We start from the raw sequence: 54,583 nt of genomic DNA, 5'->3' as shown, positions 1-54,583 counted from the left end.
GACACCCGTAACCTGATGTCGATCTGGGAGAAGGTGCCCGCCGCGGAGCGCCAGCATTTTCCGTTCGACGCTGCGCTCTACGACTGGGAGCACTACTTCCAGGACGTCCATTTCCCCACCGTCGTGCGCATGTCGCGCGCCGAGACCACGGCGCGGAAGGGCAAGCAGCCGACCGGCAGCACCGCGCCCAGGGCCGAGTCGAGCTCGGTGCGCGCCGCGATCGATCGGCGCACGGGTCGCTCAGACGTGCTCGCCGTCTTCGATGTCGACGGCACGCTGGTCGAGACCAACGTCGTCGAATACTTCCTCTGGATGCGCCTGCGGGCACAGCCGCTGGACGACTGGCCGGCCTTCATGGCGCAGATGCTCCGCGAAGCCCCGCGCTGGCTTTATCTCGAGCGGCGGTCGCGAGCCGAGTTCCAGCGCAGCTTCTACCGCGAGTACGACGGCCTCGACCTCGAGGTGATGAAGGGATTGGGCCGCGAAGCGCTTGACGCCGTCACCCTGCGGCGCATCTATCCGGAGGGCATGCGGCGCATCCGCGAGCACAAGCGCGCCGGGCATCGGGTGCTGCTCCTCACCGGTGCGCTGGACGTGGTCGTCGAGCCGCTGGCCGAGCTGCTTGAAGTCGAGGTCGACTGCGCTCACCTGCTGACGAAGGACGGCCGTTTGACCGGCGACCTCCAATCGCCGCCACCCGCGGGCGAGGCGCGCGGGACGCTGCTGGAGGAGTACGCCGGTCGCAACGGCATCGTGCTGTCCGAGAGCTTCGCCTACGCGGACTCGCTGTCCGACCTGCCCATGCTGGAGCTGGTCGGGACTCCGGTCGCGGTCAACCCCGACGCGCGGCTGTCGCAGGTCGCGGGCCAGCGCGGCTGGCGGATCGAGCGCTGGCGCATGGCGCCCGGCAACTGGCGCCTGCCCATGCCCGACCCGCGCTCCCCCGAGTACCGGGAGGCGGTAAGACGATGAGTGAGGTTGAGTTCCCTCTTCCCGTCGGGAAGAGGGCTGGAGTGAGGGCTTGAGCCGGTGCTAGCGGTCCAGTACGTCCGGTCGATTGCGTCCTACGCCATCGTCAAAGCCTCGGGCGGCCGGCCCGACGTCGCCACCAGCGCCCTGTCGATGCTGCACCTGGGCGACGTCGCCGAACCGCAGCTCCCAACACGCGACTGGGTGCGCGTGCAACCCACGCTGAGCGGGATCTGCGGCTCTGACCTCGCGGCCGTCGGCGGCCATGCTTCGCTGTACCTCGACCCGCTGACCAGCTATCCGTTCGTGCCCGGGCACGAGGTCGTGGGCACGCTTGACGATGGCACGCGCGTGGTCGTCGAGCCCGCGCTTGGCTGCAAGGTGCGGGGCATCGACCCTCCCTGCCCACGCTGCGCCGAGGGCCGTCCGGGGCTCTGCTACAACGTGACCGAGGGGCCGATCGAGGTCGGCCTGCAGACCGGATACTGCGCCGGCACCGGTGGGGGATGGGGCGAAGTGCTCGTCGCCCACCCGAGCCAGCTGCACCAGGTCCCGGCCGCGCTTGCCGATGAGGCCGCCGTGCTCATCGAGCCGTTTGCGTGCTGCGTGCACGCGGCGCTGCGCGGTGGGGCGACCAAAGACGACGTGGTGGTCGTGCAGGGCGCCGGGACGATCGGCCTCTTAACCGTGGCCGCGGTCAGGATCTTCACCCCGCCCAAGCGCCTCATCGCGGTTGCCAAGCATCCGACCCAGCGCGACCTGGCCCGCAGGCTCGGCGCCGACCAGGTCATCGCTCCCGCCGATGTCTTCCAGCGCATCCGCTTCGCCACCGGGGCGCGCCGGCTGGAAGGCATGAACCGCCCGCTCCTGCTCGGCGGCGCAGACCTGACCTTCGAGTGCGTCGGTCGCGCCGACAGCCTGAACGACGCCGTTCGCTTCACGCGCGAGGGAGGCACCGTGGTGGCGGTCGGTATGCCGAGCGAGGAGAAGGTCGACTGGGCGCCGATCTGGCAGCGCGAGCTGACGGTGACCGGCGCCTACGCGTACGGATCCGAAGCGAAGAGGAAGGGCAAGCGGACCTTCGAGCTGGCGCTGGAGGCGGCGCCGGAACTGCACCTCGACAAGCTCACCGGTCCGCTGTTCGGCCTCGGCGAGTATCGGGATGCAATCGCGTACGCGATGAGCGCGGGACGCCTTGGCGCCGTGAAGGTCGCATTCGATCTGCGAGGATTGAGGGCCTGATGCCTCGACCTGGAGCTGTCATCGAAGTCGACCGCAACACCCCGCCGGTGCTGTTCCACTTCGGCGAGGGCGTGCGGCTGGAGAAGCTCCCGCTAGGTGCGCGCATCGTCTATCCGCCCGATCCGTTCGAGCCGATCGCGCATCCCGAAAGGGCGATCAAGCGCGCACTGGCCAAGCCGCTCGAAGACGACCCGCTGAAGTCGCTGCTGCGGCGCGGGATGAAGCTCACGATCGCCTTTGACGACCTGTCTCTGCCGCTGCCGCCGATGGCGGCGCCTGACGTGCGGCAGCTTGTCATGGAGGAGGTCATCGACATGGCGGCGGAGGCCGGCGTCGAGGACATCCACCTGATCGCCGCCCTCGGGCTGCATCGCCGGATGACGGAGGACGAGATCCGGCACATCGTCGGCGAACGCATCTTCAGCACGTTCTGGCCCGACCGCCTCTACCAGCACGACGGCGAGGATCCGGACGCCAACGTCTACATCGGCAAGACCGCGGAAGGCGAAGAGGTCACTCTGCACAAGCGCGCCGCCGAGTCAGACCTGGTCGTCTACGTCAACTTGACCCTGGTCCCGATGGACGGGGGGCACAAGTCGATGTCCACCGGGCTGGCGACGTATCGCGGCATTCGCGCCCACCACAACGTGAAGACGCTGCTCGGCTCGCGCTCCTACATGAACCCACCCGATTCCGCGCTGCATCACTCCTGCATCCGGCAGGGCCAGCTGATCGAGGACACGGTGCGCGTGTTTCACATCGAGACGACGGTCAACAATCACGCGTTTCCGTCCATCGCCAGCTTCATGCAGAAGCGCGAGACCGACTGGACCGCTCGCGACCAGGCCATGTTCCTCGGCATGAAGCAGCTGACCGACCTTGCGCCACCGGCGTTCAAGCGCAGCGTCTTCCACGCCATGCGAGCGCCTTATGGGTTGACCGGGGTGAATGCGGGTCAGGTCGACGCCGTGCATGACAAGACCCTGGAGGCGGTCAGGGCTCAGATCAGCGTGAGGGTCGAAGGCCAGACGGACATCGTCACCATCGGAGTGCCGTACCTCGGCCCATACAACGTCAACGCCCCGATGAACCCCGTGCTGGTGGTCTGCATGGGCATCGGTTATCTCTTCAACTTCTACCGGTCGAAGCCGGTGCTGAGGAAGGGCGGCGTCCTCATCCTCACGCATCCGTGCAGGTACGAGTTCGACGCGGTGCAGCATCCCAGCTATATCGACTTCTACGACGAGGTGCTGGCCGACACCACCGACCCGCGCGAGATCGAGAGCAAGTACGAGCTGCGTTTCGCCGAGGACCCGTGGTTCCGCCAGCTGTACCGCAAATCCCACGCCTACCACGGCGTACATCCTTTTTATGCGTGGTACTGGGCCGCCCATGCGATGGAACATGCGGGCGATGTCATCATCGTCGGGGGGGAGCGGGATGTCGTGCACCGGCTCGGCTTCAAGTGCGCGACCACCCTGGAGGACGCTTTCGAGATGGCCGAGCAGACCGTGGGGCGTCATCCGAGCGTGACGCATCTGAGAATGCCCCCGATCATGCTCTGCGACGTGGAAGGGTGACCTGGTATTCGGGGGAGGGCGGGTTGACGCGGCTTGCCGGCACCGCCGGCGCTCTGGTTCGCGATGTGAGCCGGGTCCGCCGCGGCTGGCACTGGGATACGCCGCGACCGCACACCTGGCCGGAGCAAGGAGCTGTCGTCCCGGCGCCGGCGAGCGACCTCGGTTGGGCGCGGCAGGAACCGGTTCGCTCCTTCCGCTACCTCATCCAGCACGGGCTGCTGCTGCCCTTCACCGAGGCGATGGCGCATCCGAAGGTCGAAGGCCGCGAATGGGTGCGCGAGCTCCAGCGTCCGGTGATCTTCGCCGCCAACCACTCGAGCCACGCCGACACGTCGCTCATCCTTCACGCGCTGACCGACCGCGCACGCGACCGCACGGTGGTCGCCGCCGCGGCCGATTACTGGTTCAAGCGGCCGCTGCTCGGCAACATCGTGAGCCTGTTTCTGAACACCTTCCCCTTCTCGCGCACCGGCGGCGCTCAGGCGCAGCTCCACAGCTCGAGCCAGCTCCTGAAGTCCGGCTGGAACCTCGTGCTCTTTCCGGAAGGGAGCCGCTCTCCTGACGGGCGGATCCAGGAATTCAAACCCGGGGTTGGACATCTCGCCAACGAGACGGGCACTCCCGTCGTGCCCATGCACATCCGCGGCGCTTACCAGGTGATGCCGAGAGGGCAAAAGCTGCCGCTGCCGGCGCCCGTGAGGGTGCGGATCGGCAAGCCCATGACGCCGCGGCCAAAGGAAGGCTCGCGCGAGTTCACCGCCAGGGTGGAGACCGCCGTTCGGGCGCTGGCCGCCAAATCCTCCCAGCCCGAGATCCAGGGCACCTGGATCGAACGGTGGCGAGCCTCGAAACCGCGAGAGCTGCGCTACGGAGACTAGTTGACCTACTCGATCGTGGCGCGCGACAAGGTGACGGGTGAGCTCGGAGTCGCCGTGCAGTCGCACTACTTCGGGGTCGGCCCGGTCGTGCCCTGGGCCCTCGCCGGGGTGGGCGCAGTGGCGACCCAGTCGCAGGTCAACGTCAGCTACGGGCCGCTGGGATTGGATCTCATGCGGGCTGGATTCACCGCCGAGCAGGCGCTCACGGCGCTCACGTCCGGCGACCCGCAGGCCGAGGTGCGGCAGTGCGCCATCGTCGATGCCGCCGGCAACGTCGCCGCGCACACCGGGAGCAAGTGCATTCCCGCCGCCGGCCACGAGCTCGGTGACGGTTTCAGCTGCCAGGCCAACCTGATGGAGAAGGACACCGTCTGGGCGGCGATGGCGGACGCCTACACCTCGACCGGCGCGCCGCTGGCGGAGCGCATGATGGCGGCGCTGGATGCCGCCGAGGCCGAGGGCGGGGACATTCGAGGTCAGCAGTCGGCGGCGATGCTAGTTGTGCGGGGCACGCCCACCGGCCGCTCGTGGGAGGAACGGATCATCGACCTGCGGGTCGAGGATGCCGCCGAGCCTCTGGTCGAGCTGCGCCGCCTGCTGCGCATCAGACGTGCGTACCAGACCGACGACGAGGCGGATCGCCTCGCCGCGGCGGGCGATGTCGAGGGCGCGGCGAACCGGCGCCGCGAGGGATTGGCGATCGCGCCCGAGATGATCGAGCTCCGATTCTGGGCGGGTCTGGCGATGGCTGAGGCCGGAGACCTCGACGCCGGATGCAAGCTGATCGCGGAGGCCGTGGGCCAGGACAGCCGCTGGCTGGAGACCCTGCACCGCCTCGCTGCAGTCGATCGATTGACACCGGAATTGGCGTCCACAATCGAGGCCCGCCTCGCGGCGGGTGCTCGACGCCTTTAGACTTCACGAGTCTTGGGAAAGTTCAGAGGTCGACGAGGGCCGCGGCGTCCGGAGAAAGCGCGCAAGCCGGAACGCGAGAACGGCGACCAGAAAGAGCAGGCGGTGGTCATGGACGCGGTCGTGGCGCAGGCGCTGCCCAACGCCATGTTCGAAGTCGAGCTGGAGAACGGGCACAAGCTCATCGCTTACGCCGCGGGGCGCATGCGACGCTACTTCATCCGGATCACGCCCGGAGACCGCATCCGCGTCGAGCTGTCGCCTTACGACCTGACGCGCGGCCGGATCGTCTACCGCTACCGCGAATAGGCGCCTGAACCTCGAGCCGTGCCGCCATGCGCGGCCCGGTGCGTGAGTTTGGCTCCGAGCCGCTCCGAGGGGGGAGAGCACAACGCAGCCGAGTTGCGCCCGGTCAAACCCAGTTGCCCCCGGCTGCGCTGCGTAAGGCTCTAGCGGCGGCCTACGGTCTGGAAGCAGTCCAGGCAGTAGACGGGACGGGCCCCGGTCGGGACGAACGGGACCTGTGTCTGCTTGCCGCAGTTCGAGCAGATCACGTCGTGCATGGCCCGAGTCCGGCCGTTGCCCTCCGACGAGCGCCTGGCCGCCCGGCATTCGGGACAGCGCCGCGGTTCGTTCTGGAGCCCGCGGGTCTGATAAAACTCCTGCTCGCCTGCCGTAAAGAGAAAATCACGCCCACAGTCGCGACACTGCAAGGTCCTGTCCGAGAAACTCACCGTCTGGCCTCCTAGAAATCTCGCTCAGAGGCCCGGACGTAGGTGGCCGGTCTACCCCTCCAGCGTTGCGGGGGCGATTTTAGCGCGCTTGACGCGAATTTGGCGGCACAGGTTTGTACGCCCTCTCAGGCCGTGACCGGCGCCGCCTCCCGCTCCTGCTCGTCTTCGATGACCGGCGCCTCGGCGAATCCCGTGCCGCCGCGAGCGCCGGTCAGGGGGACTTCCTTGAGAAAAACGGTCGAGATCAGGGCGATGATGAGGATCACGCCGGCGAAAACGTAGATGTCGCGCAGCGTGTCCGAGAGCGCCAGGCGGATGGCGTGGACGAAGGCGGGGGGCAGCTTGGCGAGCAGCGTCGGGTCGAGGATCGAGTTCGCGCTCCCGCTCTTGGGCAGGTGGGCGACCACCTGCGCCGGCAGGTTCAGGTCGGCGACGCGCGTCTTCAGGTAGTCGGGCAGCCGGTTGGCCAGCACGGCGCCCAGGATGGCGCTGCCGACCGTGCCGCCCAGGTTGCGCCAGAACTGGATCTGGCTCGAGGCCACGCCCAGGTACTGGCGGGGCAGGGCGGTCTGCACGGCGGTCAGGTACAGGGGGAAGGTGACGCCGATGCCGAGCCCGACCACGATCAGGGCGGCCACGACGTGCCACTCGGGGGTGCCGGGCAGGATCTGTGAGAGCAGCCACATGCCGAAGATCATCACGACCACCCCGAGTGTGCCGAGGAGGCGGTAGTACCTGATCCGGCGCATCACGAACCCGGTCAGCGTGCTGGCGGCGAGCAGGCCGAACATCATCGGGGTGATGAGCGCGCCGGAGTTGGTCGCGCTGATGCCGAGCACACCCTGGAAGACGAGCGGCGTGAACAGGATCGAGCCGAACATGCCGAAGGCGGTCAGGAAGCCCACCAGCATGCTGACGCTGAACGTCGGGTTCTTGAACAGCTCGAGCGGGACGATCGGGTGTTCGACCCGCGACTCGATGAACCCGAACACGGCGAGCATCACGGTCGCGAGCGCGAGCAGGCCCATCACCTCGGGCGACGTCCACGCGTGGTCGCGGGTGATGGTGAGAGCGACCAGCAGAGGCACCACGCCGGCCGCGAGTGTCGCCGCACCCCAGAAGTCGATGTCGCGCCAGGAGGCCTTGGAGCGCACGTAGGGGAGGCCGGCCAGCACGACCGCCACGGCGACGATGCCGACGGGGATGTTCACCTCGAACACCCAGCGCCAACTCCAGTGGTCGGTGATGAATCCGCCGGCGGTGGGCCCGACGATCGAGCTCAGGCCGAAGACGGCGCCGAACAGGCCCTGCGCGCGGGCTCGCTGGTCGGGCGGGAAGAGGTCGCCGATGACGGTGAAGACGGTGGCGAAGAGCACGCCGCCGAAGATGCCCTGGATGCCGCGGAACACGATCAGCTGGGTCATGTCCTGCGCGAGCCCGCAGAAGGCGGACGCGACCACGAACCCGATCATGCCCACGAGCAAGAAGGGCTTGCGGCCGAACAGGTCGCCAAGCTTGCCGGCGATCGGGGTCATGGTGGTCGAGGTGACCAGGTAGGCGGTCGTGACCCAGGCCAGGCGGTCGAGGCCGTTGAGGTCGGCCACGATGCGGGGAATGGCGGTGCCGACGATCGTCTGGTCGAGCGCGGCCAGCAGCAGCGCCAGCATCGTCCCGGCGGTGGCGAGGATGATGCGCCGGCTAGAGAGTCCTTGGGTCACTTTCCCAGTTCCTTTCTGGCGTTCTCCACCAGCTGCAGGCACAGGTGTCGAAGCTGCGCCAGGTCGTCCTGGCTCAATCCCTCCGCGAGCTCCTGCTGGTGCTCGAGCCCTTCTTTCCAGATCGCCTCGATGCGGGCCCGGCCGGGCTCGGTCAGGCGGGCGTGAACCGAACGCCGGTCGTCGGGGTCGGGGACGCGCTCGACCAGGCCGTCGCGCTCCAGATGGTCGACCAGGCCGGTGATGTTGCGAGGCGTGGAGTCGAGGTTGTGGGCCAGGTCGCCGAGCGGCGTCGCCCCGCAGCGGTACAGGCGGAACAGCACGCCCAGCCGGCCCTCGCTGAGCCCGTGCTGGTCCGCCCACCGCTCCTGGAGGTGGTGCAGGGCGCGGGCGGCGATCCGCAGCGCCGACATGGCCTCGATCACGCTGACGTCGACCTGGAGCGGCTGGAAGAGTTGGCGCATGGCGACGCTGTACAGGCGTCCGGCGTCGTCGCGGGCGAGCTCGTAAACGGGTGCGGTGGCGTGGTCGAGGTGTTCGGGGTGCTTCATAGTGGAATCATTCATAGTGTAGGAATTCATTATTACCAAATACAGCTTTCGGCGTCAAGCTATTCTCGTCGGCGATGTTCGTGGGGGCGCCTGCCGCGTGATCGTCGACGCCCACCTCGACATCGGTTGGAACGCGATCGCGGGCGGCCGTGGCTTTCTTGGGCCGCCGGCGCCGGGCTATGTCGTCAGCCGCTCGTCGCTGGCCGGCGCCGGGGTGGGCCTGGTCTTCGCGACCCTGTACACGGCGCCCGCTCGTGCCCGGCGAGCGATGCGCACGCGCTTTGTCTACGAGACCGCGCACGAGGCGCACCTCATGGCCGTGGCGCAGGTCAACTACTACCGGAGCAGCGGGCTCGCGTTCATCCACGACCGGGCCGAGCTCGACGCCTACGTCAAGGGTTGGAAGAAGGGCCGGCTCGCCGCGGTGCTGCTCATGGAGGGCGCGGACCCGGTGGAGACTCCCTCTCAGCTGGGAGCGTGGACCGACATGGGCGTGCGCATCATCGGACCGGCGTGGGGCGCCACGCGCTACAGCGGCGGCACCGGCGCGCCGGGAGGCCTGACCGAATTGGGCGTGCAGCTGCTGAAGGCCATGCGCCGCAAGCGCGTGATCCTGGACCTCAGCCACATGGCCGAGCAGTCGGTGGCGGAGGCGCTGGCGCTGTGGCGCGGACCGATCATGGCCTCTCACAGCAACGCGCGGGCGATCGTGCCCGGCGATCGTCAGATCACCGATGCGACGGCGGCCGAGGTCGCGCGCCGCGGCGGCATCATCGGCATCAGCTTCTACCAGCGACACCTGCGGTCGTCGGGCCGCGCCACCTTCGACGACGTCGTCCGCCATGCGGTGCACCTGGCTCGCGCCGCCGGCGGCCCCGAACACGTCGGACTCGGCACCGACCTGGATGGTGGCTTCGGCTCCAAGGAAGCGCCGCTGAGCGATCTCGCCGAGCTCAAGGACCTGGCGCCGCGGTTGCGACGTCAATTCAATCGAGCCCAGGTCGACGGGATCCTGGGCGGCAACTGGATCAGCTTCCTCGGCAACCACCTCCCCGCGTGACCGGGAGGGGGCGGAGGTGGAACCGGCTAGAGCGAGTCCACCACCCGCTTGGCGGTCACGAATGCGAACCCCATGCCGTGGCCGTTGAAGCCGGCGCAGATGTGGACGTTCGGCATCCCGTCGAGCGGCCCGGCCAGCGGCAGGCCCGAGGCGGTGAATCCCATCGTGCCCGCCCAGCGATGGGTGACCTCCCCCGCGGCGCCGAGGCGCTCGAGCTGGGCGTCGAGAAGCGCCTGGATCCGGGGCGTGGGCTGCTCGTCGTAGCCGACCTCGGTGTCCATCGAAGCGTCGCGCCAGCCGCCGATGAGCACCTCGCGGCTTGCGAGCTGCCGCCAGTAGCGGTAGCCGAAGTGGGAATAGGTGGGTCGGTCGCACACCGGCTTCGGTATCGGTCCGCACGCCAGCATCTGCGCTCGCAAGGGGCGGATCTGCACCTGCGGCAGCAGCAGCGGCGTGTAGGCGTTGGTCGCGAGAATGACCAGCCCCGCCCGGCACTCGTCTTCACCGGCACGCACGACCAGGCCGCCGCGGCTCGCTTCGATCGCGGTCACCTCGACCCCCTCGCGGATCGCGCCGGGCTGAGCGCGCCGCGCCAGGGCGCCGACCAGCGCCGCCGGGTCGACCTCGCCGTCGCGCGGGTTGCTGAGGCACCTGCCGTCCCAGCGGGCTTCGAAGCCATCCTCGCGCAGCAGCTCGTGCGACTCCTCGAGCTGGAGCCTTTCCTCGTCGCCTGAGGCCAGGGTCGCGCTGCCCAGGCGCCGGTGTCCGACGTCCTCGCCGGCGACCGCTTCGAGCATGCGGTCGTGGTTCTCGTTGGTGAGCTGCCAAACCTCGCGGGCCTGATCACGCCCGAACAGGCGGACGGCCTCGGCGTAGCTCGCCGCCACCCCCGCCAGCAGGAAACCCGCGTTGCGCCCGCTGGCGCCGGCGGCGAGTCGCCTTCGTTCCACCAGCACCGCATCCATGCGGCGGCGCGCCAGGTGGTGCAGGAGGCTGACGCCGGTGATCCCACCGCCGACGACGAGCACATCGGCCCGGCCGGGCAGGCGCCCCGGGTAGCGCTCGGTGGGTGGCGCCCAGAACGGAATCCCCGTTTTCACGCGACGGTCAGGGTAATCGGCGCGAGGCATGGAGTGATAGGCGGGCCCAATTAACATGTACGCGCCAAGATGGACTTCGAGAGCTACGACGTCCTGGTCGTCGGCGGAGGGCTCGCCGGTCTCAGGGCGGCGATAGCCGCGGTGGAGACCAATCCCAGGGTCAAGGTCGGGCTGGTCTCCAAGGTCTATCCGATGCGCAGCCACACCGTCTCCGCCGAGGGCGGAGCCGCGGCGGTCTTGCGGCCTGAGGACAGCTACGAGACCCACGCCTTCGACACCATCAAAGGCTCGGACTACCTCGCTGATCAGGACGTGGTCGAGGCTTTCGTGCGCGAGGCGCCGCTCGAGGTCATCCAGATGGAGCACTGGGGGTGTCCCTGGAACCGCGACCCGGACGGCAAGATCTCGGCCCGGCCGTTCGGCGGCATGACCACCTGGCGCACCTGCTTCGCCGCTGACAAGACCGGCTTCCACATGCTCCACACCGTGTTCCAGACCTCGCTCAAGTACCCGCAGATCCACCGCCACGACGAGGCCTTCGTGACCAAGCTGCTGGTCGAAGACGGGCGCTGCGTCGGGGTGGTCGCGCTCGACCAGCGCAGCGGGCGCTTCGACGCCATCACCGCGAAAGCGGTGATCCTGGCCACCGGTGGCGCGGGCCGCGTCTACGCGTTCAGCACCAACGGCAACATCTGCACCGGCGACGGCATGGCGCTGGCCTACCGCGCCGGCGTCGGGCTCAAGGACATGGAGATGGTCCAGTTCCACCCGACCGGACTGCCTTACACCGGCATCCTGATCACCGAGGCGGTCCGCGGCGAGGGCGGCTACCTCACCAACAAGGATGGCGAGCGCTTCCTCAAGCGCTACGTGCCCAACAAGATGGAGCTGGGACCCCGCGACATCCTCTCTCGCGCTATGACCACCGAGTTCGAGGCGGGCCGCGGTTTCGAAGGCCCCCATGGCCAGTACATGCACCTCGACGTGCGCCACCTCGGCGAAGCGGTGATCGATCGCAAGCTGCCCTTCATGCGGGAGCTCGGACGGGAGTTCGTCGGCATCGACATCGTCACCGACCCCATCCCGGTGCGGCCGGTGCAGCACTACATGATGGGCGGGGTGGATGTCGACATCTACGGCGCGACCTCGCTGAGCGGACTGTTCGCCGCCGGCGAGTGCGCCAACGTCGGCTTGAACGGCGGCAACCGGCTGGGCTCCAACTCGCTGTCCGAGTGCCTGGTGTTCGGCGCCGCGGCGGGCCGGGCGGCGGCCCATCACGCGAGCTCCGCCGGCGCGGCCGGCGCCAACCCTGTCGCCGCGCTGCTGAAGGACGAGGCGCGCCGCGTCGAGGACGCCTATCTCGACAAGCGGGGCGGCGAGGAGCGAATCGGCGTCATCCGCGAGCAGCTGCAGAAGGAGATGGATGCGGGCGCCGGCGTGTTCCGCACGCGCGACGGCCTGGGCAAGCTGACCCGGCAGATCGGCGAGCTGCGCGAGCGATTCGAGCGGATCAAGATCGAGGATTCGAGCCGGACGTTCAACACCGAGCTGACCGCCGCCCTGGAATTGGATTTCATGCTCGAGGTGGCGGACGCCATCACCTACTCGGCCTTGGCGCGCGAGGAGTCCCGCGGCGCCCACGCTCGGCGCGATTTCCCGGAGCGGCTGGACGGCGAATACCTGAAGCACACCATCGCCCACCACACCGACGAGCTGGCGCCGCGCCTCGAGTACCGCGACGTCCACATCACCAACTTCAAGCCGCAGGCGCGCTCGTACTGAGAGGGATGCAAGAGTGATGGAGAAGAAGATCACCATCCAGGCGACGCGGTTCGACCCCGAGAAGGACCGGGCGCCGCGCCTGCAGACCTACGAAATTCCCTTCAGCGACCAGAGCATGGTCGTCCTGGACGCGCTCAACTACATCAAGGCGCACGTCGACGGGAGCCTGAGCTACCGGTGGTCGTGCCGGATGGGGATCTGCGGCAGCTGCGGGATGATGGTCAACGGCACGCCGAAGCTGACCTGCAACGCGTTCGTGCGCGACTACTGGCCCCGACCGATCGTGGTCAACCCGCTGAGCAACTTCCCGGTCGTTCGCGACCTGGTGATCGACATCGAGGACTTCATGCGCAAGCTGAAGTCCATTAAGCCGTGGATCATCCGCAAGCAGGACCTGCCGCTCGGGGCGGGCGAGCACCGGCAGACGACGGCGCAGATCGACGACTTCCGGCAGTTCAGCCAGTGCATCAACTGCATGCTGTGTTACGCGGCGTGCCCGGTGTACGGCCTGAACGACGAGTTCCTCGGTCCCGCGGCCATCGCGCTGGCGCGGCGCTACAACCTCGACTCGCGCGACCAGGGCACCCGGGAGCGGCTGCCGGTGATCGCCCACTCGGAAGGCATCTGGGAATGCAGCTTCGTCGGCGAGTGCTCGGTGGTGTGCCCCAAGGGGGTCGACCCGGCCAAGGCCATCCAGCAGACCAAGCTCGACACCACGATGCGATTCGTGCTGCCGTACGGAAACCGCGAATGAGCGCATCGGAGGCGCCGGCCGCGGCCCGCGGCGGCAGGCGGGCCTACGGGTGGGTGATGCCCACCGGGTGGTGGACGCAAAAGCGCCACTACCTCTTCTACATGGTCCGCGAGTTCACGGCCCTGCCGCTCGCTCTGTGGCTGCTGTGGTTTCTGGTCGAGATCAAGCGCGCGGGGAGCGGGGCCGCGAGCTACTCACCGCACGGCTCGCTCCCCTTCGTCATCTTCAGCGTCATCTGCCTTTTGTTCGCGCTGTATCACAGCGTCACGTTCCTGAGCCTGGCGGGGGTGATCCTCCATTTCAAGTTCCTAGGCCGGCCCATCCCGTCGCGGCTGGTCGTGGCCTCGCAGTTCGGCGCGTGGGCCGTGGCCTCGATCGTCATCGGGGCCGTGCTGATCGGGTTCGGCAGATGAGCGCGGCGATGGCGCATCAGGGGCGCTCGCGCGGCCGGCAACCGTCGCTGGCGCACCTCTTCTGGTGGTTCATGTTCGCGCAGGGTGGGGTGCTGGCCGCCATCCTGCTCCCGGTGCACATCCTCGTCCAGGGCATACTCGGCCCCCTCGGAATCGTCCGCGTCGTCGACCGGCACTACGACACCTGGATCGGCATCCTCGGCAACCCGATCGTGAAGCTGTACGTGCTGCTGCTGGTGGCGGTGCCCTTCTTCCATTTCGCCCACCGCCTGCGCTACCTCGTGGTCGACCTGGGCGTGCCGGCGGCGAAAACGCTTCCGGCGCAGGTCATCTTCTATGGCGGCGCGGTCGCCGTCACGCTGCTCACCATCTGGGTGCTGCTGACCACGGCGCCGATATCGCTCGGCTGATGCAGGCATGTTCACGGTTGAATCGATCCCCGCTCGTGAGCTGGGCAACTCGAGCTTTCTCGTCTGCGACCCTGACCGCCACGTCGCGCTGGTCATCGATCCCCTGCGCGATATCGACGGATATCTGAGCCGGGCCGAATCCCTCGGCGTCAGGCTGACGCACGCGCTCGATACGCATCTGCACAACGATTTCGTCTCCGGCCGGCGCGAGCTCGCGGCCGAGGCCGCGACCAACATCGACGAGCTCCGTCCGGGAGAGGACCTGTCGCTTGGCGGCCTGACGCTGCGCGCCTTGCACACCCCAGGCCACACGCCGGACCACCTGAGCTACCTCCTGCTCGAGGCGGACCGTCCGCGCGCGCTCTTCTCCGGCGGCGCGGTCATGGTGGGCGCGATCGCGCGGACCGACCTGCTCGGCCCGCACATGGCGGTCCACCTCGCCCTCGAGGCCCTGCGCACGCTGCAGGTGCGGCTGCGCGGCCTGCCCGACGACATCGCCGTGTTCCCGACTCACGGCAGCGGTTCGTTCTGCGGCACCGGGGGCCGCCGGGGGCACGAGACCACGTTGGGCCAGGAGCGGGCGACCAACCCGTTCTTCCAGACGACCGAGTTGATGCCCTTCCTGGCTCGCGTGCTCAACCAGCATCGCTACCCCGCCTACTACCGCGACATGGCGCGGATCAACCGCGAGGGCGCCCAGCTGCTGGGCCGCCACCCGGCGCCGCCCCCCAGCCTGAGCCCCGAGGCGGTCGCGCGGCTCATGACCGAGGGCGCGGCGCTGGTGGACGTGCGTCCCGGGCGCGATTACGACCGCGGGCACATCCCGGGCAGCTACGGCGTCGGGCTGGACGGCCCCCTGAGCGCCTGGGTGGGATGGCTCGTCGCCCGCGGCCGCCAGATCGTCCTGGCCGGCGGGTCCCCAGCTCAGCATCGGGAGGCGCAGCGTCAGCTGCTGCGCATCGGGTTCGACACCATCGCCGGGGCGCTCGAAGGCGGCATGGACGCGTGGCGCGAGAGCGGGCGGGACCTGTCCTCGTTCGAAACCCATGACGTCGAGGACATGGCCTCGTGGATCCTGAGCGCCGAGCCCATGACCGTGGTCGATACGCGTGACGAGCACGAATGGGCGGCGGGGCACGTGCCCGGCGCCGTCCACATCTATCTGCCCGACATCCCGTACCGGGTGGGGGAGATTCCGCCCGATGCGCCCGTCGCCGTCCACTGCGCGTCGGGCTACCGCGCCGGCATCGCGGCGAGCCTTTTGGAGCAGGCGGGGCGGCAACGCATCATCCACGTCAACGGCCCCTACTCGGACTGGGACCGCCTCCACCTGGCGCAGACCATCCCGGGCTAGCGTTGGCGGATCGAGGGGAGGAGGAAATCCAGCCTCCCCCGCGCCTTCAGTCGTCGGTGACGGTCGCCTCCAGCAGCGCGGCGAACTTGCGGCGCGACGCCTCCCGCCGCGTCGGTACGTGCTCGCGGGGCCACACTCCGGTGGGCGGCTGGTAGCCGGCCAGGATCTGGCGCGCCGCCGCGACGCGGTGGACCTCGTCCGGACCGTCGTAGATGCGCGCGGCGCGCGCGTGGCGATACATCTCCTCGAGCGGCAGGTCCGACGAGTAGCCGAGCGAGCCGTGGGCCTGGATCGCGCGGTCGATCACGTCGTGCAGCACCCTGGCGCCGAAGAACTTGATCAGCGAGATCTCCTTGCGCGCGGCGGCGGCCCCGTGCGTGTCGATCACCCACGCCGCGTGCAGCGTCATCAGCCGGGCCGCCTGCAACTCGGCGGCCGAGTCGGCGATCCAGTTCTGGACGGTCTGATGGCTCGCGAGCTTGCGGCCGAAGGCCTCGCGCTGCAGGGCGCGCTCGCACATCATGTCGAAGGCCCGGCGCGCCTGTCCCAACCAGCGCATGCAGTGATGGATGCGGCCGGGTCCGAGCCTGGCCTGGGCGATCAGGAAGCCCTGACCGCGCGCTCCGAGCAGGTTGTCTTTGGACACGCGGACGTTTTCGTAGACGATCTCGGCATGGCCGTAGCCGTAGCGCTCGTGCTCGCCGGCCAGGGTCGGGATGTTGCGCAGGCGCCGGAGCCCGGGTGCGCCGGCCGGCACGATGATCATGGAAGCGCGGTCGTAGGGTCCGGCGTCGGGTTCGGTCACGACCATGACGATCAGGAAGTCGGCGATCATGCCGTTGGACGTGAACCACTTGTGGCCGTTGATCACCCATTCGTCGCCCTCGAGCACGGCGGTGCTGGTGAGTAGCGTCGGGTCTGAGCCGGCGCTCTCCGGCTCGGTCATCGAGAACGCGGAGCGGATCCTGCCGTCGAGCAGCGGATGGAGCCAGCGCGTCTTCTGCGCCTGGCTGCCAAAGTGGGCCAGGATCTCGGAGTTGCCGGAGTCCGGAGCCTGGTTGCCGAACACGATCGGGCCCCACGTCGATGCCCCCTCGATCTCGTGCATCAGCCCCAGCTTCACCTGGCCGTAGCCCTGCCCGCCGAGCTCCGGAGGGAGATGCGTCGCCCAGAGCTTCTGTTTCTTGACCTGCCCCTGCAGGGAGCGGATCGCGCGCATGAAGGCCTTTTCGCCGGCCTGCAGGACCTCGAGGGGGTAGACCTCGTCGCGCATGAAGCCGCGCATCCACTCGAGCTTGGCTTCGAACTCGGGTTCGGTCGAGAAGTCCCAGGTCATGGGCGCCCCTTACACGCCGCGATCGAGCAGCGCGATGCCCTCGTCGATCATGCCGGTGATGGTATCCGTCAATCCCTCGTACATGGGGTCGGGCCGCTTGCCGCGGCGGTGGAGCATGAGGTTGTAGCCGAAGATCGAGGCGTATTTGTAGAGGCTCATTGCCGAGTACCAGCGCATCTCCTGGGGATCCGCGCCGTACAGCCGGTACAGCTCGTCCGCGCTCGCGTCGATGGCGCCGCCGGGGTTGGGCGCGCCCCGGAAGCGCCGGCGGAGGGAGACGGTGCACAGGCACCCCAGATCCAGGAGCGGCTGGCCGATCTCGGCGATCTCCCAGTCGAGGACCGCCACCACCTCAGAGCCTCGAAACAGCATGTTGCCGTAGTGGTAGTCGCCGTGGACCAGAGTCGGTTCGCGCTCCGCCGGGAGCTGTATCGCGAGCCGGCCCCCGAGCTCGCCGGCACGGATCGTGAGCTCCTCCGGCGCCCGCTGCATCAGCCACGCCCAGCGCATCATCTCCGCCCGCAGCCCGACCGGTGCCTCCTCGCCGATCCCGGTCCTATCCAGGGGCAGGGCGTGAAGGCGCTTGAGGACCTCCACCGCCGAGGCGGCGATCTCCAGCGGTGGCTGCTCGGCCCCGGCTTTTTCGATGCGCGCGCCATCGACCGCTTTCATCAGGACGAAAGGACGGCCGTCGACCACCGGGTCGGCGCTCGACACCGCGATGGCGGGGGTGGGGAGGCGGGCGGCGTGCAGGGCGGCCATGATGCGGCCCTGACGGACGACATCGGCGGGACCGGCGATGCGCGCCCCGGGAGGGGGGAGGCGGAGGACGTAGCGGGTGGTGGTGCCGCCGTCCTCGACGGATAGGAAGTAGGTGAAGCCGGAGTGGCCTTCGGGGATGGGCTCGACGGCGACGACGCGGAGGTTGGGCCGGCCGAGGCGGGAGCGGCACTGCAGCTCCAGGTCGTGCCGGATCTGCTCGCTCACTCCAGGTGCGCCGTGTCCCCGATCGCGCCTACCACCCGCCGATCGCCCAGCGCCCGCACGATGCTAACGCTCGTGTAGTAGGGCAGCACGCGGAGCTGCGCTGCCTCGAGCCCGAGCACATCGGTGAGGTAGGCGATGATCGCCGCGCCGTGCCCGACCGCGACGACGCGGCCGCCGGCGTGCCGCTGTGTGATGTCATCGACCACCGCTCGCATCCGTTCGATGACGCCGGCCGGCGGCTCCTTGGGGTCGAGCTGCCCGTCGTCGCTGATGTCGAGGGCCATCTCGACCAGCCGCCGGTCGACGCGCACGTCGTCGGTGATGGCGCGGGCGGTCTCGAGCGCACGGCGATAGGGACTTGTGTAGACGGCTGCCGGATGGGCTCGGCGGACGCGCGCGGCGAGGCGGGCCGCCTGGTCCCGGCCGAGCCGGCTGAGCGGCGGATCCTCGGTTTCGGCAAGGCCTTGGTAGCAATCCGCGTGGCGGACCAGCCAGATCTCGGTCACGCCTTCGAGGCCGATCAGGAAGGCGGCTTCGAGGGCTCGCATGGCCCGGGTGAGCTGCTCCGAGCCTGCTGCCACGGCTAACATTCGACCACATGCTCCGGGCTGTGGGCATAGTCGCCCTCATCGTCCCTCTCCTCGTCTTGGCCGCCTGCGCCCAGACCGCCGTCAAGACGGTGGCCTCGCCGTCCCCCGTGATCCCGGAGGGAAACTGGACCGAGAGCCTCACGTTCAGCGGTGAGGTTGCGGGGCAGATGACCGGGATCGTCCCCAACACGGACGTCCAGCAGAGCGAGTGCACCGGTTCCAGGACGCATAACGGGGAAACGTGGTCGGACAGCTTCTACGGCACGGTCGATGCCAGCGGACAGAATTGGGGACTGGTCTTCCTGATCGGCAACTTCCGCGGTCAAGGCACCTACGTCGATGGCGACGTCGCGGTCCAGGTGCACAGCGCGGACAACACCAAGGTGTGGCAGAACCTGGGCGGCGACAAGGTCACGTTCACGGTCGATCGTGGGCAGCAGTCGGGGACGATCGAAGCCTCGCTGACCGACGCCGGCACCGGCAAGGCGGGTGTCGAGAAGGTCACCGGGCGTTGGAACTGCCGAGGCTAGGGGGGTGGAGGTCAGGTTCGACGGTCACTGTTTCGGCTGCGGCCCGCTCAACCTCGAGGGTCTGCGCCTGAGCTTCGTACCGGGACCGGATGGCTCAGTCGCGGAGTTCGAGGTGCCGGACCGATTCCAGAGCTGGGCGGGGATGGCGCATGGGGGCATGGTGGCGTTGATGCTCGACGAGGCGGTGGGATGGGCGGCCTGGCATGCGGGGCATCCGGGGGTGACGGGTCGCCTGCAGGTGAGCTACCGCCGGCCGCTGAGGCTCGGCGAGCCGATCCGGGTGGTGGCGAGCGTGGAGAGGATCCGGCGCACGCTGGTGTACGCCACGGCCTTCATCGAGAACCGCGACGACCACTCGCGAGTGGCCGACGCGACCGCGACCCTGATGGAGGTCAAGACCGTGGTGGATCCGATCGGCAGGTAGAATCAACACCTCGCCGGGCGTGCAGGTTCGTCGCGCTCGGGCGCTCGTGTCGGGGGCTGGCGCAGTTTGGCAGCGCGCACGGTTCGGGACCGTGAGGCCCCGGGTTCAAATCCCGGGCCCCCGACCAATTTCGAGTTCAAAATCGCCGATTTTGGACGTCATCCGCAGTCGCCGGGGCACAGCCGGGGCACACATTCTTGGAGAACCTCGCATCGAGGTTGCGAAGTTTGTCGCGATGGTGGGCACGATCTGAACTTGGACGACACGGACTTGGGGCGTGCGCAGAGCTATATATCAGTTGATGCAACTGTCAGGACCGTGAGGCAGACGGTTCGAAAATCACAGGCCGACTGGCTCGTTGGACTGCGCCACACCAGCATGGTCCGCCACCGGGGATGGTTTCGCGTTCTCCATCCCGTTCGAAAACACGCTCGCGTGGGTCGATCGGAGTGGCACGGAGGTCCGACGTGTGCGAGCTCCGAAGCGAGGGCGTCACGTGCTCACCCCGTTGTGCGACGCGACAGTGTTGATCGGGAGCGGCATCGATTGACCCGATGTGACCCAGACGACGTTTCCCGAACCCGGGGGGTCCGGCCGTGTCAAGGATGCCTGCAGTGCAACAACCAGATTCAGTTCGCTGGTCGACAGAGATCTACGTGCGTGCGGCGGGTGCCTGGCTTAGGTAAGCGCCAACTGTTGCCTCTACGGTACCAATCAGCGCTTCCCCGAGTTCTATCAACCAACCAGCCATCACGAGAGGGTCTCTTTGCGCATCGCGCCATCGAGGGTAGGAGGCGTATGTCACCGTGCCCTCCGTGTCTGGTTTGTGGGTCCAGGATGCCCACATTGCCACTGAACCGAAGTGAGTTCCTTCCGACAGTTCGTCATAGACGTGTTTAATTCCGGGGGCATACTTGGTGACCGCCGTTATCAGTGAGCCGATGCTGCGGCGCTTGCTTTTCGTGTCCCGCCGCCGGTCGGTTAGGGCATCGACATACTCTGGATGGTCGCGGACGTAGAGAGCGGTAACCACGAGATCACCGTAGGACCGAATTAGCGGAATCGCCGCATGCGGGTTGCTCGTCTCAATGGCATGCACTGTCGCAAGGTGGAGTCCGTTTGCTCGTGCAATCGCGCTGAGTAGGAACATTGACAAGTAAGTGATGTTCCGGTCGTTTGATTCGAAGACCAGCTTTGCGAGCTGATGTAAACGGTCCCTGACTGCCTCGACCTGCCGGAGGGCGTCTTCTTCTGACTTGAAGCGCGAAATGTCAACTTGCTCTGGCTCGCCCTTCTTTGGCATGACAGGACCATACCGCCGCCGTGATAATCAGAGCCGCTTCCAGACGTTCCTCTTCCACTCCCAGCCTTACAGCACTCGACTCCGAGCGGTGCTTCCGCGGTCACAACGCAGTCAGGTTGTCGGGACCAGCTGCCTTTACTGGGTCGAGGTTATAGAGGATGCGGGCGGACTGCTTAGAGCGGGCGGGAGTCGTAGAACGGATCGGGCGACCGCCAGACGTCGCGGTAGCCATTGAGCACACCGAGTTTGTCATCCCTCCACTCCTCCCACAGCTGGCCCATTGCCGCCTGATCCCGGTTGGCGACGGGTCGCCCGTGCCAGTCAACCTCCGCCGTTTCCAAATCGCGTCGCAGTTGCTCGAGGCGAGGAATCAGTGAGCGTGCCTCTGTGAGAGTTGGAGGTGCGAGCGGTGCAGTCGTGGAAACCTTGTCGTTTGGACTGCGCCGCGCGGCGTTCTCCCACTGCTGGAAGATCCTGATGATTTCTTCTGGGGTCGGTTGGTAAGTCATGGGTCGAATCTCCTTGCCTTCCGCTCGGTCTCCGAGGAACTGGCGACCCTCATCGGTGATGCGCCACTCGTTGCGAAGGTGGATCGAAACGTAGTGCTCCTCGAAGAGGTCGGTTAAAACGCTGGCGATTTTTGCGGGGCTCGTTCCTGGCCCAACCCACCCGCGGCCGACCAGCTCGATGGTCAGCGGTGTCGCAAATGCTCCAGTCGTCTTGGAGAGGATGGACAGAACGCGAATGCGGAGATCAGGCATCCTGCCTGTCTCCCAAGCCCACGATTGGATCGTGTCCCAGTGCCAAGCGGGGTTCCCGCTAACTGACCCGTCAGGTTCAGGCAACATCCGCCGAACGAACCACTGGTGAACGGTGTTTTCCTTCACCTCTAGCAGGGACGCGATTTCCTTCTCTCCGACGATCACGAGGCATACAGTACGCCTGTAGCCTAGGCTCGTCTACAGTGAGTCTTGGGCCGATGCTGGTACAGCTAAAGGCCAGCCGAGTCGCGGAACCCCTCTTGCTGTGGCGAATATAGCGACTATGACGTTTGTGGTGATTATGTGGTAGTATGCCGCCATGGCTCTCTCAACCCCAGTGGCTCCCTCCGAGCAGGATCGCAAAGTCATCGAGACGTTTTCGCGGGCTCTCGAGCATGTGCCGGCCGACCACGCACAGATCTTGGTGGACGGCAAGGCGCCCGAAATGCTTGCCGTGCCTCGGCCCATCTTTGAGATCCTAAAGATCGTTGCCGACCAGATGGGCAAGGGCAGGGCCATAAGTGTCGTCCCCACGAAGATGCTCGTCACCACGCAGCAGGCGGCGGACCTCCTCGGGGTGTCCCGGCAGCATGTGGTGAAGCTCATCACAGAGAAGGACCTGCCGCACGAGATGGTGGGGACCCATCGCAGGATCCGCATGGAGGACCTGATCCAATACAAGCGACGCCGCGAGTCCACGAGGGACGACGCCTTGCGGCGCCTGAGCGAGCAGGCGGAGCGTCTGGAGCTTAAGTACTAAGCTCCGGCCGTGGCGTTCTCGGCCTTCTTGGATGCCGACGTCCTTTTTCCCGTCGGCCTTCGTGACAGCCTCCTCTGGATCGCTCACTTCGAGGTGTATTCGCCCCGGTGGAGTGCCGACGTCCTGAAGGAGATGCGCAAAAACATCTTGAAGGAGCACAAACACGTAAGTGAGAAGGACCTCGACGAGATGATCCGAGATATGCAGACGGCGTTTCCTGAGGCTGAGGTGACCGGGTATCAGAAGCTCATCGACGTTATGCCAATCAACGAGAAGGATCGGCACGTGCTGGCCGCGGCGGTCGTGGCTAAGGTCGGCGTTCTGGTTACCAACAACCTCAAGCACTTTCCCGCCGAGGCGTGCGGTGAGTTCGGCGTGGAGGTGCAGTCAGCCGATGAATTTCTTGTTCACGCGCTTAGCCTCGAGCCCTTCGTGGTGCACGAGGCACTGAGCCGCCAGGCCTCGATCAAGCGGAGGCCGCCCATGAGCGTTGCAGATGTCCTGGATCACTTGGAGAAGACGGCTCCCACATTCGCGAATGAAGCGCGGGCCGCGTGGGAAATCAAACCCGGGGGCCCATAACCGGCGCCTGTCCCGCCGGGCCACGGGGCACAGCCGGGGCACAGAATCGCGGAACCAGGGGGACCTTAAAGGACACCAGAGGAGACGACAACCCGGCGATTGAATTCCGGGGGGACTCTAAGGATCCTCGGGGACACCGGGGGACACGCCATCGCTACGGTTCGGCTCTGACTCAGCAGACTTCGCGAAGTCTTCCCACGGGTTCAACTCCATCGCATATCGGGCAGGGCGGCTCCTACCCAGCATTACCTCGACCGTCGCTTCTTCCACGCCCATATCTCGCAGCAAGCAACCGGTGAGGAGGCAGCGCAACACGAAACAAGCGTGTGCCATTTGAGCGCCGTCTAGTCGGGCGGCATCCTTAGTCGGGTCGTAATGGATCAACCGGTTTCGCCAGTTTGCGAGCTTCGACGGAAAGTCGGGAATACGTTTGGCAATTCTTCGTCCAGACGGACCGGGATGGTGCGCAAGGTCGCGGAGTCTTTCCCAGAGCCGCCGCTGCAAAGACTCTCCTATTCGACCTCCGAGCCAATCCTTCAGTTCCGTCGGCGCAGATGCAAGGACTGCGTTCCAGCGGTCTACATCCTTTCCCTGAGTCGTTTGTTGAAAGTGTGGTGACAATCGGTGATACGACTCAGCTGCTATCACCAATAGCAGGAGCTCATCGTCTCGGTATCTGGGGCGACCGTACAGGGCACCGAAGTAGACCACGAGGGCCGGTTCCAAGCGGCGCGAGAGTTCGTACCAGCGCGGCAGGGCGCCCTCGAAGCTCCCCGGAAGATCGTCCAACGTGAACATCGGCCAAATATCGGGGTCGATCTGATCGTCGGGATGAACGTATGCACGAATTAGCTCAAGTGGTTCCTCAACGCTCTTCGCTCCGATGTCCGAGGTCACGTAGGGTGTAAACACGTCCACCGCGCACGGCGCGACGGAGTCTCCGAACCCCAGCGAGACTAGCTGGCGAATGGGTCCGATGTGCTGATGCAGTGATTCGATCTCAGTCGGATCGTCGACTTGGACGTCGAAATACGCAGTTTCCGCGATCGTCAGTTTGTCGCGCTCCGATGGGCTCTCCCAGCTAAAGCTGAGGTCCACGTAGGCTCCTTCGGAGATTCGAGTACGTCTCGAAGGCGGGCGCTTCCAGGTGTGCGTCGGGCTGTCGCCAGTACGCGTGCGACTGAGGCCAGTTGACCCTGTGAACCGTGTCAGATTCGGAAACGCAATGCAAATGCGGTTGAACTTCAGGTGCTCGGGCGCGAGGGTTGCTCCGATGAGACAAGTGCTTGGGCGGTACGGAGTCGTCGGCAGAACGTCGAGAAGAGTAAATTCCTTCTTCCCTGCACGGCCATGTACCACTGGATACGTGTCCTCAATGGTTAGGTCGAACGGCTCGCGCTCTTCGAAAAGTCTTGTTGTTTCCAGCTGAAGATCGCCGCGATCAGTTATGTGCAGAAGGCCGGCAACACGGCGCTCTGGCTTATCGGGTAGCCACCATTCGCCCAAAAACGAGCCAACTTCGCGAGGCATCGAAACCGAGAGTAGGGCGTGCCGTCGCAACGGTCAATTGAGACTCTTGTGTCAACGGCTTGGTGTCGAGCCGGAGGTTGTAGCCGCACGACTCAAACGTGCACGAGACGTCCGAAGCTGAATCAACGACATCTCGATCAATCCGGCGTGGTGTCAGAAGCTCATCTTTCTCGCTCAACTCGCGGCCTTCGGCGAACCGTGTCGATTCTTTCGGCCGCATCGCGTCGCAATTCCGGAACGACATGGCGGTAGGTGTCCATAGTCACGGCGATCTCGTAGTGACCGAGGACTCCATCACGACGCGTGGCGACACGCCTTGGACTAACAACAGCGTCGCGCATGAGAGCCGAAGATCATGGAACCGGATTCGCGGTGGGCCCCGCCGGGGCACAGCCGGGGCACACATTCCCGGAAACAGGCGGTCACGGCAGGTCACCTGAGGACATGAAGGCTGCGAGATTTGAGTTCAGGAGGGCCCTGGCGGACCCCAGAGGACACGCGAGGAAACACCATTAGGACGGTTCGGGACCGTGAGGCCCCGGGTTCAAATCCCGGGCCCCCGACCAAAAGTTGGTCGAAGCGACCCCAATATCTAGACGGTCAAGCAGCGTGTGGGCCCCCAGATATTGGGCCGCAAACACTCTGGCCTCGGACAGGTAGCGGGATTTGAACTCATGGACGGATCACCACTGTCGCCAAGCCCAGATAAACCGCACCCGTCCCTGGTATGAGCGTGTGCGCCGTTCACGAAGTTTCCGGACCGAAACAAGGTGCGTTTGTATACCAAACGGCACTCGCGGGTCAGGCTCGCGGACGTAGCTCCGGAACTCGGCCGTCGGAGTCCGCCAATCCGTACTCGATGGCCACTTCCGCGAGGTCTAGAGCCCTGCCCGACTTCTCGACGATCCGAGGATCGTTCGCCAGTGCGGCCACGCATCGTCCATTGAACTCGGCCGACCAGGCTCTGGTCGGGTCAGCGAACTGGTCGGGGTGGGCAATGAGCGCTTCGGTCCGTGTCAACCTCGGCCAGAACGAGACGACCGCCACCTTGTATGGGCGCAGCTCCTCTGCCGTGCTCAACGTGAGCATGTCCACCGCGGCTTTGACGACGTTGTAGGACACGTTGCCCGTGTACTTAATCGCGCCTATCGAAGAGATGTTGACGATAAGACCACTGCGCCGCGCGACCATCATCCGGGCAGCGCACGCGCTGGCGATGTAATGCGACCTCAGGCCGACCGCGTGCATCTGGTCCCACTCCTTGACAGGCAGGTCCCAGAACATGGCGTCCTCGCGCGGGCCTAGGTCTGTGCTGTAGGACGTCGCATTGTTGACCAGAAGATCGAGCCCACCCTGCTCATCCTCGACGCGACGAAATACGGCTTCTGTCTCCGAATCCACGCTGTGGTCGGAGCGCATCGCGATGCCACGCCCACCGGCTCGCGTTACCTGTTCAGCTGTCTTTGTAATCGAACCAGGGCGATCGCTCTCGCCGTCGCGAAAGGTGCGTGCAGTGACGTAGACCGTCCATCCCGCCTCACCCAGCCCAACTGCCACACCGCGTCCGATTCCGCGGCTGGCCCCGGTGACGATGGCGACCCGGCCCGACATCGCGGGACAACATACTGGAAGAAGTGCTCCGCCGTGGCCTGGGCTAGAAACCGAATGGCAGTCGGTTCTATTAACCTCGAAATGTGTCGACCCTAGGACTGCACGTGTCGGAGTGGGTACCGGTGAGTCAATCCTCTTTGTCCACGGCAGCTTCGGCTTCGGCGAAGAGCAGTGGGAACACCAGAGACCACTCAGCTTACGGTGGAGGATGCTGCTGGTTGATCGCTGCGGCCACGGTCGCAGCCCTGACACCGGTCGTTCCGGCTGGAACGAGCAGTCAGAGGACATTGCCAATCTTCTAGGCGGCGGCGCGCACCTGGTCGGCCAATCTCATGGCGGCACTCTGGCGCTTCTGGCAGCCTTTCGAAGACCGGAGGCTGTGCGATCGCTGACCCTGGTCGAGCCCAACACCCTGGGACTGGCCCGCGACGATGTCGATGCTGAGGCACTGATCGACCGCGTGTCGCGCGTGCTTGCGAATGCGAACGACTCCGATCCTGCCGGTGCTTACGCGGCTTTCATAGGCGCCTTCGGCTTTGCATCCCCACCGGCGACGCCGACGGCCATGGATCTGAAGTGCATACGGGCCAGCCTCCGAGAGCCTCCTCCCTGGGACGCCACCATCCCGGCGCTGCATCGCCAAGCTTTTCCGGTGCTGATCGTGCTTGGCGGCTGGCCCAGCGAAGATCCGCCCGTACGAAGCACTGGTCGCGCCTTTCGCGCTGTTGGGGAGCGTCTCGCAAAGAGACTTGGCGGTGAACTGGCAACGCTTCCAGAGTCCTTCCACAATCCGCAGTTGCTGGGGGCGCCCTTCAACGAGCGCTTGGCAACGTTCCTCTACTCGGTAGATACCCTCTCGTAAGCCGCCAGGCCTACATAACGCCTTGTATTGGCGATCTTGTCTGTGGTCGGGAGCCGGTGGATCACCGCCGGGTCACAATTTCCGGGGGGACTATCGCGACCTAGGGGGCCGCACCAGCGGGGCGCCCAAGAATGCTGGCGCGCCGCCAACGCCCGCCACCTTGTCGCGCTCCTCCGAGCCGACTGCCACCTCCCCTTGCCCCGCCCGGCGGGCGGGGACTAAACGCCAGCAGCGGCCTGTTCAAGCCGGCCGCAATGGGTCCTAATTAGGTCGAGGAGGCCGCTGCCGAGCTCAATTCGAGAGTTCAAATAGTGTCCCGTTCCCCCGACCAGTTTCTGAATTCAGAAATATTCTCGTCAACGGATGGAACGTGATAGTTCTGCTGTAGCTGCACAAATTGTGTAAAAATCTCTCGGACTGCTGGCCGACCCGCACGTTCTCAAGCTGGTTGCTTTCGTCGACACCTACTCCGCTGGCTGAGGTCGTCCTGACAGGCCGACATGTCGTGGCGCTAACGCCCGAGCAAGCGCCAATCAGCCCACGGAGGGTGATCCTGGGCTACCTCAGATGGCCGGTTTTAACTCGATCGGTCCTGGCCGGTTTTGGGTGATCGCTAACAGGGGACTTTGAGATGGCCATTGACATGGATGACCTAGAAGCTCTTCGCGAGCGGTAATCCCAAACGGATCAAGCGCCGTCGTGGTGGTCACCGAGGGCGAGTCCTTCAGACTCCGCGAAGCCCGTTCAAGAGGAGGTGAGCGCCTGAAGAAATGAGCGCCGGGTGGGGACTTTCACCTGGCCAAAAGTGGGGACTTTGAGATGGCCATTGACACTACGCAACCAGATCAAGGGTATCTGGGCGGCGGACCTTTCGTTGTGCAGACGATCGGCTTCCGAACCCTGTATGTGTTCATCCTCATCAGCCACGAGCGCAGGGAGCTGATTCAGTTCAACGTCACGGCGAGTCCGACCGCGGCCTGGATCTGGAGGCAGGTGATACCGCCAATGTCGGGCGGTGCCGTAGTCTGTCGGCCGATCCTAGGCGGACTTCATCACGTCTTTTCGAGGGCGGCATGAGCGCGACCCAAGTTTGCCAGCCTACAGCTTGGCCGGCTTGCTCAGCGAATATCGGCGCACACCGGTCTTGGTATGACCGACTTTTTGAACCCAACAGCATCACAGCCGACGTAATGTCCGACCAATCGTGCTACCCTTTGTCGCATGAGTCGAGTCAAAGTGAGTGTGACGGTGGATCCGAACCTGCTTGATGCAGTGGACGGGTTCGTTCAAGACCATCCTGGTCAAGACCGCAGCAAGGTGATCGACCAAGCTCTTCACCAGTGGTACGCGCGCCAGCAAGAGCTTGCCATGGAGGCTCAGTACGCCAATCCGGAGCAACCGATCGCCTCCGAACAGCGTGCCTGGCGATCGATCCGACGTTCGGCAGCTGCGCGTCGGCTCTCTAGAACCTGAGCCAGCGAAGTCGCCTAGCCCACCCCGCTCCACGTCGGGGGGAGATCTGGTATGTGTTCACGCCCGGCCAGCCGGATGATCCCCACCGGCCACGTCCAGCTGTAGTCATTTCAGAGGATGTAAGGAATCGTCTGCGGGATGATCTGATTGTCGTCCCGATCTTTTCGGCTGGTCAAGTCGGGCCCACGCGTGTGCCATTGCAGGCGCGGTCAACAGGCTTGCGCCATGACAGTGTCGTCTTCTGCGAAGAGATCACCACGATCGACCGCGATTTTCTCGCCCGTGGCCCCGCCGGAACTCTGAGCCCCAAGCTTATCGATGCGATCGTTCGCGGTGTGCGGCGCTCGATCGGGGAGGTAGTGGCCGAGCCGTAAGCTGCGAAACGTGGAGCCCAAAGCAGCTTGGCGACGTCAGCCTCCGTAAACAATCCGTGTAGTAGTTCATGTAGTAATCCGGCTGAAGAGTCGTGCAAACCGGGACGTCGATGGCCGTCGAGCCGAAGAATCGAACTGAAACCTGCAGAAACTGACATGGTTGGACGCAACCACGGCTGATTCGGGACCGTGAGGCCCCGGGTTCAAACCCCGGGCGACCAGTTTTTGAATACGAGGCGGGCGTCCGGGCCTGCGTGCCGCGCTAGTGGGATCGCGGCGGATCACAGAATTCAAAGGACCTGTGGCAAGGGGCATTTCCGCAATCGCGCCCTTGCGTTCGTGGCGTGGGGCGGCTTTTCGAGCGTTCCCATGGCCTTGGGCGGCCTGAGCCGGCAGGAGATCGCGAATCCGGCGTGCGATAGATTCCCGACCACTTGGCCATGGAAGTGGCGATGTGTCGCGTTAGGCTGCACTCCATATGAACGCCACGTCGGAGCTCGAGCAGGGCCGCGCGGCCTGCGACAGGCTCTCCTGGGCTGAGGCGTTCAGTGATCTGGTCGCCGCTGACAATCGCGAACCTCTTGGCGCTGAGGACCTGGAGCTGCTGTCGACCGCGGCCCTCCTCTCCGGACAGGACGCGCAGGGCTTTGCGCTGATGCAGCGCACGCACAATGCCTTCCTTGGCCGGGGCGATCTTGAGCGCGCTGCCCTATGGGCCGTGCGACTCGGGATGTGGCTGCTCAACGCCGGCCAGGCCGCCCAGGCCGGCGGCTGGCTCGGGCGCGCGGGCCGGCTACTTGACGATGGGCGGCGGGATTGCGTCGAGTCTGGATACTTACAGGCCGCGATCGCGATGCAGAGTCTCGGTACGCGCGACCTCGCCGGCGCCGACGCGGCTTTCACCCATGCCCTCGAGATCGGCGAACGCTTCGGCGACGCCGACCTGCTGGCCCTGAGCCGGCTCGGCCACGGATCTTCACTGATCGCGCGAGGTGAGATCGAGGCCGGCGCAGCGTTGCACGACGAGATCATGGTCTCGGTCACGTCGGGCGAGGTCTCGCCGGCCATAGCCGGCATCGCTTACTGCGTGGTGATCGAGAACTGCCGCGAGGTGTTCGACCTGCGTCGGGCGCAGGAGTGGACGTCTGCCCTTACTCGCTGGTGCGAGTCGCAGCCCGGCCTCGTGGCGTTTCGGGGCAACTGCCTGATCTTCCGGACCGAGATCATGCAGCTGCACGGACGCTGGGCCGATGCGATCACCGAGGCCGAGAGGGCGCGCGACCTGCTCCTCAAGCCGCCCCCCAAGCCGTTTGCGGGTGCGGCGTTCTACGAGCTCGCTGAACTCCACAGGCTGCGCGGCGAGTTTGCCCAGGCTGAAGAGGGGTATCGGCAGGCGAGCCACATGGGTCACGGGCCGATGCCGGGGTTGGCTCTTATGAGGTTCGCCCAGGGTCACCCGGACCAGGCCGCGACCGTCATCCGCCGCGAGCGCGACGAAGCGACCGGCCCAGCTGCACGCGCGGCGGTGCTTACCGCCTTCGTCGATCTCATGGTGGCGACCGGTGACCTCGACTCTGCTCGTATTGGTGTGGCTGAGCTTGCTGAGATAGCCGCACATATCAAAGCGCCGATCCTCAACGCCATCGCGAGCCAGGCCCGCGGGGCGGTGCTGCTCGCGGAAGGCGACCCGCGCGCCGCGCTGCAGCCCCTTCGCCGCTCGGCAAGCCTGTGGCGTGAGCTCGAGGCGCCTTACGAAGGGGCGCGAGTGCGCGTGCTGATCGCTCGCGCCTGCCGCGCGCTCGGCGACTCGGAAACCAGCGCGATGGAGCTCGAAGCTGCGCGCCGGACCTTCAAGGAGCTGGGCGCGCTGCCTGATCTCGCCGCCATTGACACGAGACCGGCGGCCACCTCCGGACTCTCGGAGCGGGAGGTGGAGGTTCTTCGCCTGGTCGCGGCCGGCAGTTCCAACCGCGCCATCGCCCTGCGGCTGGTGATCAGCGAGAAGACGGTGGCGCGCCACGTGAGCAACATCTTCACCAAGCTCGGCCTCTCCAACCGGGCAGCGGCGACCGCGTACGCGTACGAGCACGGCCTGAGGTAGGCCTCGCCTATATAGAAATACCCATAGCGGGCGGCTTCGCGGATTGGGCATTTCGTTCGATGCGGGCCAGGGTGCGCGACGCCTAGCCTCGTCGCCATGAACGAACACGTCGAAACCGTGATCATCGGCGGCGGTCAGGCAGGCCTTGCGGTCGGCTATCACCTCGGAAGGGGCGGGCGATCATTCGTCATCCTCGAAGCCAACGCGCGGGTCGGCGATTCGTGGCGCAAGCGCTGGGACTCGCTGCGCGTCTTCACACCGGCGAAGTACAACGGGCTCCCCGGCGTGCGATTCCCGGCGCCTTTGCTCTCGTTCCCGACCAAGGATGCAGTTGGCGACTTCCAGGCGGCGTACGCCGTGCGGTTCCACCTCCCGGTCAAGACTTCGACGAAAGTCGATGCCCTGCACCAGGATGGCAATCGCTATTTGGTGACGGCCGACGCAACGACGTTCGTTGCGGACAACGTCGTCATCGCGACCGGCGCGTGCCAGATCCCGAAGCTGCCGGCCTTCGCCTCCCAGCTCAACGCGGGCATCAACCAGATCCACTCCAGCCAGTACACGAGCCCGGCACAGCTGCGCGACGGCGATGTCCTGGTCGTCGGCACGGGCAACTCGGGCGCAGAGGTCGCGCTCGAGCTGTCGCGCACGCGGCGCGTGTCGTTGGCCGGGTCAGCGCATCGCGAGATTCCGTTTCCCCACGGTGCGGTCGGCGCCGCTTTCGCGCTGCCGCTGGTCCGATTCCTCGGGACCTATGTGCTCACCGTGGACACGCCGATGGGGAAGAAGGCGCGGCCGCAGTTCCTTCGCAGCGGCGCACCGCTGATCAGGGTCAAGGCGAAAGATCTCGCGGCTGCGGGAGTCGAGCGCGTGCCGCGCGTAGTGGGTGTGAGCGGCGGCCGACCTCTCATTGAGGACGATCGCGTCATCGACGTGCCCAACATCATCTGGTGCACGGGGTTCAAGACGGATTTCGACTGGGTCCACCTGCCGGCGTTCGGGGATGACGGCCGGCCGCTGCAGTATCGCGGCGTGGTTCAGTCACTGCCCGGCCTGTACTTCGTGGGTCTCGAGTTTCAGTACGCGGCGACGTCGGGCGTGCTCCCTGGCATCGTTCGCGATGCCCGCTACGTTGCGCGGCGCATCGCCGCTACCGCCCCACGCCCTGAGGAGGTGCCGGCGAAGCCGGCGGAGGGGGCGTTCGCCTAGGCAGGCTGAACGCGGCGGTCAGCATGCCGAAGTAGGCCGGCGCCTCGTACGAGATCAGCTCGCCCCGCCAGCCCGGGCGGCTGGCAGTTGCTCGACAGTCAGGTCTCGCCGAGCGGCGTTATCGTGGCCATGTACGGGCGCTGGGGAGTTGAAGCTCGGCTCCTTCATCCAGTCTGGTTCCAGTGCAGGAGCATGACCGTGACCACTGAATCGACGACCAACGAAAATGGCGCCGGGCGGTACGCCGATGTCAACGGCATCAATCTCTACTTCGAGATCCACGGGACAGGTCGCCCGCTGATTCTGCTGCACGGTGGATTGATGATGGGCGAGATGTTCGGGCCCGTCATTCCACTTCTGGCGCAGCGTCACCAGGTCATCACGGTCGACCTGCAAGGACACGGCCGGACTGCCGACATCGAGCGACCGATCGATGTGCGGCTCCTGGCCGACGACATCGCCGCGCTCATCGAGCATCTCGGGGTCGAAAGGCCAGACCTCGTGGGCTACTCGCTGGGAGGCGGAGTTGCCCTGCAGACCGCGGTGAGATACCCGGCCAAGATCCGCCGGCTCGTAGTCGTCTCGGCAAACATCAGGCGCGATGCGATTCCGGCTGAGATGCTGATGCAGCAGGGCCAGGTGAGCGCGGCCGCGGCCGAGTTCATGAAAGACACCCCGATGTACCAGGAGTACCAGCGGGTCGCGCCGCGCCCGCAAGATTTCCCGCGCCTGCTGGACAAGATCGGCCAGTCGATGGCCAAGGACTTCGACTTCACCGAAGACGTGCGTGGTCTCCAAGTTCCCACGCTCATCGCGGCCGCCGATGCCGACATGGCGCCGCCGAGCCACTATGTCGAGGTGTTCAAACTGCTCGACGGCGGCCTGCGCGATGGGGGCTGGATGGGGGAGGGTCGGCCCAGGGGCGGTCACGCACTCGCGATCCTGCCCGGGCTGACCCACTACAACATAGGCAGCTCGCCACTGCTCGCCACCGTGATCCTGGCCTTCCTCGACAAAGAGTGATTTGCTCTCCGGTCGGCTGAGCGCGCTGGACCTGGGCTGCGCTGGTCCTCGCGATGATCAGCGCGGGCTGGGTCCGGGTTCAAATCCCGGGGCTCCCGACCAGTTTCGAGTTCAAAAGTTGGTGCTGAAGGCCCGCGGCACCAGGATTTTGGCCTCAGGGGGCGTCGGGCAGGCTTGGCCTCGATGTTTGGGATCGAGTCGGGCGAGCTGGTCTGTCGGGGCTGTAGCGAGCGGCGTCTCCGCGCTGCTTGCGACATCGCTCCCGCCTGCATCGGTTGATGCTGATAATGCGGGTCTATCGATATCTCGCCTTAACAAATTCACGCTCTAGGCTGCTTACCTCAAGCTCCGACCCATGCGCTGATCGGAGGGCTCTTAAACCGGCCGGCGAGCCTCCGCAGCTGAGCAACCGTCTTGGCGAACTGTGCGACCAGCGCGTTGCCCAGAGTCTGGGGATTGTTTCGGGCTTAGCTGGAGGCCAAGCCGTCCCGCCTAGGGCGGGGCCTGGTGTCGAGCTCAGTCCTCAGCTCACCGCTTTCTTCACGAGCGCGCCGATCCTTGCCTCGACGGCGGCGGTCAACTCCGTCAGAGCGAAGGCGGTCGGCCACATGGCGCCTTCGTCGAGGTTCGCCTCGTCGCTGAAGCCGAGCGTCGCGTACCTCGTCTTGAACTTCTGCGCGCTTTGGAAATGGCAGACGATCTTGCCGTCCTTGGCATACGCGGGCATGCCGTACCAGAGTCTCGGCGAGAGGGCTGGCGCGCTCGCGGTGATGACGGCATGGAGCCGCTCGCCCACGGCGCGATCGCGTTCCGGCATCTCGGCGATCTTCGCGAGCACGGCGCTTTCCTCGTCGGCCTTGTCCGCGCGGGGGCCGCGGCGCGCCGCCACCTTCATCTCTTGGACGCGGTCCACCATCGCGGCTCGTTCCTCGTCGGTGAATCCCTCGTACCTCTTTTGTTTCGTGCTGGCGCTCTTGGCGGACTTCTGCGTGTCCTTCATTGGAGGTTTCCTCCGCTGCGAGTATTGATGGGAACGAGCCTCATGCTAGGGTGCGTGCCGCCGCGGCGGCTTCTCCAAAGCTGCTCGATCGCATCGCCCGTAACGAACGGCTTTCGCTCGCGCACGATCGCACCAGCCGCGGCCGTCGGTCTTGGATCGGCTGCAAGGAGATCAAGCCCCTGTGGTGTCGACCATGGGGGCGTCGCTGAAAATGCTGCCCCTTCCGCCAGCGAATAGAAGGACGCGAGGGAGCACGAGCGGGCACGGTAAGTGGTCGGCCTTCCGGGCCGCAACCATGAGAAGGTTGCCAGGCCGTTTGCGATCAGGCCAGGATCGCTGCGCACCGGCGATGAACTGTCTGCGCCCGAAAGCCTGGGTGGGCCCTGGATTAGCGGCTGCAACACGTATGGAGCCCGACAGGACGAGTCTTGCTGGCTATATAGCCAATTGGCTATAATTGTGGCTGTGACAAAATCGGAGATCGGCTTCATTCTTGCCAGAGCGAGGCGTCGCTCGGGCCAGACCCAGGCTGACCTTGCCCAAGCGATGGGGACGACCCAACCTGTAGTGGCACGGGCGGAGGCCGGCTATCGAATGCCCACGCTCGGGTTCATCGAGAGGTGGGCTCTTGCCACTGGAGCCCCTATCGCTCTCACGCTGGGCGCCACTCCGCGAAGAACGCAGCCGGCATCGGCGCGGCGCGCGATGGTGCGGTCTGTTCTAGGTCCGGGCCGCTTCAATCCATGGGAACGGAATCCATCGCCGGTTGAGGCAGAGCTGCTAGAGCGAGCCGGCGAAAGCCGTCAACATTTTGAGCGGTTGAAGCAAGTTCGTGGCCAGAGGCACTAATCGGGCTCAGGAACAAGCCGAGGCAATACTGCGTCAAATCCCGACTGCAAAGTCAGGGCTGCGGCAACGCCTGCTCTTGGCGGCAGCCTTGACGACGCTGCTGAGCAACAAGCCGATCGTGGTTGGCGGCACGGCTGAGGAGTACTGGGCTGGGGGCGAGTACCACCCGACGGATCTGGACCTTTGCCCTGTGCCTTCCGCAAGCGATCTGCAGGCTCTTGAGTCGCTAGGACTGCGCAAGGCCGGCAGGCACTGGACTCGAAAGGATCTGGCGGTGGCCGTAGAGTTTCCGGGCTCAGGCGAGGGCATTGAGCGGACCGTGCCAGTCAAGGTCGGCGGGATTTCCATCCTGATGATCAGTTGCGAGGACCTGTACCTTGACCGAGTTCGTCAAGCCACCGTGCCTTGGCCACGCGAAGACATCAGTTTCGATGCAGCGCTGGAAATCGCACTGACGAATTACGTAACGATGGACTGGGACTATGTGCGTCGCCGGCTGCGGACGGCAGCCTTGGCTGAGGGAAAGGTCGGCACGCTGATGGCAAGCGTCGATCGACGTGTGCGGTCACGGGCCCGGCGCGCTTCGCTCGAGGCTGATGCTCGGCGCCGGCAGCTCATTCGCTAATCAGGCCGGTGAGTGATCGGCGAGGGCCGCACGGGGTTCCAAGTTCTAGAAGACCACGACACCGGTAGACGCCAGGCGACAAGGCAAACCCCACTCGAGGGAAGCGAGAAGGGTACCAGCGGCAACTCCGCCGGCGTCCGAGAGCGTTACGAGTCGTTGGCTGTTGGACGAGAGTGATTGCAGAAGTTGAAGGGATTGCAGTCTTACTATCAGGCCCTAGTAAGAATACCGGTCTGTAGCGCTATGATCGCGGGTGATGACTCGACGAGAGGATCAGGTGGGACGGGCGATGTCACTGCTGGGTCCGCTCGAAGGCCGGTTGATGAAACTGATATGGGACAGCCGCGTCCGCGAGCCCTTCATCGTTCGCGACGTACTGGCGCTGACCCCGGAGCTCGCCTACACGACGGTGATGACAACCCTCAACCGCCTGGCTGACAAAGGTCTGTTGAGCGTGACGAAGGTGGGCTCTCACCAGCCTCACAAGTACCGGGCCAACGGGGGAGTGAAAGAGTTCCTGGCCGATTCCGGTCGTGCGGAAGTCGATCGTCTGATCGAGCGTTACGGAGAGGTCGCGCTCGCCGCCTTCGCCGCTCGCCTCGATCGGCTGTCGCCGGCGACGCGCGAGGCCCTCAAGAGGCTGCGCTCGCGGTGACGGGGCGCCGGCTTGTCTTGCTTGGCGTGTTGGCAGCGGTGCCGGTCGCTTGCCTGGGCGCGCTCGCCGGCTGTCGTATGTCCGGGCTGTGCGGTTGGATGCCCACCCAGGGCACTTTTTGGTGGTCCACAGCCTACGTACCGCCGCTGCTGGTGATTTCGGCTTCGGCTTTCGCCTGGACCCTCAGGCTCGGTTTCGTGGCGTTGAGGACGATTCGCGAGCTGAAAAGGTTGCCGCGCGCTCCCTTTCCGCCAAATCTGGTCCGAACCGCCAAAGCAGTGGGCCTTGACCGTATTGACTGCGTCGCAGGTGGATCTCTGGTGGCATTCTGCGCAGGCATTGTGCGGCCCTCGGTGTTCATCAGCGAAGCGGCGGCGGCCGGACTTTCCGACTCCGAGCTGATGGCCGTGCTTCACCACGAGGCAGACCACGCTCGTCGATACGAGCCCCTGCGGCGAATGGCCCGCACGGCGGCTGCAGACGTCCTTGCCTTCCTGCCGATCGTCGGCTGGTGGTCAGAACGACAGATCGCGCGCTCGGAGCTGAGCGCAGATGCGGCCGCCGAGCGGATGGCCGGTCGATCTGCGCTCGCAGGGGCTCTGCTGGTGATGACGGCCCCCGCGATCCCGCTGGCCGCGTTTGTGGGTCACGCCGAGCTCCGTGCGCAACGGCTGCTTGGGATGAGGATCGACGAGCCGGGCCCGCCGCGGGGGATGTGGGCGGCAACTTTTGTCTATTCAGGGCTGGCGCTCAGCCTGGCTGCCTGCCTGTTCGAGGTGGTGCTCGCGCTGAGACGGTAGAGTCCCGACCAGGCGCGGGCGAGCCCGTAGCCCGCGCGCTCGAACGCTCGCCGCGTGTAGTGCATGCACACAGAGGCAAGGTCGGCAGGATGCGATCTATGCACGCCGTCTCCTGCTACTATGGGCCGATAGTTAAGACTGGAGGTCGACTGTGGACCACATCCTTCCGTACCTGTTCTTTCTGGCCTGTCCGATCTCGATGGGCGTGATGATGTGGCTGATGATGCCCAGGCATCACAAGCAGGGATCAGCGCCCACGAGTGACCCTCGCGTCGCCGAGCTGGAGAGCCAGCTCGGCGAGGTGCGGATGGCACTCCACCAGCGACAAGGCGTTGCAACGGCTACGCCGGCGCCTCCAACTCCAAACGCTGAGCGGGAGTGACTGCCGGCAACCACCGCGGGCGCGACGATGAGGCGGAACCTACCTCCACATGTCGGCCGGGCGATCGATTTTCGATCGAGCAGAGCGTTACGTGCCGCCCATAGCCTGACCCGCGAATCTGGCCGTCTCGGCGGGTAGCCACCGCCGGTCATTGGCTCGGGTGAGCCGAGTTGGCAGCCTCTGAATTTTGTATCCCCTGCCTATTTACAGATTGCCTCTGGCGATCTAACCTTAATCACTACCATGATGACACTTCACATATGTGAAGAATGCGCCGGATAGTTTCGCTTCACGGGCATCCCGCCGACCCGGCGGCATTTGACGACTACTACCGGAACACACACACGCCTTTGGTTCAGCAGATACCCGGCGTCAGCAACGTGCGTTTTGGGCGTGTTCAGCCCATGAGCGACGGATCGCCGGCGCCCTTCTATCTGATCTCGGACGTCTACTTCGCTGACGACGCAGCGTTCGATGCGGCCCAAAGCAGCCCGGAAATGGCTGCGGCCCTGGCCGACGTGCCGCGCTTCGCAACCGGCGGGGTGACGATCATGTTGTGCGACTTCGAGGACTTTCCGCCGGCGCCCGGCGGGCCCTCTGCTTCATCGATCAGGCCTTGACGCAGATGGACCGATTAGCGATCAATGGTTCGCCGGTCAAGTCCGCCGACAGGACGCTCGACATCCTGGAGCTCCTGGCCACCGAACCCCAGGGCCTGAAGATTTCGGAGATCAGCGCGCGTCTTGGCTTTGCGCAGAGCAGCACGCATGGCCTGGTCTACACGCTTCAGTCGCGCGGCTACCTCACGCTGAACGGCGGTCACCGCTTCCAGCTCGGTGCACGGTTGATCCAACTCGGGTTGAGCGTCGGCGATCGCCTCGAGCTTCGGACTGTCGCACGCGAGCCCCTGGAGAGGCTGGTTGCCGCAACGCATGACACGGCCCTCCTCGCGGTCCCCGACCGGGGTGGGCTGCTGTTCGTCGACAAGGTCTTGAGCGATGCGTCGGACATTCGGACGGATCCAAGGGTCACTTCGAGACGGCCGCTCCACTGCTCGAGCCTCGGTAAGGCGCTGCTGGCCGCCGTCACCGACGGCGCGGTGATCAAGGTGCTCGACCGCGCCGGGTTCGAGCCGGTCACCCGGTACACCATTTCGGATCGAAAGGTCCTGCTGGGTGACCTTGCGGTGACGCGCGAACGCGGCTACTCCCTCGATCAGCAAGAGGCGGTGCCCGGCGTCTTTTGTGTCGGCGCTCCGGTACGTGACCACACGGGCCGCTCGATTGCTGCCGTAAGCCTGTCGACCATCAAGGACTTCTTCAATCCGGGCCACACCGGGCCCCTGGTTGCCGGCGCGGCGATCGAGATCTCGCACGCCATGGGATGGAAAGGCGACGCCGCCACCCTTTTCCGACCAGTCGCTGGATCGGAGCTCCTCCTGCTCGACAACGCAGAACCCAACTCTGGACGTCACCGATGAGCAACCCGGGCCCAGGTGCTAACAAAGCGTTGGTCGCCGCCCCGGGCGCTCCGCCTGGCGACAGCGTGGGCGACGCCTATCGTGACCTGCCCCAGGACGTCGCCGGGCGGTGGTTCGTACGTTTTCACCAGCTTCCACTGCCGGTTCGTGTCTATGCCTTGCCGGTGGCGGCCACGCTGCTGGTCGGCGTGGTGGTGGCGATTGTGGAACCGAACTTCTACCGGCCTCAAAACCTGCACGTGCTCATGCAGCAATACGCCGTCCTGGGCTTGGTTACGCTGGGTCAACTGCTCGTCTTGCTGGTCGGCGGGATTGATCTATCCGTCGGGGCAGTCATGAACGCAACGCTGATCATCATCGCCCTGATGAATCACTACGACGAGCATCTGCTGGTGCTGTCGCTCGTGCTGTGCATCTTGTTCGGCGCCGCGATCGGAATCACCAATGGCCTGCTCGTGTCCCTGAGGGACGTCCCTCCCTTCGCTGCCACGCTTGGCATGACGGCGTGCGTACAGGGCGCGATCCTCGTCTACACGAAGGGGATTCCCGCCGGAAACATCCCAACATCGCTCCGGCCGGTCGCTCTCGCAGGAGTTGGAGTCGTGCCGTTCTCGCTGGTCATCTGCCTTGGCGTCGCGGCCGTGCTGATGCTCGTGCTCAGCAAGGGCACCTATGGCCGAATGATCTACGCGGTCGGGCGCTCAGCGGAAGTGGCGCGCCGGGTCGGAGTCTCCACGACTGCAGTGAGGGTTTCGGCGTACGCGATCTGCGGCATCTTCGCGGCCATGGCCGGGATCATCCTCAGCGCATACGTCGGGTATGTGGATCCCACCATCGGGGGCACATACAACTTGCAATCGATCGCGGCCGCGGTCGTCGGAGGAGTTTCGTTCCTTGGCGGTGAGGGCCGGCCGTTGGGTGCGCTCATTGGAGCGCTGTTCCTGTTGACCGTGCTGAATGTCACGACACTCTCGTCGCTGAATCCATTCACGCAACTGATCGTCCAGGGCGCGGTGATGTTGGTGGCGGTGTCCCTGTTCCAGGTGTTCAAGCGGCGTTCGCTCATTTAAGGAGATGGAGATGGAGATGTCTAGTCGCCCGGCCGTTCGCAAACGTTTCCGGCAACTGTTCGCGTTCGGACTCGTGGTTCCCTCCGGCGTGGTCTTACTGCTGTCCGCCTGCGGTGGACAGTCCGGCGGCGGTGGCACGAAAACACCCACTGTGGCATTCATCTCGCAGGGCACGTCCAACAGCTGGGCGGCGCAACTGGATGCCGTGGCAAGGAAAACGGCCAAAGCCGACGGTGTGAACCTCGTCTACTTCAATGGAGAGGGGGATGCCACAAAACAACTGCCTTTGATCGACCAGGCCATCGCTCAGCATCCCGACGCAATCGTTCTCGTGCCGCTCGGCGCCGCAGCCGACACCGGACCGGTCGAGAGAGCGATGTCGATGGGCATCAAGGTCATCCTCTGTGACAGCACGGTCAATACAGACAACTACACGTCGTTGGTCAATCCGAACGCCGCGACCGCTACCGTGCCCCTCGCCCAGTGGCTCGCCGACAAGATGAACCACAAAGGCAATCTGCTGTACATCGGCGGCCTACCTGGTAACGCAACCACCATTGCTTACGACCAGGGATTCAACCAGGTCATGCAGCAGTTCCCCGACATCAAGATTGTCAATGGAGGCAACGCGAGTTACTCCATCAGCACCGCCAAGCAGCTTGCGGCGACCGCGATCGCTTCAGGCAAGAACTTCACCGGCGTGTGGGGAGTGGGTGGCGAAGCGGTGACCGGCATCATGCAGGCCTACATCGACGCTAAGGTCCAGCCAGTTCCGCCAATAGGCGGCGGCGCCGCGACGAATGGAATTCTTCGATTGGGGATCGAAAACAAGATTGAGGTGGCCTCACTTCAATTCCCGCCAACCGACTCGAAGGTTTGCGTCGACACCGCTGTCAAGGCCATCAAGGGCGAAACGGTTCCGAAGTCCATCAACATATCCGCGCTGCCGGAGTACGGACCCATCCTGCCGCCCCTCGACAAGTACTACAAGCCGCAGTACAGCGACGACCTTTACGTCGGTACCGATTCAGTTCTCACTCAGGACGAGCTGAAAGCCCTCAACCTACTGAAGTAACTCTCGAGATTTAGACGATGCAAGCGGAGCGAGCGCTGGTTGCTGCACGAGGCATTCACAAGCACTACGGCGGCATCACAGCGCTCGCAGGCGTCTCGCTGGAAGTCGTACAGGGAGAGATTCACGCCCTCGTGGGAGAGAACGGAGCCGGCAAGTCGACCTTGGTCAAGATCATGACCGGGGCCCAAAAACCGGATGCCGGCGAGGTGCTTGTACGGGGTAACGCAGTCTCACCCCTGGCGCCAGAGAAGGCTCGGGAGCTTGGGATCGGCGCCGTCTATCAGGAGCCCAGCCTGGTTCCCGCACTGACGGTGCTGGAAAACGTGTTCCTCGGTTGGGAGCAGCGACGCACGGTCGGTTTTCTCGACCAACGGAAGATGAGGCTGGAGGCGAAGGCCGCCCTGGACAAGATTGGCGCCCGCGTGCGGATCGACACCGAGGTGGCCAGCCTCAGCGTGGCAGACCGTCAGCTGGTCGAGATCGCTCGTGCACTCGTCTTGAAGGCGAGTGTTCTGATATTCGATGAGCCGTCAGCGGTCCTCTCCGGTCGGGAGCTGGCGCGCATCTTTGACGTCATCAGAGAGCTTCGGCAGGCCGGCCTTGGCATCCTGTACATCTCGCATCGCCTGGCTGAAATCTTTGAGCTGGCGGATCGCACCACCGTTCTAAAGGACGGTCGAGTCGTCGCGAGTAGACCCGTGCAGGGGCTGTCCATGGCCGATCTCATCAGATCCATGGTCGGCCGAGACATCCGTCAGAGACCGGCTCGGACGGTGAAACCTGCTGGCGACCTCGCCCTGGAGGTCAGAGACCTGGAGCTTGGTAATGACAGAGAACCCATCAGCCTCAAGCTTCATGTGAGAGAGGTCTTGGGACTCGCGGGGCTGGTTGGCTCAGGACGGTCGCGGCTGGCAAACGCACTCGGAGGCATCCGGCCCGCGAAGGTGGGAACCATCTTGAGAAACGGGGCGCCGGTTCAGCTGAAGAGCCCAGCAGCCGCCGTTCGCGCCGGCATCGCGGTGATCCCCGAAGATCGCAAGCGGGAAGGACTCATCCTCGAGCACTCGGTGCGCGAGAACGTAGGGCTTGCGTCGCTGAAGGAGGTTTCAACCGCCGGTTTCGTGAGGGCTGCCGAAGAGAGGCGCCTCTCGAGTGAAGCGGTCCGCGTCTTTGGCATCCGGCCTCAGGACACCGAGCGCGCCGCTGGGACGCTGAGCGGAGGCAATCAACAGAAGGTGGTGCTCGGCAAATGGCTCATTCGCAGCCCCGCGCCCGAGGTCGTCATCCTGGATGAGCCGACTCGGGGTGTCGACGTCGGCGCGAAGTACGAGATATACCAACTGATCGACGAGCTGGTCGAGCGTGGCTCCGCGGTGCTGCTCATCTCATCCGAGCTCCCAGAGGTGATCGCGATGAGCGATCGGATTCTGGTCATGAGCGCCGGGCAAATCGTGGGCGAGCTGCAGGCGGGCGAGTTCAGCGAGGAGCGGATCCTGCATCTGGCTGTCTTGGGCAGGCAAAGCGGTGGTAATCCCGGCGAGAACCTCGCGGCCGGTCGCCCCGCCGAAGGTCACATCCAGGCGTGAGCACTCGCTCCGTGACCACGCGACTGGCGCTGCCACAGATCCCGGGGTCCGGGTATTGGTTGCGGCGCCACGCGCGCGCGGTCCTCGCCTGGACGTTGTTCGCGTTGCTGTTCTTGTTGAGCACCGCCCTGTCCGACACGTTCCGGTCAACCGATGTGGTCCTGGAGACGTTCAAGGGAACCGCTTTCGTAGGGATGGCGGCAGCGGCTGAGTTCTTTGTGGTCATTGGCGGCGGCATCGATCTCTCGATTGGCTCCGTCGCGACTCTAAGCGGGATGGCGGCGGCAGTCATCATGGGCGGCCGCAACGGCAACATCCTGGTGGCGATCCTGGCGTCGCTGGGAATCGGTCTGGTTGCCGGAACGATCAACGGCCTGCTGGTCAACTGGCTGAGGATCTCCCCGTTTGTCGCGACCTTTGGCATGCTCTACATCCTTCAGGGAATCGCTTACACCTACAGCAGCAATCCAATCGGGCAGGCCGCGCCCGGCTTTTACGCGATCTACGTGTCGACAGTGGCCGGCGTCCCGGTTCTTCTGCTGACCATGGGGGTCTTTTGGGCCTTGTGCTGGTACGTAGCGAGGCAGACGGCGCTTGGCAAGCATCTCTACGCGGTGGGGGGAGATCGCGAGGCGGCTCGTCTTGCCGGCGTACGCACATCGCAAGTGAGCTTCGCGTCTTACGTCATCTGCTCTGTTATCGCCGCCGCCGCGGGCCTGCTGGAGCTGACGCAGTCATACGTCGGCTCTCCGGATCTGGGTGCCACTTTGCTGCTGACGACCATCACCGCGGTGGTGATCGGCGGCGTGAGTCTGTTCGGCGGCGAAGGCTCCGTGATCGGAGTCCTGGGCGGGGCGCTGGTGCTCGGCTTCCTGAGTGAGTTCTTTGTCAGCGTGCAAGTGGATGCCTTCTACCAAGAGCTGATAGAGGGACTCATCATCGTCGCGCTGCTCGGAGTCTACCGGCAAAGGTTGAAGACCTAGATGCCCCAGCGGCGGCAGGGCGCATCCGGGCGAAGGAGATGATCGAAATCGAACGATCAGACGGTGGAAGGCTTTTCTTGTCCTCATGCACAACGCTCGAGGTGAAGGCCCACCTCGAGAAGAGCCCTAAGGTGGTCATTCCGGTGGGGTCGACGGAGCAGCACGGACCGCACTCGCCATATGGCACGGATTCAATTCTTGCGACCGAGGTTTCAGTGCGGCTTGCGCGAAGGATCGATGCCCTGGTTGGACCAACCCTCAGCTACGGACTGTCCGGAGACCATCGCGGCTATCCGGGCATCCCGTACCTCTCGGTAAAAACGATGACTGGCCTGGTTCAGGACATCGTCCTTTCACTGGCTCTCGGCGGATTCCGCGAGATCATCCTCGTGAACGGCCATTACACGAACACCATTGCGTTGTCGGGCGCGTTCATGGAAATAGGCGATCGGCTGCCCAAGGGCACGATTGCGTTTCCGTTCAACTATTGGGACGCTCTGCCCCCGGAACAGCTGAGCACCTATCTCGGAGCGGAGGTTGGTCTTCACGCGAACATCGGTGAGACGTCGGCGGTGCTGGCCGTGAACGCATCGTTGGTGAAGCTCGAGCACGCGGTTCGCGAATACCCGCCGTTCCCCGTCGAACCGACACCGGCCATGGTTTCAGCCTTCTTCTTTTCCGCCACGGGGACACTGCCACGCGCCAGCCGATCTGGGGTCTGGGGCGACCCATCCGGTTCGACCGCCGAGCGCGGGCGCCAGTATCTGGACCAGATCGAGGAGGCTTCGGTTCGATTCGTTGAGAACGTCGAGTCGATGTTCCGCGCCTTTCCCGATGTCCCACGATGAAAGAAGAGCTCGTTGCGGAGTGGGCGCTGGCGCTGCGAGTGTCAATTCCCGATGACCGGCTGACCGAGGTCACGCGGTCCTTCGAAGGACAGATCGTGGGGCTCGGCGGCTTGCCGGCTGAAGAGCTTGAAGACGTCGAACCCGCGGTCTACTTTGAGCCGAGGTGGAACGAGTGAGTGACCGGCTAGGGGACTTGAGCATGGTAGAGGCGGCAGCTCTCATAGCGGCGCGGGACCTCAAGCCTTCGGAATATGCAGCGTCAGCGCTTGCCCGTTATGAAGCGGCGGAGCCTCTGATCCGAGCGTTCGTGTCCGTCGATGCCGAAAGAGTTATTCATGAGGCTCGGCTTCAGGACGACACGACCGGAGGTGCTCTCCGCGGGATTCCGATTGCCGTGAAGGACATCTTCGATGTCACCGGGAGCACGACCGGCTGCGGCTCAAACGCAATGTCCGGGTCTCGTCCAGCGGTGCAGGACGCCACGGCGGTTGCGCGCATTCGCGCGGCCGGAGGGATCGTGTTTGGCAAGACGACAACGCACGAGTTGGCGTGCGGCGTGTATACGCCGCCGACGCGCAATCCATGGGACCTCGACCGCAGTCCAGGAGGTTCGAGCGGCGGATCGGGCGCTGCCGTCGCCGCGAGTGTAGTTCCAGGGGCGATCGGCTCGGATACCGGTGGCTCGATTCGAATTCCAGCATCCCACTGCGGGCTTGTCGGATTGAAACCGACCTACGGGCGCATCAGCCGGAGCGGAGCACTCGCTCTCAGCTGGTCGCTCGACCATGTGGGCACGTTAACTCGAACCGTGGAGGACGCCGCGTTGATGTTGTCGGTGCTCGCGGGCCCTGATCCGCGTGATCAGACCACACAAGCGCGGCCGTACCTACCCCAGCCACTCCTGCCCGCAAGCGAGCATGTGCGTGGCTTGCGTATCGGATTGCTGGACGGCGCTCCGTTCTCTCCTATGGAAGCCGACTTCAAACACGGCCTGACCACGACTTCAAAGCGCCTTCAGCAGGATGGCGCCGAGGTTCTGGAGGTCGAGTTACCCGAGCTCAATGCTTGCCTGGCCGCCGAGTTCGCCATCGTGGCTGCTGAGGCGGCCTCATATCACGAGAGTCGCATGAAACGGTCCGCAGACCTGATTGGGAGCGACGTCCGGGGGTTGCTCGAGACCGGCCTGCTGTTGCCGGCCTCGCTCTATCTTCGGGCGCAAAAGACGCGTCGCGTGATTCAGCGGGCCTTGACTGCGTTGTTTGCCGACCAGAGGCTCGATGCCCTGGTTGCGCCCACCGTTCCGGCCAAAGCTCAGCGATGGGATCAGCTTGACTATGAATTTGCCGAGGGGGCCGAACCGGTCATCCAGGCGCTGGTCCGCACCACGGCTCCTTTCAATCTCGCAGGGTTGCCAGCGGTCGCCGTTCCGGCCGGTGTCGGAAGCGCCGGATTTCCAGTCAGCGTTCAGGTTGTGGCTCGGCCATTCGACGAACAGACGGCGTTACAGGTTGCGTTGGCGATTGAGCGTGCAATTGGCGGAATCGGAGCTCCCAGGGGACTCGAGGCCGCTCGTGCCAAATGATGTCGATGTTTGGAGGTTGAATGGAACGAACGTACCTGGAGCCTGAAGGACTCGCCGCGCCACCAGAGCCCTATGCCCACGCCATTCGCTGTGGTGACACGGTTTATATAGCTGGGCAGGTCGCCTTTGACGAGCACAACAACGTGGTTGGCATTGGTGACCCGCGCAAGCAGGCGGAACGCGTCTGGCACAACATCCGACTGGCGGTTGAGGCGGCGGGCGGCAAGCTTGCCGACGTCATCAAGATCACGGTCTTTCTCGCGGACATCCGCCACGCACCTGATGAGATCGCGGTTCGCCAGCAGCTCTTCGAGCCGGGACGTTGCCCAATCTGCACGCAGGTCCAAGTTGCGAATCTGGGCCTACCGGAACTGTTGATGGAAGTAGACGCCATCGCGGTCCTCAAGTAAGACCGGGATTCGGTGATCGATGAACGGCCTACGCGACAAGGTGGCCATAGTCACCGGCGGCACTCGTGGTCTCGGCTACGCGATTTCTGAGCGCCTTTTGGCTGAAGGGGCTTCGGTTGCGGTTATCGCCTTGCATGCGGAATCCGTCCAAGACGCGGTAGCCAAACTTGGAGCGGATGGCAGCCGGGTAATCGGGCTGGTCGCGGACGTGACCAGCGAAGACGACGTGAGGGATGCCGTGGAGCGAACGGTGGCAGCCTTCGGGCACCTCGACATCATGATCAACAATGCGGGCACCATCGTGATCGGACCGCTGATCGACATGACCACGGAGGCCTGGGATCGTGTGGTCGATGTGAACCTACGTGGCGTCTTCATTGGTTGTCGGGAAGCGGCGCGTCAGATGATCACTCAGGGTCGGGGAGGTCGGATCATTAACGGAGCGTCGGGAGCGGGCCGTCGAGGGAGCAGCCTGATCAGCGCCTATTCGGCCACCAAGTTCGGTGTGATCGGACTAACGCAGAGCCTGGCCGTAGAACTAGCTCCACATGGGATCACGGTCAATGCCTACTGCCCGGGCCACGTGACGTCGACCCGGATGTGGGAATACATCGACCGAGAGATGACGTCTATTACCGGCGAAGCAATCGGATCGGCAAAGCGCGCGGCGGAGCACGAAGCGCCATTGGGTCGCGCGGCCAGACCCGAGGAAGTCGCTGCCGCGGTGGCATTTCTCGCTTCTGATGAGGCTCCGTTCATAACCGGTGAATCGTTGCTGATCGATGGCGGACTGGTTCGCTTCTGACGATTGTGCCGAGGCTGATGAGCACCGCTCTTGCGCTTCGGATTGGTGTTCACAGGTGACTCGGATGTTCGTATCCGCGAACCGGGCGAGCGACCACCGGTCCCTCGAAGCAAGGCAGTCTTATTCGGGGGACGGCTGCGGTTGAGAACTTGTGAGCCACGCCCCAATCACGTTGAGGTAAGACCCGGTGTGGCCGCATGCCAGGTGCCGCCGAAAGCTTTGATGCCCTCGCCGTTCGAATCGCCCTGAGCCTTGTCGTTAGCGAACCTGTAGAGCAGGTGGCCGTTGTATGCGACCTGGCTGCCGTTGCTGTTCTGGACGATAGTCAGGGCTCCTGACACACCGGACGGAAGGACCACGACGCCGGTCGACAGCAGTGGGGGCCAGTGGGTCAAGCAGCTGGCGCTGCACTTCGGCGTTGCGGCAAGGTCCGACGTCAGGTAGTACAGGGTGAGCCCGCCGGGCGTCGTCAGCACCTGTTCCGAGGTACCTGTCACGGTAGCCGTCGCGACGATAACCGTTGGCGAAGCGGCGGGGCTCGGTGACGTTGCAGCCGAAGGCGACCCTGAACCGCTGCAGGCGGACAGGACGACTGCCGAAACGGCGACCCAACAGCGGACCGACTCTCGTTTCAGTCTGGAGACTCCCATTTGACCACCTCCCAAACGCTCGGTCGGGCGTATTCATCTATACGGGTGGAAGTTACCCCACCACCACCCACCCCGAAGTGGAGAGACGCGTCTGGCTATGGGCAAAGACCGGCGAGTCTGGATATCGGCCCGGGCATTGCCGGCCAGCGGTCCTCGGTCGACGAGCCGCCCAGACTTGACTCTTGCCTCGGGTGAGGCTATACGGTGGGGATGGAGGCAGGACCGGTGGAAGCGCGAATGAAGCCGAGTGAGAGCGGGCGAAGGCGCGAGATTGGCTCCGCCGGCACAGCCGTTAGAGTGGTCCTTGGTCTGGCCCTTGTGGTGTACGGGTTGCTGGGAGGCCAGATCGTGGTGGACCATGGTCAGCTGCGGGCGGGCTTCGATCCGCTCGGCCTGTTTCTTGGCGCGGCCGTCTTCCCAGCCGCGTTACTCACAGTCCAGTGGGTGCGTGCCCGTCGTGATCCGAGCCGTTTTCAAGCCACCGGACTCTGGGGCACCGCGCTCAACATGCTGGTCTTCCTCGCCCTGTTCCTGACTCCGTGGTACGCGCGCCCCCTTGCCTTCACCAGCGATGCGGCCCTGATCTTCTATGGGGCCTCGATGTTGCTCGCCGCCTCACGTGGTTACGGCGGATGCGAGGTGCTGGCCATCTCGAATTGGGTTCTCGGGAGGGACGACCAGGTCGGCTGCTTCGTGTTGGGACCAGTCGACTACGCGGAGCGCCGGTTCAGGCGAGGTCAGGTGCACGCCTGAGTTCCAGGCAGGCGGCTCGGCGCGGCGCGAACCCGGGACGAGAGTTCCGCGCCCGGTTTCGCCTCCGATTCTCTAAACGAGCTTGCGGAACGCCGCCGCCAGGTCACCGCTCGACCCGATCACGGTCCCGCCGGAGCTCACGAGCGGTCCTGGCTCATCGCTCCACGAAGCATCCGCGCCATAAAGGAAGTAAGCGTCCCAGACGATCCCGCCACCACCGGTGTGCTTGGCGAACCACGATCCGACCACGCGGTTCGGGTCGTAGTAGTTGGCGACTCGAGGATCGTTCAGCACCTTTCGGTCGACCAGGCCTCGCGAATCCGCTGGCAGCGTGTCGAACCAAACCACATAGACCCGTACGACCGATGACGGGTACCTCTCCAGGATGTTGCTTCGCACCCACCGGGCGCCTGCGGCACACGTCGGTCAGGTCGGCGACAGCAAGAGGATCAGACGTGGGTGGCCCGAGTCACGATTGAATCTCGCTTGCAGCTGATCGACGCTCGTGAGGTTGGTGAGGGTTGCGTCGGGGCCGGATCCGGTTTCGCCGATGCGCGCGACGGCTTCCGACAGGTAGCTGTGTGGGTTGGCGACCTGGACGCCGGCCACCACCAGCACGACCGCCAGCAGAGCCACCGTGAACCAGCGACCCCGTAATCCACGGCTCGATGTGCTCATCCGTTGAAACCAATCATGGAACTTGAAGTGGGGTGGAGGCGCGATCGTTCAGACCCCCTCAGCCCCCCAGCCAACGCTTGGTCCCAGCGACCACCCACGGGCCGGTTGGTGCAGATCAACGGCCAGACCCTCATCCTCGCCGGGGCCGGCGGTGACATCACAGTCGTGCTTTCGAACACCACGAGGATGACCAAGACCTCGACGGCCACCCTGGGCGACATCACGCCCGGCGAGTGCATCGTCGCCATGGGCACGAAAGACCCGTCTGGGCTGGTCACGGCGACATCGGTGCGGCTGGCGCCCAGGGGCCCGAACGGCTGTGCCACCGGACGATCAATATTCAGTCCAGCTCCTGGCGCCAGCGCCCGACCAAGCCCAAGCCCGCGGCCGGCCCCGAGTGCCCAGGCCGATGTGAGCCTTGTGAGCGGGGAGGTCACCACGGTCAGCGGCACCTCCGTCACCGTGTTGACGCCCACCAACGCCAGCGAGACACTCACGGTCCCGACCGTTGCCAATATGAGTCTGAGCTCCGCGGCGACCGCGGCTTCCCTTCAGGTCGGCCAGTGCCTGCGCGCTGCCGGATCCCCAGATGCCTCCGGCGCAATCCAGGCGACCGCCTTGACGATCACGCCTCCAAGGGCGAATGGAACGTGCTCAACCGGCTCTGGTGCTTTCGGCCGCCAACCGGGTGACGGGGCTCCGGCGGCCGGCAGCTGATCCGCGAGCTTCACCGACCCGCCCTCAAAACGTGGCTGGAGGTCTAAATTAGTGTCCAGCGTTCGCACTGGGTGTGTGCGCGGCCGCGAGGCGCACCGGCGCCACCACCAGGCGATCCGGCGCGAGATCCGATCTGTTCTCACACAGGAGGGAACCGAGGATGACGCAATGGCGGATTGAGGGGAACTACATGGAGACCTGCAGCTGCGATTTCCTTTGCCCCTGCCCGACCTCTGGTTTCGGGGCGCGTCCGACGAATGGCGACTGCTACTTCGCTCTGGCTTACAGGATCGATCGCGGCAATTATGGCGACGTGAAGCTGGAGGGGCGCTCGTTCGTGATTGCCGGCTACACCCCGAGCGTGATGGGTGAGGGCAACTGGTCCGTCGGGCTGATCGTCGATGCCGGCGCTTCCTCCAAGCAGGTCGACGCCCTCAGCAAGATTGCCACCGGGTCAGAGGGCGGTCCGATTGCCAACCTGGCGCCTCTGATCGGCAAGGTGTTGGGGGTGGAGCAGCGCCCAATCGAGATCCACACCAACGGCATGAGCACCTCAGCCAAGGCGGGAGAGCTGCTGGATCAGGCCAACGAGGGCGTGCCTGGCGCCAACCAGAGTGAGCCGATATACATCGACAACGTCGGCCATCCCTCCAACAGTCGACTGGCTCTGGCGAGGTCGACGCATAGCCACCTGCATGCGTTCGGCTTGAACTGGGACGACGTCAGCGGCAAGAATAACGGGCACTTCTCCGCCTTCAACTGGAGCGGCGGAGCTTAGCCGGGTCTCGCGGGCAGGCATAGGATCGCGTCGGCGCGAGCTGGGGAGGCGATGCTCGCTGGGACGCCATCCACCGACACTCCGCGATCGGCCATGTCCTTGCTGTCGCGGCGTGCCACTCTGACGACCGCCGCCATCCTGGTCGGCCTCGCTGCCGCCGCCTGGCTCCTGACCTGGCGCCAGGCCGCGGGGATGCCGCTGAGCGGCTTATCGGCGCCGCTCTTCATGGCCATGTGGCTGACGATGATGGTGGCGATGATGTTCCCCACCGTCGCGCCCATGGTCCTCGCCCACCGAATGGTCGTGCTCAAGCGCGGCGGGGGAAGCCTCCCGAGCATCGTGTTTGCCGCCGGCTACCTATCTGTCTGGACCGCCATCGGGTTCGTTCCATTGGCCGGCCTGCTCTTTTTCCAAGCAATGGCGCCGGACCTCAATCCAAAGTGGCTTGGGCTGGCTGCGGGGGCTGCCCTCGTTTTGGCGGGCCTCTATCAATTCACGCCCTGGAAGACCTTCTGTCTCAAGGGCTGCCGTACACCGCTCGGCTTCGTCCTTACGCACGACTTCGGCGGCGGTTCGCCCGCCGCCTACCGGGCAGGCGTCTCGCACGGACTCTACTGTCTGGGATGCTGCTGGGCGCTCATGGCGGTCCTGGTCATCGTCGGGTTGATGAACCTGGCCTGGATGGCCGTCATCGCCGTCGTCTTCATGCTGGAGAAGAACTGGCGACACGGGGTCGGCGTCAGCAGGGTCGCTGGACTCTCGGTGTTGACCCTCGGCATCGCTGTGGCCGTATTTCCGGAGCTTTTGCGATGGCTCTCCGGCGGCATGCCGCAGTCCTTTACGGGCGGCCACATGTAATTAGAGGCAGAAGCCGGGATTACGCGATCAGCTGGCTGAGCAGCCGCCGCGTGCTCGGCGTCAGGTCGTGGCGGAGGCGGTAGTAGACCCAGATTCCTTCCTTTTTCGCTTCGACCATGCCGGCGTCCTTCAGCTTCGCCATGTGGTGGGAGATCGTCGGTTGGCTGAGCTCGAGGCCGGCGGTGAAGTCACAGATGCAGATGGGTGCCCTCGCCTTCAAGAGCGCGGCGACCATGGTCAATCGGGTCGGGTCGGCGAGTGCTTTCATCAGAATCGCGGTCTGCTCCGCCCAGCTCATGTCGACATTGGGCAGGGCGCAGCACTCACCCCGCTGCCGGACGACTGGAAGCTCCTTGAGAGCCATTGAAGCCATGATACACAACCCATAGACGGCCTTCGATGGCTCGTGCTAGGATTCGACCCATCGACACTATTCGATGGAAGGAGCCGCCATGGGTGAAATCACTGAAGCAGTCCGCTCGCGCTACGCCAACGTCGCCAGGCAGATCGCCGTGATCGATACTCCCGGAGCCGCGCCGGTGGGGGGGTGTTGCCAGTCTGATAGGCCGGATTGCGGTTGCGGCGGGTCTTACCCGGCTGGCGATCTCAAGGACGTCGGGCTCAGTGAGTCGGTCAGCCTCGGGTGCGGCAATCCGACCCTGCTGGCCCAACTTGAACCGGGACAGATCGTCCTCGACCTCGGATCAGGCGCCGGGCTGGACGTCCTGATCTCAGCCCGCCGCGTTGGTCCCTTCGGCCACGCCTACGGTCTCGACATGACCGATGAGATGCTGGCGCTGGCGAACGCCAACCAAGAGAAGGCCGGCGTGAGCAATGCGACCTTCCTCAAGGGAACGATCGAGAACGTTCCGCTTCCAGACGCATGGGTCGATGTGGTGATCTCCAACTGCGTGATCAACCTGGCTGAGGATAAGGGCGCGGTGATCCGGGAGGCCTTCCGGATGCTGCGGCCTGGTGGTCTGTTCGCCGTCGCCGACATGGTCGAGTTGGAGCCTCTGGACCCGACGGTCAAGAAGAGCCTTGACGCATGGGCAGGTTGCCTCTCGGGCACGATTCCGATCGACGAGTATCGGCGGGCGCTGGTTGACGCGGGATTCGAGGGCGTCGAGTTTCAGGTCCACGCCACCGAGTCGATGCCCGGCGTTGACGGCAAGATCGGAAGCGCCTACATCCGGGCCAGGAAACCCTCATGAGGGTGGACGTGAAGCCAGCGGAGATCGTCCTCTTCTCGCGCCTTCCGGACGAGCACCAAAGCCCTGCCGGCTCAGCCGCCGGCGATCGCACCGATGATCAGGAAAGGCTCCTGGCCGGACACGACCGCGTCAGGAAGAGGCGTGTCTGGCGAAGCATCCGACCAGTCCTCCTCGCACGCGAAGAACCTCAACATCGGCCGGCGCCGCTTCGTCGCGGAGTCTCGAATCGTCCCGCGCAACGCTGGGTGGTTGCCTTCCAGCGCGTCGAGGACCGACCGCTGCGTGACCGGAGGGGTGACTTCCAACTCGACCACGCGGCCGACTCCGGCCAGCGTTTGAAGATTCGCCGGCAGGACGACGTGTATCACGCCAGCGTCTGGACTTCGACGGAGAGCACGGCAGGCAGGTCGCGGACGATGGGCGCCCAGGTGTCACCCGCATTCGCGGACGCATAGACCTGGCCGCCGCTCGTGCCGAAGTACACGCCACAGGGATCCAGGGAATCCACCGCCATCGCCTCCCGCAGCACGTTGACGTAGCAGTCCTTCTGCGGAAGACCGTTGGTCAGAGCCTGCCACTCGTCGCCACCGGTGCGGCTGCGGTAAACGCGCAGCTTACCGTCGGGGACGAAGTGCTGGGAATCGCTCTTGATCGGGATGACGTAGATCGTGTCCGGCTCGTTCGCGTGCACGTCGATCACAAAGCCGAAGTCGCTGGGCAGGTCACCGCTGATCTCGCGCCATGACTCTCCCGCGTCGTCGGTCCGCATCACGTCCCAGTGCTTCTGCATGAACAGCACGTTGGGACGTGATGGATGCATGGCGATGCGATGGACGCAATGGCCGACCTCAGCATCGGGGTCCGGAATGTAGTTGGACCGCAACCCGCGGTTCGCGGGTCGCCATGACTGGCCGGCGTCGTCGGTCCGGAAGACCCCTGAGGACGAGATGGCGATGAACATCCGCTCCGCGTTGCTCGGATCGATGACGATGGTGTGCAGGCAAAGGCCGCCCGCGCCAGGCGCCCAGCCAGGTGCTGTTTGATGTGTACGGAGGCCGGGCAGCTCGCTCCATGTCTGAGCGCCGTCGCTCGACTTGAACAGGGCGGCGTCTTCGACGCCCGCATACACGGTTTCCGGGTCGCTCAGCGAGGGTTCGAGGTGCCAAACGCGCTTGAACTCCCAGGGATGTGGCGAACCGTCGTACCAGGTGTGCTTGCCCGGCGTGCCGTCATACGAAAACTGGTTGCCGACGGCCTCCCAGCTCTTGCCACCATCGTTCGAGCGCTGCAGGACCTGACCGAACCAACCGCTGGATTGGGATGCGTACAGCCGCTCGGGGTTGGCCGGTGAGCCTTTGACGTGGTAGATCTCCCAGCCGGCGAAGTGGGGGCCGTCGACTTCCCATCGTTTCCGGCTGGCGTCCGAGGTCAGAACGAACGCACCTTTCCGCGTGCCGACCAGCAACCGTACTCTGCTCATTCGCCTCACTCCTTCCCGGTCGCGATTTCCGCGGTCGCGGTTTCCTGATCCATTGTCGAGGCCTCCCGGGGGTCAGTCAACCGTTCAGATTGCACAGCGAGGAGGCGCGAAAGCATTGCACTCGACGGAGGGTTCGCGCCGGGTGGCGAGAATCACGCGCTCGGTGGGCAGGACCTCTCAGCGTCTCACCTGGCGTTAACCGTGCGGGCTTGTCAATCGCAGGCCGCAAGCGTAGCCAACCGACTTCCGTCGACTGGTGCCAGTTGATATCCTCCGGCAGGTACTAATCACGAATACAGCGATGGAGTTTCCGCGCCACCTCAGGTGGGCGGAGGCCAACCACCGGCACCCTTTGGGCGTGGAGGCGATTCGGGCATGAGCGGATTCCGTTTGTT

General features: G+C 65.1%; 63 protein-coding genes and 1 tRNA gene (2 of these 64 running past the window's edge). 45 read left to right on the top strand and 19 right to left on the bottom strand.

Features of this window, described 5'->3' with window-relative positions; translation table 11 throughout:
• The 4 genes in view from EPN29_04865 to EPN29_04850 are tightly spaced (at most 57 nt apart) and all read left to right on the top strand, a layout consistent with a single transcriptional unit that may run on beyond the window.
• Positions 1–972, top strand: the 3' end of a protein-coding gene (locus EPN29_04865) for an HAD-IB family hydrolase (GenBank protein ID TAN33965.1). Its footprint begins 1,404 nt before the window's first position; only the last 972 of its 2,376 coding nucleotides appear in the window; the start codon falls outside the window, past its left edge; the stop codon is at positions 970–972.
• A gap of 57 nt (positions 973–1,029) precedes the next feature.
• On the top strand, positions 1,030–2,211 hold the full coding sequence (locus EPN29_04860) for a zinc-binding alcohol dehydrogenase (GenBank protein ID TAN33964.1): 1,182 nt from the start codon (positions 1,030–1,032) through the stop codon (positions 2,209–2,211).
• The gene (locus EPN29_04855; protein TAN34002.1) at positions 2,208–3,791 is read left to right on the top strand and encodes a DUF2088 domain-containing protein; all 1,584 of its coding nucleotides are present in this window, start codon (positions 2,208–2,210) and stop codon (positions 3,789–3,791) included. The genes EPN29_04860 and EPN29_04855 overlap by 4 nt, the downstream gene beginning before the upstream one ends.
• On the top strand, positions 3,788–4,669 hold the full coding sequence (locus EPN29_04850; protein TAN33963.1) for a 1-acyl-sn-glycerol-3-phosphate acyltransferase: 882 nt from the start codon (positions 3,788–3,790) through the stop codon (positions 4,667–4,669). Before EPN29_04855 ends, EPN29_04850 begins: the two co-directional genes overlap by 4 nt.
• On the opposite strand, the gene EPN29_04845 is transcribed toward EPN29_04850, so the two are convergent.
• On the bottom strand, positions 4,545–4,787 hold the full coding sequence (locus tag EPN29_04845) for a hypothetical protein (GenBank protein ID TAN34001.1): 243 nt from the start codon (positions 4,785–4,787) through the stop codon (positions 4,545–4,547). The two genes, EPN29_04850 and EPN29_04845, sit on opposite strands and share 125 nt — an antisense overlap.
• On the opposite strand from EPN29_04845, the gene EPN29_04840 reads away from it, so the two are divergent.
• Both EPN29_04840 and EPN29_04835 read left to right on the top strand, forming a co-directional pair.
• Positions 4,670–5,584 (top strand): DUF1028 domain-containing protein, encoded by a 915-nt coding sequence (locus EPN29_04840; GenBank protein TAN33962.1) that lies wholly within the window; start codon positions 4,670–4,672, stop codon positions 5,582–5,584. The two genes, EPN29_04845 and EPN29_04840, sit on opposite strands and share 118 nt — an antisense overlap.
• Before the next feature lie 108 nt (positions 5,585–5,692).
• Positions 5,693–5,890, top strand: a complete 198-nt coding sequence (locus EPN29_04835) for a translation initiation factor IF-1 (protein ID TAN34000.1) — start codon at positions 5,693–5,695, stop codon at positions 5,888–5,890.
• 140 nt (positions 5,891–6,030) lie between these two features.
• Here EPN29_04835 and EPN29_04830 read toward each other — a convergent pair whose 3' ends face one another.
• The 3 genes from EPN29_04830 to EPN29_04820 form a co-directional block, all read right to left on the bottom strand.
• Entirely contained in the window at positions 6,031–6,315 is a 285-nt protein-coding gene (locus EPN29_04830) for a zinc-binding protein (protein ID TAN33961.1), read from the bottom strand.
• Between the two features lie 125 nt (positions 6,316–6,440).
• On the bottom strand, positions 6,441–8,033 hold the full coding sequence (locus EPN29_04825) for a DHA2 family efflux MFS transporter permease subunit (GenBank protein ID TAN33960.1): 1,593 nt from the start codon (positions 8,031–8,033) through the stop codon (positions 6,441–6,443).
• Positions 8,030–8,611, bottom strand: a complete 582-nt coding sequence (locus tag EPN29_04820; GenBank protein ID TAN33959.1) for a MarR family transcriptional regulator — start codon at positions 8,609–8,611, stop codon at positions 8,030–8,032. Before EPN29_04820 ends, EPN29_04825 begins: the two co-directional genes overlap by 4 nt.
• Between EPN29_04820 and EPN29_04815 the strand changes: the two genes are divergently transcribed.
• Positions 8,610–9,641, top strand: a complete 1,032-nt coding sequence (locus EPN29_04815; protein ID TAN33958.1) for a peptidase M19 — start codon at positions 8,610–8,612, stop codon at positions 9,639–9,641. The two genes, EPN29_04820 and EPN29_04815, sit on opposite strands and share 2 nt — an antisense overlap.
• A 26-nt stretch (positions 9,642–9,667) precedes the next feature.
• Here the strand turns inward: EPN29_04815 and EPN29_04810 are convergent, their stop codons facing one another.
• A complete protein-coding gene (locus tag EPN29_04810; protein ID TAN33957.1) occupies positions 9,668–10,798 on the bottom strand; it encodes an FAD-binding oxidoreductase in 1,131 nt (376 codons plus the stop codon).
• A 12-nt stretch (positions 10,799–10,810) separates the two neighbouring features.
• Here EPN29_04810 and EPN29_04805 point away from each other — a divergent pair, with 12 nt between their 5' ends.
• From EPN29_04805 to EPN29_04785, 5 genes are read left to right on the top strand one after another with little or no spacing between them, the layout of a single operon-like run.
• On the top strand, positions 10,811–12,523 hold the full coding sequence (locus EPN29_04805) for an FAD-binding protein (GenBank protein TAN33956.1): 1,713 nt from the start codon (positions 10,811–10,813) through the stop codon (positions 12,521–12,523).
• A 16-nt stretch (positions 12,524–12,539) separates the two neighbouring features.
• Positions 12,540–13,277 (top strand): succinate dehydrogenase/fumarate reductase iron-sulfur subunit, encoded by a 738-nt coding sequence (locus EPN29_04800; protein ID TAN33999.1) that lies wholly within the window; start codon positions 12,540–12,542, stop codon positions 13,275–13,277.
• Entirely contained in the window at positions 13,154–13,690 is a 537-nt protein-coding gene (locus EPN29_04795) for a hypothetical protein (protein TAN33955.1), read from the top strand. Before EPN29_04800 ends, EPN29_04795 begins: the two co-directional genes overlap by 124 nt.
• The gene (locus tag EPN29_04790) at positions 13,687–14,100 is read left to right on the top strand and encodes a hypothetical protein (GenBank protein TAN33954.1); all 414 of its coding nucleotides are present in this window, start codon (positions 13,687–13,689) and stop codon (positions 14,098–14,100) included. Before EPN29_04795 ends, EPN29_04790 begins: the two co-directional genes overlap by 4 nt.
• Positions 14,101–14,107: 7 nt before the next feature.
• Positions 14,108–15,454, top strand: coding sequence for an MBL fold metallo-hydrolase (locus EPN29_04785; GenBank protein ID TAN33953.1), 1,347 nt, complete (start codon positions 14,108–14,110; stop codon positions 15,452–15,454).
• Between the two features lie 46 nt (positions 15,455–15,500).
• On the opposite strand, the gene EPN29_04780 is transcribed toward EPN29_04785, so the two are convergent.
• The 3 genes from EPN29_04780 to EPN29_04770 are packed head-to-tail and all read right to left on the bottom strand — an operon-like array spanning position 15,501 to position 18,367.
• On the bottom strand, positions 15,501–16,790 hold the full coding sequence (locus EPN29_04780) for an acyl-CoA dehydrogenase (protein ID TAN33952.1): 1,290 nt from the start codon (positions 16,788–16,790) through the stop codon (positions 15,501–15,503).
• 9 nt (positions 16,791–16,799) lie between these two features.
• Positions 16,800–17,777, bottom strand: a complete 978-nt coding sequence (locus EPN29_04775; protein TAN33951.1) for a phosphotransferase family protein — start codon at positions 17,775–17,777, stop codon at positions 16,800–16,802.
• Positions 17,774–18,367, bottom strand: coding sequence for a histidine phosphatase family protein (locus EPN29_04770; protein TAN33950.1), 594 nt, complete (start codon positions 18,365–18,367; stop codon positions 17,774–17,776). Before EPN29_04770 ends, EPN29_04775 begins: the two co-directional genes overlap by 4 nt.
• Positions 18,368–18,375: 8 nt before the next feature.
• Between EPN29_04770 and EPN29_04765 the strand changes: the two genes are divergently transcribed.
• The 3 genes from EPN29_04765 (at position 18,376) to EPN29_04755 (ending at position 19,448) form a co-directional block, all read left to right on the top strand.
• Positions 18,376–18,897, top strand: a complete 522-nt coding sequence (locus tag EPN29_04765; GenBank protein ID TAN33949.1) for a hypothetical protein — start codon at positions 18,376–18,378, stop codon at positions 18,895–18,897.
• Between the two features lie 4 nt (positions 18,898–18,901).
• Entirely contained in the window at positions 18,902–19,321 is a 420-nt protein-coding gene (locus EPN29_04760) for a PaaI family thioesterase (GenBank protein TAN33948.1), read from the top strand.
• Positions 19,322–19,371: 50 nt separating this feature from the next.
• Positions 19,372–19,448 (top strand) — tRNA-Pro (locus EPN29_04755).
• 525 nt (positions 19,449–19,973) lie between these two features.
• Here the strand turns inward: EPN29_04755 and EPN29_04750 are convergent.
• Together EPN29_04750 and EPN29_04745 are read right to left on the bottom strand one after the other, a co-directional pair.
• Positions 19,974–20,624, bottom strand: a complete 651-nt coding sequence (locus tag EPN29_04750; GenBank protein TAN33947.1) for a hypothetical protein — start codon at positions 20,622–20,624, stop codon at positions 19,974–19,976.
• Positions 20,625–20,797: 173 nt separating this feature from the next.
• Complete coding sequence (locus EPN29_04745; GenBank protein ID TAN33946.1) at positions 20,798–21,385, bottom strand: hypothetical protein; 588 nt, start codon at positions 21,383–21,385, stop codon at positions 20,798–20,800.
• A gap of 319 nt (positions 21,386–21,704) precedes the next feature.
• Here EPN29_04745 and EPN29_04740 point away from each other — a divergent pair, with 319 nt between their 5' ends.
• The gene (locus tag EPN29_04740; GenBank protein ID TAN33945.1) at positions 21,705–22,145 is read left to right on the top strand and encodes a DNA-binding protein; all 441 of its coding nucleotides are present in this window, start codon (positions 21,705–21,707) and stop codon (positions 22,143–22,145) included.
• 9 nt (positions 22,146–22,154) lie between these two features.
• Positions 22,155–22,727, top strand: coding sequence for a PIN domain-containing protein (locus EPN29_04735; protein TAN33944.1), 573 nt, complete (start codon positions 22,155–22,157; stop codon positions 22,725–22,727).
• 117 nt (positions 22,728–22,844) lie between these two features.
• Here EPN29_04735 and EPN29_04730 read toward each other — a convergent pair whose 3' ends face one another.
• Positions 22,845–24,257: a hypothetical protein gene (locus EPN29_04730; GenBank protein TAN33943.1), complete on the bottom strand. Its 1,413-nt coding sequence runs from the start codon at positions 24,255–24,257 to the stop codon at positions 22,845–22,847.
• Between the two features lie 801 nt (positions 24,258–25,058).
• Positions 25,059–25,868: an SDR family NAD(P)-dependent oxidoreductase gene (locus EPN29_04725; protein ID TAN33942.1), complete on the bottom strand. Its 810-nt coding sequence runs from the start codon at positions 25,866–25,868 to the stop codon at positions 25,059–25,061.
• Here EPN29_04725 and EPN29_04720 point away from each other — a divergent pair.
• From EPN29_04720 to EPN29_04695, 6 genes are all read left to right on the top strand, one after another.
• The gene (locus tag EPN29_04720) at positions 25,849–26,730 is read left to right on the top strand and encodes an alpha/beta hydrolase (GenBank protein TAN33941.1); all 882 of its coding nucleotides are present in this window, start codon (positions 25,849–25,851) and stop codon (positions 26,728–26,730) included. The two genes, EPN29_04725 and EPN29_04720, sit on opposite strands and share 20 nt — an antisense overlap.
• Positions 26,731–27,951: 1,221 nt before the next feature.
• Positions 27,952–28,203 carry a hypothetical protein gene (locus EPN29_04715; GenBank protein ID TAN33940.1) on the top strand — a complete coding sequence of 84 codons (252 nt, stop codon included), beginning with the start codon at positions 27,952–27,954 and terminating at the stop codon, positions 28,201–28,203.
• Positions 28,200–28,577, top strand: a complete 378-nt coding sequence (locus EPN29_04710; protein TAN33939.1) for a type II toxin-antitoxin system PemK/MazF family toxin — start codon at positions 28,200–28,202, stop codon at positions 28,575–28,577. Before EPN29_04715 ends, EPN29_04710 begins: the two co-directional genes overlap by 4 nt.
• 478 nt (positions 28,578–29,055) lie before the next feature.
• Positions 29,056–30,678, top strand: coding sequence for a DNA-binding response regulator (locus EPN29_04705; protein TAN33938.1), 1,623 nt, complete (start codon positions 29,056–29,058; stop codon positions 30,676–30,678).
• Between the two features lie 96 nt (positions 30,679–30,774).
• The gene (locus EPN29_04700; protein ID TAN33937.1) at positions 30,775–31,887 is read left to right on the top strand and encodes a portal protein; all 1,113 of its coding nucleotides are present in this window, start codon (positions 30,775–30,777) and stop codon (positions 31,885–31,887) included.
• A 192-nt stretch (positions 31,888–32,079) separates the two neighbouring features.
• Positions 32,080–32,910: an alpha/beta hydrolase gene (locus EPN29_04695; GenBank protein TAN33936.1), complete on the top strand. Its 831-nt coding sequence runs from the start codon at positions 32,080–32,082 to the stop codon at positions 32,908–32,910.
• Between the two features lie 523 nt (positions 32,911–33,433).
• Here EPN29_04695 and EPN29_04690 read toward each other — a convergent pair.
• Positions 33,434–33,910 (bottom strand): DUF1801 domain-containing protein, encoded by a 477-nt coding sequence (locus EPN29_04690; protein TAN33935.1) that lies wholly within the window; start codon positions 33,908–33,910, stop codon positions 33,434–33,436.
• Between the two features lie 270 nt (positions 33,911–34,180).
• Here EPN29_04690 and EPN29_04685 point away from each other — a divergent pair, with 270 nt between their 5' ends.
• From EPN29_04685 to EPN29_04610, 16 genes are all read left to right on the top strand, one after another.
• Complete coding sequence (locus tag EPN29_04685) at positions 34,181–34,759, top strand: XRE family transcriptional regulator (protein TAN33934.1); 579 nt, start codon at positions 34,181–34,183, stop codon at positions 34,757–34,759.
• 88 nt (positions 34,760–34,847) lie between these two features.
• Complete coding sequence (locus EPN29_04680; GenBank protein TAN33933.1) at positions 34,848–35,384, top strand: hypothetical protein; 537 nt, start codon at positions 34,848–34,850, stop codon at positions 35,382–35,384.
• A gap of 256 nt (positions 35,385–35,640) precedes the next feature.
• Positions 35,641–36,039, top strand: coding sequence for a BlaI/MecI/CopY family transcriptional regulator (locus EPN29_04675; protein TAN33932.1), 399 nt, complete (start codon positions 35,641–35,643; stop codon positions 36,037–36,039).
• Positions 36,040–36,116: 77 nt separating this feature from the next.
• Positions 36,117–36,839 carry a hypothetical protein gene (locus tag EPN29_04670; protein ID TAN33931.1) on the top strand — a complete coding sequence of 241 codons (723 nt, stop codon included), beginning with the start codon at positions 36,117–36,119 and terminating at the stop codon, positions 36,837–36,839.
• A 151-nt stretch (positions 36,840–36,990) separates the two neighbouring features.
• On the top strand, positions 36,991–37,221 hold the full coding sequence (locus tag EPN29_04665) for a hypothetical protein (protein ID TAN33930.1): 231 nt from the start codon (positions 36,991–36,993) through the stop codon (positions 37,219–37,221).
• A 269-nt stretch (positions 37,222–37,490) separates the two neighbouring features.
• Positions 37,491–37,841 carry an EthD family reductase gene (locus EPN29_04660; GenBank protein TAN33929.1) on the top strand — a complete coding sequence of 117 codons (351 nt, stop codon included), beginning with the start codon at positions 37,491–37,493 and terminating at the stop codon, positions 37,839–37,841.
• A 5-nt stretch (positions 37,842–37,846) separates the two neighbouring features.
• Positions 37,847–38,701: an IclR family transcriptional regulator gene (locus tag EPN29_04655; protein TAN33928.1), complete on the top strand. Its 855-nt coding sequence runs from the start codon at positions 37,847–37,849 to the stop codon at positions 38,699–38,701.
• Positions 38,605–39,771 (top strand): ABC transporter permease, encoded by a 1,167-nt coding sequence (locus EPN29_04650; protein TAN33927.1) that lies wholly within the window; start codon positions 38,605–38,607, stop codon positions 39,769–39,771. The genes EPN29_04655 and EPN29_04650 overlap by 97 nt, the downstream gene beginning before the upstream one ends.
• Before the next feature lie 4 nt (positions 39,772–39,775).
• The gene (locus EPN29_04645; protein TAN33926.1) at positions 39,776–40,846 is read left to right on the top strand and encodes a sugar ABC transporter substrate-binding protein; all 1,071 of its coding nucleotides are present in this window, start codon (positions 39,776–39,778) and stop codon (positions 40,844–40,846) included.
• 17 nt (positions 40,847–40,863) lie between these two features.
• Positions 40,864–42,432, top strand: coding sequence for a sugar ABC transporter ATP-binding protein (locus EPN29_04640; protein TAN33925.1), 1,569 nt, complete (start codon positions 40,864–40,866; stop codon positions 42,430–42,432).
• A gap of 95 nt (positions 42,433–42,527) precedes the next feature.
• Positions 42,528–43,415, top strand: a complete 888-nt coding sequence (locus tag EPN29_04635) for an ABC transporter permease (protein ID TAN33924.1) — start codon at positions 42,528–42,530, stop codon at positions 43,413–43,415.
• A 38-nt stretch (positions 43,416–43,453) separates the two neighbouring features.
• A complete protein-coding gene (locus tag EPN29_04630) occupies positions 43,454–44,263 on the top strand; it encodes a creatininase family protein (GenBank protein TAN33923.1) in 810 nt (269 codons plus the stop codon).
• Positions 44,260–44,439 (top strand): hypothetical protein, encoded by a 180-nt coding sequence (locus EPN29_04625; GenBank protein TAN33922.1) that lies wholly within the window; start codon positions 44,260–44,262, stop codon positions 44,437–44,439. Before EPN29_04630 ends, EPN29_04625 begins: the two co-directional genes overlap by 4 nt.
• 17 nt (positions 44,440–44,456) lie before the next feature.
• On the top strand, positions 44,457–45,845 hold the full coding sequence (locus EPN29_04620) for an amidase (protein ID TAN33921.1): 1,389 nt from the start codon (positions 44,457–44,459) through the stop codon (positions 45,843–45,845).
• A gap of 20 nt (positions 45,846–45,865) precedes the next feature.
• A complete protein-coding gene (locus tag EPN29_04615) occupies positions 45,866–46,255 on the top strand; it encodes a RidA family protein (GenBank protein TAN33920.1) in 390 nt (129 codons plus the stop codon).
• A 19-nt stretch (positions 46,256–46,274) separates the two neighbouring features.
• Positions 46,275–47,060 carry a glucose 1-dehydrogenase gene (locus tag EPN29_04610; protein ID TAN33919.1) on the top strand — a complete coding sequence of 262 codons (786 nt, stop codon included), beginning with the start codon at positions 46,275–46,277 and terminating at the stop codon, positions 47,058–47,060.
• Positions 47,061–47,227: 167 nt separating this feature from the next.
• On the opposite strand, the gene EPN29_04605 is transcribed toward EPN29_04610, so the two are convergent.
• Complete coding sequence (locus tag EPN29_04605) at positions 47,228–47,710, bottom strand: hypothetical protein (protein ID TAN33918.1); 483 nt, start codon at positions 47,708–47,710, stop codon at positions 47,228–47,230.
• A gap of 297 nt (positions 47,711–48,007) precedes the next feature.
• Here EPN29_04605 and EPN29_04600 point away from each other — a divergent pair, with 297 nt between their 5' ends.
• On the top strand, positions 48,008–48,463 hold the full coding sequence (locus EPN29_04600; GenBank protein ID TAN33917.1) for a hypothetical protein: 456 nt from the start codon (positions 48,008–48,010) through the stop codon (positions 48,461–48,463).
• A gap of 72 nt (positions 48,464–48,535) precedes the next feature.
• Here EPN29_04600 and EPN29_04595 read toward each other — a convergent pair whose 3' ends face one another.
• The gene (locus EPN29_04595; protein TAN33916.1) at positions 48,536–48,862 is read right to left on the bottom strand and encodes a hypothetical protein; all 327 of its coding nucleotides are present in this window, start codon (positions 48,860–48,862) and stop codon (positions 48,536–48,538) included.
• Between the two features lie 27 nt (positions 48,863–48,889).
• Positions 48,890–49,141, bottom strand: coding sequence for a hypothetical protein (locus tag EPN29_04590; GenBank protein ID TAN33915.1), 252 nt, complete (start codon positions 49,139–49,141; stop codon positions 48,890–48,892).
• 108 nt (positions 49,142–49,249) lie between these two features.
• On the opposite strand from EPN29_04590, the gene EPN29_04585 reads away from it, so the two are divergent.
• The 3 genes from EPN29_04585 (at position 49,250) to EPN29_04575 (ending at position 51,494) form a co-directional block, all read left to right on the top strand.
• Complete coding sequence (locus EPN29_04585; GenBank protein TAN33914.1) at positions 49,250–49,858, top strand: hypothetical protein; 609 nt, start codon at positions 49,250–49,252, stop codon at positions 49,856–49,858.
• Between the two features lie 160 nt (positions 49,859–50,018).
• Positions 50,019–50,636, top strand: coding sequence for a DUF1326 domain-containing protein (locus EPN29_04580; protein ID TAN33913.1), 618 nt, complete (start codon positions 50,019–50,021; stop codon positions 50,634–50,636).
• A 51-nt stretch (positions 50,637–50,687) separates the two neighbouring features.
• Complete coding sequence (locus EPN29_04575; protein TAN33912.1) at positions 50,688–51,494, top strand: DUF2182 domain-containing protein; 807 nt, start codon at positions 50,688–50,690, stop codon at positions 51,492–51,494.
• Between the two features lie 19 nt (positions 51,495–51,513).
• Here EPN29_04575 and EPN29_04570 read toward each other — a convergent pair whose 3' ends face one another.
• Entirely contained in the window at positions 51,514–51,867 is a 354-nt protein-coding gene (locus EPN29_04570; GenBank protein TAN33911.1) for an ArsR family transcriptional regulator, read from the bottom strand.
• A 79-nt stretch (positions 51,868–51,946) separates the two neighbouring features.
• Here EPN29_04570 and arsM point away from each other — a divergent pair, with 79 nt between their 5' ends.
• On the top strand, positions 51,947–52,708 hold the full coding sequence (arsM, locus tag EPN29_04565; GenBank protein ID TAN33910.1) for an arsenite methyltransferase: 762 nt from the start codon (positions 51,947–51,949) through the stop codon (positions 52,706–52,708).
• A 71-nt stretch (positions 52,709–52,779) separates the two neighbouring features.
• Here arsM and EPN29_04560 read toward each other — a convergent pair whose 3' ends face one another.
• Both EPN29_04560 and EPN29_04555 read right to left on the bottom strand, forming a co-directional pair.
• Positions 52,780–53,076 (bottom strand): hypothetical protein, encoded by a 297-nt coding sequence (locus EPN29_04560; GenBank protein TAN33909.1) that lies wholly within the window; start codon positions 53,074–53,076, stop codon positions 52,780–52,782.
• Positions 53,073–54,188, bottom strand: coding sequence for an exo-alpha-sialidase (locus EPN29_04555; protein TAN33908.1), 1,116 nt, complete (start codon positions 54,186–54,188; stop codon positions 53,073–53,075). The genes EPN29_04560 and EPN29_04555 overlap by 4 nt, the downstream gene beginning before the upstream one ends.
• Before the next feature lie 375 nt (positions 54,189–54,563).
• On the opposite strand from EPN29_04555, the gene EPN29_04550 reads away from it, so the two are divergent.
• On the top strand, positions 54,564–54,583 hold the 5' portion of the coding sequence (locus EPN29_04550; protein TAN33907.1) for a DUF4236 domain-containing protein. Its footprint extends 1,504 nt past the window's final position; the window shows 20 of its 1,524 coding nt (coding positions 1–20); it begins with the start codon at positions 54,564–54,566; its stop codon lies off the right edge, out of view.

It is taken from the genome of bacterium, from assembly GCA_004299235.1.
Taxonomy (GTDB): Bacteria; Chloroflexota; Dormibacteria; order Dormibacterales; family Dormibacteraceae; genus SCQL01.
Note: the sequence above shows the minus strand (reverse complement) of the source record. Positions and strands in the feature narration are given on the sequence as shown.

What these genes read in the sequence shown, in the direction of transcription:
- EPN29_04835 (TAN34000.1), top strand. Translation starts at nt 5,693, where the DNA reads ATGGACGCGGTCGTGGCGCAGGCGCTGCCCAACGCCATGTTCGAAGTC.
- EPN29_04820 (TAN33959.1), bottom strand. Translation starts at nt 8,611, where the DNA reads ATGAATTCCTACACTATGAATGATTCCACTATGAAGCACCCCGAACAC.
- EPN29_04810 (TAN33957.1), bottom strand. Translation starts at nt 10,798, where the DNA reads ATGTTAATTGGGCCCGCCTATCACTCCATGCCTCGCGCCGATTACCCT.
- EPN29_04805 (TAN33956.1), top strand. Translation starts at nt 10,811, where the DNA reads ATGGACTTCGAGAGCTACGACGTCCTGGTCGTCGGCGGAGGGCTCGCC.
- EPN29_04800 (TAN33999.1), top strand. Translation starts at nt 12,540, where the DNA reads ATGGAGAAGAAGATCACCATCCAGGCGACGCGGTTCGACCCCGAGAAG.
- EPN29_04795 (TAN33955.1), top strand. Translation starts at nt 13,154, where the DNA reads ATGCAGCTTCGTCGGCGAGTGCTCGGTGGTGTGCCCCAAGGGGGTCGA.
- EPN29_04790 (TAN33954.1), top strand. Translation starts at nt 13,687, where the DNA reads ATGAGCGCGGCGATGGCGCATCAGGGGCGCTCGCGCGGCCGGCAACCG.
- EPN29_04785 (TAN33953.1), top strand. Translation starts at nt 14,108, where the DNA reads ATGTTCACGGTTGAATCGATCCCCGCTCGTGAGCTGGGCAACTCGAGC.
- EPN29_04780 (TAN33952.1), bottom strand. Translation starts at nt 16,790, where the DNA reads ATGACCTGGGACTTCTCGACCGAACCCGAGTTCGAAGCCAAGCTCGAG.
- EPN29_04770 (TAN33950.1), bottom strand. Translation starts at nt 18,367, where the DNA reads ATGTTAGCCGTGGCAGCAGGCTCGGAGCAGCTCACCCGGGCCATGCGA.
- EPN29_04765 (TAN33949.1), top strand. Translation starts at nt 18,376, where the DNA reads ATGCTCCGGGCTGTGGGCATAGTCGCCCTCATCGTCCCTCTCCTCGTC.
- EPN29_04750 (TAN33947.1), bottom strand. Translation starts at nt 20,624, where the DNA reads ATGCCAAAGAAGGGCGAGCCAGAGCAAGTTGACATTTCGCGCTTCAAG.
- EPN29_04745 (TAN33946.1), bottom strand. Translation starts at nt 21,385, where the DNA reads ATGCCTGATCTCCGCATTCGCGTTCTGTCCATCCTCTCCAAGACGACT.
- EPN29_04740 (TAN33945.1), top strand. Translation starts at nt 21,705, where the DNA reads ATGGCTCTCTCAACCCCAGTGGCTCCCTCCGAGCAGGATCGCAAAGTC.
- EPN29_04730 (TAN33943.1), bottom strand. Translation starts at nt 24,257, where the DNA reads ATGCCTCGCGAAGTTGGCTCGTTTTTGGGCGAATGGTGGCTACCCGAT.
- EPN29_04720 (TAN33941.1), top strand. Translation starts at nt 25,849, where the DNA reads ATGGCGACCCGGCCCGACATCGCGGGACAACATACTGGAAGAAGTGCT.
- EPN29_04725 (TAN33942.1), bottom strand. Translation starts at nt 25,868, where the DNA reads ATGTCGGGCCGGGTCGCCATCGTCACCGGGGCCAGCCGCGGAATCGGA.
- EPN29_04715 (TAN33940.1), top strand. Translation starts at nt 27,952, where the DNA reads ATGAGTCGAGTCAAAGTGAGTGTGACGGTGGATCCGAACCTGCTTGAT.
- EPN29_04705 (TAN33938.1), top strand. Translation starts at nt 29,056, where the DNA reads ATGAACGCCACGTCGGAGCTCGAGCAGGGCCGCGCGGCCTGCGACAGG.
- EPN29_04700 (TAN33937.1), top strand. Translation starts at nt 30,775, where the DNA reads ATGAACGAACACGTCGAAACCGTGATCATCGGCGGCGGTCAGGCAGGC.
- EPN29_04695 (TAN33936.1), top strand. Translation starts at nt 32,080, where the DNA reads ATGACCGTGACCACTGAATCGACGACCAACGAAAATGGCGCCGGGCGG.
- EPN29_04690 (TAN33935.1), bottom strand. Translation starts at nt 33,910, where the DNA reads ATGAAGGACACGCAGAAGTCCGCCAAGAGCGCCAGCACGAAACAAAAG.
- EPN29_04675 (TAN33932.1), top strand. Translation starts at nt 35,641, where the DNA reads ATGACTCGACGAGAGGATCAGGTGGGACGGGCGATGTCACTGCTGGGT.
- EPN29_04670 (TAN33931.1), top strand. Translation starts at nt 36,117, where the DNA reads ATGTCCGGGCTGTGCGGTTGGATGCCCACCCAGGGCACTTTTTGGTGG.
- EPN29_04660 (TAN33929.1), top strand. Translation starts at nt 37,491, where the DNA reads ATGCGCCGGATAGTTTCGCTTCACGGGCATCCCGCCGACCCGGCGGCA.
- EPN29_04655 (TAN33928.1), top strand. Translation starts at nt 37,847, where the DNA reads ATGGACCGATTAGCGATCAATGGTTCGCCGGTCAAGTCCGCCGACAGG.
- EPN29_04650 (TAN33927.1), top strand. Translation starts at nt 38,605, where the DNA reads ATGGAAAGGCGACGCCGCCACCCTTTTCCGACCAGTCGCTGGATCGGA.
- EPN29_04645 (TAN33926.1), top strand. Translation starts at nt 39,776, where the DNA reads ATGGAGATGGAGATGTCTAGTCGCCCGGCCGTTCGCAAACGTTTCCGG.
- EPN29_04640 (TAN33925.1), top strand. Translation starts at nt 40,864, where the DNA reads ATGCAAGCGGAGCGAGCGCTGGTTGCTGCACGAGGCATTCACAAGCAC.
- EPN29_04630 (TAN33923.1), top strand. Translation starts at nt 43,454, where the DNA reads ATGATCGAAATCGAACGATCAGACGGTGGAAGGCTTTTCTTGTCCTCA.
- EPN29_04625 (TAN33922.1), top strand. Translation starts at nt 44,260, where the DNA reads ATGAAAGAAGAGCTCGTTGCGGAGTGGGCGCTGGCGCTGCGAGTGTCA.
- EPN29_04615 (TAN33920.1), top strand. Translation starts at nt 45,866, where the DNA reads ATGGAACGAACGTACCTGGAGCCTGAAGGACTCGCCGCGCCACCAGAG.
- EPN29_04610 (TAN33919.1), top strand. Translation starts at nt 46,275, where the DNA reads ATGAACGGCCTACGCGACAAGGTGGCCATAGTCACCGGCGGCACTCGT.
- EPN29_04605 (TAN33918.1), bottom strand. Translation starts at nt 47,710, where the DNA reads ATGGGAGTCTCCAGACTGAAACGAGAGTCGGTCCGCTGTTGGGTCGCC.
- EPN29_04590 (TAN33915.1), bottom strand. Translation starts at nt 49,141, where the DNA reads ATGAGCACATCGAGCCGTGGATTACGGGGTCGCTGGTTCACGGTGGCT.
- EPN29_04580 (TAN33913.1), top strand. Translation starts at nt 50,019, where the DNA reads ATGACGCAATGGCGGATTGAGGGGAACTACATGGAGACCTGCAGCTGC.
- EPN29_04575 (TAN33912.1), top strand. Translation starts at nt 50,688, where the DNA reads ATGCTCGCTGGGACGCCATCCACCGACACTCCGCGATCGGCCATGTCC.
- EPN29_04570 (TAN33911.1), bottom strand. Translation starts at nt 51,867, where the DNA reads ATGGCTTCAATGGCTCTCAAGGAGCTTCCAGTCGTCCGGCAGCGGGGT.
- arsM (TAN33910.1), top strand. Translation starts at nt 51,947, where the DNA reads ATGGGTGAAATCACTGAAGCAGTCCGCTCGCGCTACGCCAACGTCGCC.
- EPN29_04555 (TAN33908.1), bottom strand. Translation starts at nt 54,188, where the DNA reads ATGAGCAGAGTACGGTTGCTGGTCGGCACGCGGAAAGGTGCGTTCGTT.